Source organism: Marinomonas gallaica, assembly GCF_001639745.1.
GTDB classification, from domain to species: Bacteria; Pseudomonadota; Gammaproteobacteria; order Pseudomonadales; family Marinomonadaceae; genus Marinomonas; species Marinomonas gallaica.
The window spans coordinates 1-57,671 of sequence record NZ_LTAX01000021.1; the positions used below are offsets into that span (position 1 = coordinate 1).

Here is a 57,671-nt window from a genome sequence, read left to right on the forward strand (position 1 = left end):
AAAATCCGATTAAGAATGCTTAATCGGATTTTCTTGGGCTATTTAACTTAATGCAATCCTTAAGTGAACAGCATTAACCTTCAGGGTGGCTTTTATAACTGTCGAAAAATTTAACCCGAAGAACCATTGATTTCCTTTCTTAGCTTTATGCATTTTTGGATAACTTGATTTTGCTTTATTTTTGGTCGAGTTAGCGGCTTCAATGATGGCGCCTTCTTTGAAGTAAATGGCGTTCGTCCAAGCTTAAGCTTCACCAGCAAGTGACTGAAGTTTATGATGGTTATGTGGTTAGGTTTCGCACCTTCTAAGGAGACGCATAATCGAAGATTTTCCTGTTCTGATGTCGAATTATGGACATAGATTGAATAATGCTCAGGATGATGGGGGCTGGCATTCTGAGTTTTTACGGATGAAGTCAATAAAGGCTCGAAGAACTGCTGGCATATTTTTCTTGCTATGGTAGTAAAGATGATACCCCGGATACGATTGGCACCATGGCTCCAGCACTCTAAGGAATATGCGATTAAGTCAGCTAATTAGCACGAAGTCACAGCTGACTTGATTTGCTTTGCTTTTCAATTAGCCAAAAACCTCAGTTTTTTGCCTATCTTGTTCCCTAGTTGGAGGCTTTAAAGCTCCAACTACCGTCATCAAGACGGATTAACCCCGTACAGACCTGATCATTTGATCCACTCGCAGCATGTTTCCCAGTGCAAACAACACCGCGAGCTTATTATCATTTTTGGATAATCCTTTATAGACCGCTTTACGGAACCCAAACTGGCACTTCACTATCCGAAACGGATGCTCTACTTTTGCTCTGATACTGGCTTTTATGTACTCCGTATTGATGGGCTTATTATTAATACGGGGATGTTTCTTCCATTCCCGAAACTTGCTTGGCACCTCCGCAATCAATCAGTCCAACTTCTTATCTTTGGTTTCCTCACGTTTTTCTACGCCACAATAGCCTGAGTCGGCAGAGACAAACGTCTCATCGCCATGCATGAGCTCAGTGATTTGGTTTAAGTCATGTTCATTGGTAGAAGTGGTGGTGAAACTGTGCACCAAGCCACGTTTAGCATCGACCCTAATATGCGCTTTAAGCCCGAAGAACCATTGATTTCCTTTCTTGGTTTGATGCATTTCTGGATCACGTGATTTGGCTTTATTTTTGGTTGAACTAGCCGCCTCAATAATAGTCGCGTCAACGATGGTGCCTTCTTTGAAGTAAATACCTGAGTCTGATAGCCATTTGTGGACTTCTTTAAATAGCTTTCGTCCAAGCTTATGCTTCTCCAGTAAGTGCCTGAAATTCATAATAGTGGTGTGATCAGGTATCGTACCTTCTAAGGATAACCCAGCAAACAGCCGCATAGAGGTAATTTCGTAAAGCGCGCCCTCCATGGCTGGGTCTCCCATGTTGTACCAGTTCTGCATAAAATGAATACGCAACACAGTAGACAAAGGATATGGGCGACGACCGTTACCTGCTTTTGGATAGAAGGGTTCAATTTGGGCTTCAAGCTGCTGCCAAGGAATCAATTCATCCATTCGACCAAGAAAGGGTTCTTTGCGAGTTTTGCGGCGTTTGCTGGCAAATTCGGTATCGGCGAAGGAGAGTTGATTCATGGTTGGCTGAAATAGTAGTTGTCTTAAGTCGGCGTGATTGTCTCATGTTACCGACTTAATCGCATATTCCTTAGTCTTGTGAGGGTACGATTGCATAGGCAACCACTTCACATAACATTTCTTCTCTTGCTAAGCCTGCAACTATCATGGCTGCGCGGTTAGGGTAAGGTGCAGAAAAGTATTCAGCGTAAACCTTATTAAATACTGGAAGTTGAGATCTATCTGTAACATAGATAAGTACTTGAGTGACATGGTTCATCGTCAATTCAGCTGCTTCTATCGTATGCTTCAAGTTATCCATTGTTTGGCGTGCTTGGGCTTCTATTCCGCCCTCAACGACTTTACCTTCTTGATCAATTGGAATTTGAGCTGTCGATAGTTGCCCGTTAGCAATGACTGCCCATTCAAGTGGTGCTTTGGATGCGAAAAGGTCTGTTTTAACTGGGGTTTTGATTGGCTGAGTCATAGTATTGGTCTGTCCTATGTGTTTTCTATCAAGAGTGAACTCTGAAAACTGCAGAGTGTGCACCTAGAAAGGGAGCCGAGGCTCCCTTCAATTTATTGCTGCCCTTGCTATTGCCTTACCCACAGGTTCCAGCAAAGAGTTTATGGCTGTTGCACTAGGTTATAAACCTTGCTCATCTGCCATCTTCTTCGCAATTTTTGGTGCAGTCCAAAGTGACGGTAGTAGTACCAAAGAAACGGGTACCGCAGTGATCACGATGAAAGATTGCAAGGCAGAGATACCGCCAGAACCGATCGAAATCAGCAGTGCTGCGACAACCCCCATCATGATGCCCCAAAACACACGGATAGAACTTTGTGGATGGTCTGTTCCTGTCATAACCATAGATACGGCATAGGTCATTGAGTCACCTGTTGTTGCGACAAAGATAGTCGTCAAAATCAGGAACAAGACAGAGATCATGAAGCCCATGGGTAATTGTTCTGTGATAGCTAGTAGTGCTGCTGGTAGGTTGAAACCTGTGAAAGGTTCAGAGATGACACCTGGATTTGCGATTTCAAACGCTAAACCACTACCACCAACGATTGTGAACCAGAATGTTGTGATGATAGGTGCGACCACAGAGATCAATAACACCATTTGACGAATGGTACGACCACGTGAAATACGTGCGACAAACATGGCCATAAGTGGACCGTAACCTAAGAACCAGCCCCAGAAGAATACTGTCCACCAGTCTAACCAACCTGGACTAGCACGGAATGTTGCCATAGGGATGAACTGATCAAGGTAGATACCAAAAGAATGAAGGTAGCTATCAATAATGAAAGCAGTTGGGCCAAACAGTAGAATGAAAGCGATCAGAACAACAGCAAGGATGACATTGGCACGGCTCAAAACTTGGATGCCTTTAGTCACACCACTGACCGCTGAAAGCGTATAAATACCTATCAAGGAAAGTAGGATAACAAGCTGAGTTGTGTAGGTATCAGGAATACCAAATAGTTTTTCTAAACCAAAGCTAACCTGTAGACCTAGGAAGCCGATTGGGCCAACAGTACCGGCTACAACAGCAAGTACACAACTTGCATCAACGATCGCACCGAATGGCCCAATCATAACCTTGTCACCAAACACAGGGTAAAGCAGCGTTCTTGGCTTAAGTGGTAGACCTTTTTCATAGTGTAGGTACATGAAAACGATACCGGTTAAGCTACCCAAGATTGCCCATGCAAGAAAGCCCCAGTGCATAAAACTTTGTGCTAATGCGTTATATGCCGCTTGCGCCCCTTCTGCTTCACCAAATAATGGTGGTGCAGAAGTGAAATGAGCCATAGGCTCTGCTGCTGCCCAGAATACACCGCCGCCTGCTAACAGGGTACACATTATGATTGAAATCCACTTAAAGGTGGAAATTTCAGGATTCTTGATACCACCAAGTACGACTGCACCAGAACGGCCAATGGCTAGGAACAAGCCAATGATAAAAGTTAATAATAAGAGTACTTGCCAATAGGCACCAAAGAATTCGGTCGATGTCGCAAATGCTGTATTTACCCAAGATGAAACCATATTGATGTCATAAAGGGCGGCAATGACGAAAAGCGCTAAACCACCACCACTGATGAAAAACACAGGTAGATCTACTCCTGCTAATAAACCAGTGCCCTTACTCGGTTGATTTGGCTGTATGCCGTCTTGAGAAACTCTACTCATGGTAGTCTCCTAAAGGATATTTATTTTTTATATTTATTGGGGGTATCCGGCGCTAACGGCTATATCCGTTAACTTAGGTTATCTTTTGATAGGTTCTGTGGTGTCAATCCTTCGTCGAAGAATCGTAACCAGTTTTGGCCCATTATTTTTGCTACCTCAGTTTGATTAAAGCCTCGATCAAGCAGGCCTTTGGTGAGATTTGGGAAGTCTCGACTATCCTTAAACCAAGTGAGTGGTTCAGGCCACTCCGCATTGGATTTAGACCCTTCGCCGTAATCCTTTGTTTTTGACCAACGGCCATTTCGCATCCATTCAAGAATAGAAAGCGGCTGCTGCTGGCATAAGTCTGTCCCTATACCAATATTGTCTATGCCCATTAAATCCGCTGTATTGGCTATCATGTCGCAGAACTCATCAAGGCGGCAGTTCGATCCATTCTTAAGGTGGAATGGATATAAACTGAAACCTAATAAACCGCCTGATTCAGCAAGGTTTTTAAGTAATGAGTCAGATTTGTTGCGTTTTGCTTCATGAAAACTCAGTGGATTAGCGTGAGAGATCACAATGGGTCGCTCTGATATTTCTATTGCATCAAGTGTGCTGCGCTCGCCGCTATGGCTCATGTCGACTATCATGCCAACACGGTTCATTTCCTTGATGGCTTGTTTACCAAAACGGGTAACCCCGCTATCGACTGATTCATAACAACCGCAAGCCAGCAGGCTTTGGTTGTTATAAGTCAGTTGCATGATCATAAGGTTCAGCTCGCGCATTATCTCGATCATGGCAATGTCGTCTTCAATCGGTGAGCAATTCTGAGCGCCAAACATGATGCCGACACGGCCTGTTTGTTTGGCGATTCGAATATCATCAGCACAGCGAACCGGCATAATTAGGTCAGGGTTACGCTCAAAATGAGTATTCCATTCACCAATACGCAATAGTGTTTCGCGGATTTGTTCATGGTAAACAATGGTCGCATGTACCATGGTGACACCACCTTCTTTTAGCTGTAAGAAGATGTTTCTGTTCCAATTTGAGTATTGCAAACCATCTATGACGATAAGATCCTGATGCATGGTTCACCTCTTGTTATGTGCGCATATAGGTAGTTTTTACTACGGTGTAGAACTCTTTCGCATAAGTTCCTTGCTCTCGTGGACCAAAGCTTGAATCTTTTCGTCCGCCAAATGGCACATGGTAATCTGTTCCGGCTGTTGGCAAGTTGATCATGGCGCAACCTGTTTTAGCATTTCGCTTGAAGTCGTTAGCGTATTTCAAAGAGGTCGTACAAATACCACCGACTAGACCGAAGTTTGTATCGTTCAGTGTTTTCAGTGCTTCTGAGTAATCAGCAACTTTGATAATGCACGCAATCGGTGCGAACGCTTCTTCGCGGTTGATTGTCATCTGGTTTGTCGTGTTAGTGAACAGTGCGGGTTGCATGTAATAACCATCTGCTTCTTCTGTTAGCACCTCACCACCGTATGCCAATTCGCCGCCTTCTTTCTTAGCAAGCTCAAGATAAGATAGGTTTTGTTCCATTTGACGTGCATCAGCAACCGCACCAATGTGAACACCTTCTTTAAGAGGGTGACCAACAACCAGTTTTTTCATGCGCTCAGTCATTTTGGCAACGAACTCGTCGTGGATGCCTTCTGTAACAATTAGGCGTGAAGAAGCCGTACATTTTTGACCTGTACCACCGAAAGCGCCACCAACAGCGCATTCAACCGCGTTATCAATGTCTGCATCGTCTAGAACGATTAGCGCATTTTTACTGCCCATTTCTAGCTGACATTTGATCAGGTTAACTGCAGTTGCAACTGCGACTTTACGGCCAGTTTCTAAGGAGCCAGTGAAGGTAAGTGCGTTGATTTCTTTTGAGTGTATAAGCGTATCACCCACTTCAGCACCAGGACCCATTACTAGATTTACTGTGCCTGCAGGGAGACCTTGACGAGAAATAATTTCTGTCAGAGCCCAAGCACTTGCTGGTACCTGATTAGCGGGCTTCCAAACAACTGAGTTACCGTATGCAAGTGCGGGTGCAATTTTCCAAGCACCCGTTGCCGTTGGGAAGTTCCAAGGTGTGATGATACCCACAACACCAACAGGCTCACGGCGGGTTTCAATTTCAACGCCAGGACGAACTGAATCAGTGGTTTCGCCCATTTGACGAAGTACTTCAGCGGCATAATAGTGGAAGAATTGACCTGAGCGGTAAGTTTCGCCAGCGCCTTCTGCCAGTGTTTTACCTTCTTCTCGGGCAAGTAGTTCACCTAGCTCATCTTTACGTGCAATTAGCTCATCACCAATAGCCATCAAGACAGAGTATCTTTGCTCTAGACCGCTTTTCTCCCATTCAGCTTGACCTAATTTAGCTGCTTCGATTGCTGCAAGTGTTTGCGCTTTATCTGCTTGAGCATATTTACCAATGTTATCTTTGGTGTCAGCTGGACTAATGTTATCTATATTATTTTTGTTTCCATCAACCCATTCGCCGGCGATGTAATTACGAAAAACTGAATCGGACATGATCTACTCCTATGTGGTATTGGCATCATATTAATTGCCATGTTTTAATAATAAAAATTAATAATTAATATTAAACGATAAGGTAATTTTATTATGATGCCGGAACTTAAAATTACTCAGCTACGTCACTTTGTTTGGGTTGCTGAGCTTAAGGGCTTTCATGTGGCGGCTGAACGGGCTCATAGAACGCAGCCTGCGATTTCCTTATCTATAAAAGATTTGGAAAGTAAACTTGGGGAGTCTGTGTTTGAAAAGCGTAAAACAAAATCGGCCAAGGCTGAGTTGACACCCTTTGGAGAATTATTTTTACCTAAGGCGAAGGAACTTATTGCTCATCATGACCGTATTGCACAAGACATGATGTTGATGGCTGATCATAAAGCAGGTCATATCCGATTAGCGTCTGTTCCTTCTATAGCAAGTCAGGTCTTACCCGAATTACTGCTTGAGTTTGTTGCGGATGCGACGGAGCTAAACGTTAGTTTCTTTGATGATAACTCTGATGCTGTCCTTAAAATGGTTGAAAACCAGCAGGTAGATTTTGGTATTGCCAGCTTATTCCATGAAGAGGAACATTCGGATAAAACCTTTGAGGCTATCTGGGAAGATCAGATAGGGGTTGTTTGCCCTAAAGATCATCCTTTAGCTAAATTTAAAGGAATTCATTGGAAAACTTTGTTAGACCATCGATTTATTAGTAATGGTACGTCGCGCTTGCTAGAGGATAGCGAGGCGAGCCCGTTACTTGGCCGTTCCCAATTTTATATTTCTAATATGATCTCTTTAATTGCCATGCTTGAAGCTGGCGTAGGGATCACAACCCTACCTAAGTATGCCTTTCCTAAAGAGAGCTCAACTTTGTGTTTCATTCCTTTGGATACGCCTGTTGTAGTGCGCAAAATTGGTTTAGTGCAGCTTAATAATAAATCTTTATCACCAGCTGCAAGTGCGCTCGTTGACTTTATTCTGAGCAAAGCAAAGCGTTAATAGGCTGGTTTTTATTGATAATGATCAAAGAATTGAAAAGAGCTCATTTTTTTATGTAAGGATAAAAGCTAGTAAAATTAATGATTCCAAGTGTTTTGATTAGAAGGGCTTATCTAATGATATGGCTTTTTGATTTGATGGGAGAGGGCGCATGATCAATGATAAGACCATCAAGTGAAACATGAAATTCACTAGGAAGATAATTTTCAATTACTAAAATAAGAGAGTGTTTGCCATGACCACGCCCGCCGCGATTGAATCCTCGTTAAGAGGAAATAATGCGTTGCCACTCCGGCCTATCGATCAGGTAATGGATTTGGAGCGATTAGGTGCTATGCACCAAAGCCGCTTAAGCTTTATGCGCATCTTGGTTCGCCATGTGATGCGTGAGCGTTGGCAGATAAATATGACTACTATGTCTTTGAATAACGAAGGTTATGGTACAGCTATTTATGAAATTCAAACACCTCATGATCTGTTTAGCTTTGTTATCTTTTCCGATTATCTGTCTCCAAATGAGCGAAATGATCGGGTAATCGCTTCAAAGTGGGATCTTACAATGGCACTCGTGGCTGGTAAAGTTGATGAGGTTTACGTTGAAGGTTTACGCCAAAACGTCCCTAAACAAGAAGCGGGGCGAGTTGACTCGCGTGTCTTTGTCTTATCCCGCGCTAACCGCAGTGCCCGTAACTTCGAATACGTTGTTGATCAACTAGCAAACGGCGGACAGCCAGACATTAGCAAGATAGCTAAAGTGGGTTATCTATATCGAACAACAGCAGTTTACGGTAGTGGTAAATTAGGTATGGCGGATTGGGAGAAAGTATCAACTCGCTGGCCTGATTTTGCACGACCTTTCTCAGCAGAGATGTTCGTGTGCTTTATGTTGAGAAATTTTAGTTTGTTCCAAGCTGAACATATTGCTGAAAAACGTACTCCAGCGACCTATAAGCCAATGAATCCCAAAATTAAGCGTTACTTTGGGATTGGTAACTCAACGGGTTTAGGTATGGCACCTTACCTCATGAACCACCCTCTGTTAATTAACCAATGGGTTGAGATGCGAGAGCTTGCTCTGGCAAGAGTTAGGCTGCTTGGGCTATATGACGAGAGTGCAAAAGTGAAACTCGAGAGTTTAATCAGCCGTGTACAGAGTCATATGGCGGAAACAGAAACGGAAGACGAATGGCAAACAAACAATAATATTGCTGTTATGGCTGATCTTGAGCAGTTAAAAGCACGTCTTGATCTTGGTGTAGACAGTTGGAATAGCTTGATTGTCTGGAGTGAAGAGGCTTGCTCTCTGCAAGGGCAAGAGCTTCTAGTTTCTTTGTTACTAGAGCTTCACCCTGAGTTGGTTGACGACTTAGAGGGCTATCATGGTTCTGAAGAGTTTTTAGATCTAGATCCTGTTATGCCGTTGCAAACACTTAAGCAGGTGATTGAAACCCGTTATGCATGGGCATTGAAAATAGACTTTAGTGAAAGTGGTTCTAGAGACATTTTCTGGTACAGATCAGAAGAGAAGATGGAGCCGAGATTAGGTCAAGCTGCGACAGAAAAAGGGAAAGACAAACAAATGGCATTAGGTGTGGGTTATGCCGTACGTAAATGCTATGACCAGCTGTGCGAATATATTAATGAGTTCCCAGAACATTCAACCGCTCGTTTTATGGTTACTAAGCCAAAACTGAGAGGTATTGTTAGACGTATTCAAAGCATGAATCGCTGTGTTTACGGTGATATTCAGGCCAACTTGCTTGATAAAAATGTACTTCCTATGCATTTGTTAAGAGCTAAACTTGCCTTCTTTGGAGTGAGCAAATTTGATCCTAAATCCAAACTATGGGTGCGAAACACTATGTTTCAAGGAGCGCCTTTGTTAGAAGATATTGGGGCAAGTTTTAGTGATGATTGGTTTATGCCATTGGCGCCGAAAGCGGAGGAGAATGTCTAATGCATGTTTCTATGAATGAGTTGAAAGCGGCATTACGACGTTGCTTTGAAGCGGCCAACTATTTTGTTGGTAACTATGAAGATGCTGCCAACATGATCCTATGGTTAGAAAAGCATGGCTTAAATGGGCTGCAAGAGCTACAAAGAACTTTGCCTTATATTAAAGAAGATAGGAATAAGGATATGAGTACCGTAATTTATGAAGACAGTACGTCTGCTATTATTGATAGTCATGGTCGTAGCGCGCTGAACTGTATTGCTTCAGCGGTTGATCTAGCTCATGCAAAAGCGCTTGAATGTGGTATTGCGACTATCAGTGTACATAACTGTCATAACCGTAAGTTTATATTAAAAGCACTTACTGACTGCGGTCGCCGTGGTATAAGTGTGGTGGCTTACTGGCGCAATGGGGCGGATGTGGTAACTGAATATACGGCAGCGATAAATGCGGGTGCTCGCTATCCTTCTTTTAGCCAAGCTGTAACGAACCTTGAGAGCAATGAACAGGACAAACAGGCTTTGACCATTATTTGTAGTTCTCGAGTTGATTTAACCTCTTCTTTGCAAAACTCTAATGATCATCAAACTCGATTCCATATGAGTGCGAAAGAAATTACTAAAGAGAAAGAAAAGACCATAGATAATGGCATCGAAATTGATGAAAAACTTTGGCAAGAGATCAATCAAATCGGCGCCGCTGTTTTGGTAGAGAACTCTGAACAGTCAAGACAGGGTGCTGGTGCAAATTAAGCTTAGTCTGTCTAGCAACAACAGAAAAGGGAATTAAGTGCTCCCTTTTTCTGTTTTTGCTTATTGTGCTATAGACCTTCTATCACTGACGATTGTGATCTTGGGGATTATTGTTCAGGCAAGGATAGGGATAGGTTTTGCGCTTTTAAGCGCGCCTCTACTCTTCATCATCAATGAAAACTACATGCCTGGCCCTATTTTAATTTTAGGCTTTATCTTGTCTCTTTTATTGTTCTTCAGCGAAAAGCAAAGCTTATCCCTTAAATTAGTTTTACCCGCTCTCGCTGCTCGCTTTCCCGGCTCTTGGTTCGGTGTTGTTATCCTTGTTTATCTGCCACAATGGCTACTTGGTCTGGCTATAGGGGTGAGCCTTTTGTTTGCTTCGCTACTTGCTTTTATTAAATTTTCCATTTCTTTAAACGCTAGAAACCTGTTTTTAGCCGGTTTTTTTTCAGGATTTTCTGGCACTATCACTTCTATCGGTGGGCCAATTATGGCGCTTATTTATCAAAATGAAACGCCTGTTAACACGCGTAAGGCTTTGATTACCTTTTTCTTAATTGGAACACCTACTTCTATTTTCTTGTTAGTTTTGGCAGGAGAGCTTAGTCAGCAAGCCTTTGTACTCAGTGTGAAAATGTTGCCAGGTGTTTTGATAGGTTTTTTACTATCAAGGTATAGGTTATTTGTCGTGATCTCGCCGAGTAAAAAAATTATCATTTCTTTATCGGTTTTTTCAGCCTTAATTATTATTGGGAAAAGCCTACTAATGTTATAATTAATAATAATTTATTCGCTTTACGTTATGATGAGTTGTTTTTTTTAGCTTTTTAATTTTATTGCTTTTGTAAAAAAATACGTTTATTTTCTTTGCTTTTTTCTTGTTTCTGACCTTGGTTTAAAGTTATTATCGAGGCTTAATTAGAAAGCTGATTTTTATGAACTGGTTTTAAGTCTTAAGGAAAGTGTTCTCAATTCAGCTAACTAACACTAAATCACGGTTGATCTTATCATCTTTTGATGGACCTTTATAGACAGCTTTTCGGAAGCAAAACTGGCACTTGAGTATTCTAAACGGGTGCTCTACTTTTACTCTGATGGTTGCTTTAATGTACTCAGTATTGATGAGCTTTTTATTAATACGGGGATGCTTCTTCCATTCCCATACTTTGCTTGACATCTCTGCAATCAAACAGTCCAACTTCTTATCTTTGGTTTCCTCAAATTTTTCTGCGCCACGGTAGCCTGAGTCGGTAGAGACAAACGTCTCATCGCCATTCATGAGCTCAGTGATTTGGTTTAGGCCATGTTCATTGGCAGAAGTGGTACTGAAACTGTGCTCCAAGCCACGTTTAGCATCGACTCCAATATGTGCATTCAACCGAAAGAATCATTGATTTCCTTTCTTGGTTTGATGCATTTCCGAGTCACGTGATTTTGCTTCATTTTTGGTTGAGCTAGCGGCTTCGATAATAGTTGCGTCAACGATGGTGCCATCTTTGCAGTAAATGCCTGAAGTTTATGATGGTTGTGTGATCAGGTATCGCGCCTTCTAAGGATAACCCAGCAAACAGTCGCATAGAGGTAAACTCGTAAAGCGCATCCTCCATGGCTGGATCCCCCATGTTGTACCAGTTCCGCATATAATGAATACGCAACATGGTAGACAAAGGATATGGACAACGACCGTTACCTACTTTTGGATAGAAGGGTTCAATTTGGGCTTCAAGCTGCTGCCAAGGAATCAATTCATCCACTCGACTAAGGAAGAGTTCTTTACGAGTTTTGCGGCGTTTGCTGGTAAATTCGGTATCGGCGAAGGAAAGCTGGTTCATGGTTGGTAATAATCGTAGTTGCCTTGAGTCGGTAAGATTGTCTCCTGTTACCAACTTCCCGAGGGGCAGCATCAGTTTCGCTAAAATTTATTCGCTTTCCTCAACAATGTTGCTGTCTCGGTATTAAGTCGCTTGAGTATAAGCTTGTATTGTTTAGGTGGGCGGCTTTTGCTATTCTCAAAGTACTCATATAATATCTGCATTATCAGGTATTTAGCTTCCTATACTGCTTTATGGGTTAACAAATTCAGGCTGCGCTAGTATGAGTTTGTTGCCTACAAGGAATCTTAATGGCAAACCATATTGAACCGGATCAAATTCTTTTAAAAATGCCCTCATTACGAGCGGTAAAATCATTTGTGGCTGCGGCGAAGTATCAGAATTTCACACGTGCAGCAGAGGCGTTGTGTGTTACCCAAGCTGCCATCAGCCGACAAATTAGGGAATTGGAATCCGCGTTAGGTGTAGAGTTATTTAGACGCTCAGGAAGAACAGTGGAGCTGACGGAAGCGGGCACTATGTTTTATGATGCAGCGTATCTTTCCTTCGTCAATATCGCTCAAGCTGCACAGCGTATTCAAAATACACAACAATTAAAACAAGAACTGAGTATTTGTTGTACACCCGCATTTTCAGCTTTTTGGCTATCTCAATATTTGGGAGAGTTCTTAACGGAAAATCCAGATATCCATGTCAGTGTGATTTCCACCAGCAACTTGCTCAACGCCAGTTCTGGGGATCCAGGCGTTGCACCAGACCTGTTTATTAGTAAGATTAACGACCCGCGAGATGGTTACCATTCCATTCCAATTTTCCATGATATCGTCTATCCAGTGTGTTCTCCTGATTATTTAGAGAAGCATCCTGAGATCAATAAAATGAAAGGGTTGAGAGAAGCTGATCTGCTGAACTTAACGCCTTACGGTCGTTCGCAAGTTGCCGAGCATGTTGACTGGGATGTATGGCTTAGAACACTCGGCATGGAGATCGATCTTGCAAAGCAAGCGCATATTTTTAATGCCAATGATTACAGTATGCTAGTTCAGCTTGCGATATCTGGCCAAGGTGTTTGTTTAGGTTGGCATCACTTAGTCGGTCGTTTAGTGCAAGAAGGAAAGCTCATTGCGGTTGGTGAAAAGCAGATCGTATACAAAGAAAAATGTCACTACCTTACTTATCAAGAAAAAATGGAAAACAACGAAGCTTTTACTAAGTTACGAAGTTGGCTTATTAATACTGTTTCGACAACTTTATCGGATGTTTCAATTCCTATCACTGGTGAATAATTTACCTAGAAACGGCTACCATTCGGTAGCCGTTTTTTTTGATGCTATTTATTCCGATCCTTACTTATACCCTCTGTTCATTTTCTCTTTTATAAAGTTTTAAGAAAAGAGCGCACATTCTTAATGAAATTAATCCCTTCATCTGAAAAAACAGCTATTTAAGCTCAATAATAGTGCCTGATTTTTAAGGTCACCTTAAAATATATACTTCCAAAAAGTCGCAAATTCAGATAATAAAAAATATAAAAATCATACAGTTATATTCTTTTTGGTTTCTTTCTTGTGCCATTTGATAGGCGAAATAGCATCATCTATTCGATTAATTACCTGCAGTTATCAATGACGCCGAAAATATGTGATTGGACGCTTCATCGCAAAATTCTTAACTTAGAGTTAGTCACTTTTTGACCAAAATAATAATTCAAAAAGCTCAATGCCATTGGTAACTGATTATGAGTACAAAGAGGAACATATGAGTAACACGCAAGAAATTCTTGAGGTGAATAACGTATTTAAAGTGTTTGGTAGCGCTCCAGACAAAGCAATGGAAATGTTACGTAACGGCGCTTCTAAAGAGCAAGTGTTAAGTGAAACTGGCCAAAATGTGGGAGTGTTTGACGCCAGTTTTTCAGTAAAACGAGGCGAAATATTTGTCATTATGGGATTGTCCGGTTCCGGGAAATCGACCCTCGTACGTTTATTAAACCGCTTGATTGAGCCCAGCTCAGGATCAATCAAATTAAAAGGTCAGACCATTACCAATTTAGCAGATAAAGATTTACTAAATGTTCGCAGAAACGATATGAGCATGGTGTTTCAGTCATTTGCATTAATGCCACATATGTCGGTGATTGATAATGCGGCATTTGGTCTGGAAATTTCTGGTGTTGATAAGAAGACTCGCCATGAAAGAGCCATTGAAGCGTTAGAACAAGTTGGCCTTGGCAGCTATGCCTACAGTCGTCCTGATCAATTGTCAGGTGGTATGCAGCAGCGTGTTGGATTAGCGCGCGCATTGGCCAATGATCCCACGATTTTACTTATGGATGAAGCATTTTCAGCGTTAGATCCTCTGATCCGCTATGAGATGCAAGGTGAATTGATCCGACTACAAAAAGAGCAAGAGCGTACAATTGTATTCATTTCTCATGACTTAGATGAGGCAATTCGTATTGGCGATCGTATTGCCATCATGGAAGGAGGGCGCATTGTCCAAATTGGCACGCCTGAAGAAATTATGAACAACCCTGCCGATGACTATGTAGCTTCTTTCTTCAAAGGCGTCGACACCACCAAGACCATCAAAGTAAAAGACATTGCGCAGACGAGTGCTCTCACTGTTGCGGTTAACCAACATCAAACTATCGATTTCTCTAATAATCCAAATGAGTTTGTCTACTTACTGGATAGCAACAATAAGTTTGTCGGCGTTGCGCCAAGTACTGTCAACGGTGACTTATCCCTTGAGAGTTTGATGGCTAATCGAATCACGCCTCAGTTTAGCGTTAATGGTTCAACCTCTCTTAAAGAATCCATTTCAATTGTATCCGAATCGCCATACCCCGTCCCAGTATTGGATGACAAGGGCGGTTATCAAGGCACTTTGTCGAAAGAGTATGTTTTATCACTCCTTGCGAATAATTAATAAAAAAGAGAACGAACACAAAAGGCACAAATTATGATTGATGTAAGTTTTTTAGATCCGTTTCAACAACTCACTATTCCTGTTGGAGAATGGGTTGAAGCTATGTTGAATTATTTAGTTCAGAATTTTCGTGATGTATTTCGTGCCGCACGTTGGCCAATTGATCAGATTCTGGACTTAGTAGAAGGTGTTCTTAGTGCCATCCCACCACTAATTGGCATCATCTTATCTGTTCTGTTTGGTTGGCAAGTAGCAGGTGCTCGAATGGGGGTTTTCTGCGCGATCACTTTAACCTTACTAGGGTTGATAGGGGTGTGGGAGCAGTCCATGGTCACGTTGTCTCTTGTTATTACCTCGCTGTTTTTCTGTGTTGTGATTGGTGTACCTCTCGGCATTTTGAGTGCTCGCTACGATCGAATGGAGAAAACGATTCGTCCTGTATTGGATGCGATGCAAACTTTACCTGCCTTTGTATATCTAGTTCCTGTCGTTATGTTATTTGGTATTGGTAACGTACCAGGTGTATTGGTGACCATTATCTTTGCTTTGCCACCATTGGTTCGTTTGACCAACCTAGGCATTCGACAGATTCCTGCCGATAAAATTGAAGCTGCACGAGCGTTCGGTTGTACCCCGCAACAGATGCTAGTCAAAGTTCAATTACCACTCGCAACGCCCACGATTATGGCTGGTGTAAACCAAACGCTGATGTTGTCTCTTTCAATGGTAGTCATTGCATCAATGATCTCAGTTGAAGGTTTGGGGCAAATGGTATTACGCGGTATTGGACGTCTAGATATGGGGTTGGCAACTGTAGGTGGTTTGGGTCTAGTCCTATTGGCTATTTTCCTAGATCGCTTAACCCAAGCAATGGGTGAACGTTCGAACGCCAGTGGTGCTGTTCGTTGGTTCCAAGTTGGCCCGATTGGCTTTGTTGTTTCTCTGTTTGGAGCTAATGCAGCAAAGCAGCAAGTAGTTAAACCACAACCTAAAAAAGCAACTCAAGAATAAGCATAATCAAGCAAAAGGAAACTCTATGAACACTGTTACGAATTTTCTAAAAAATGGCACGTTTAAAGCGACGTTAACAGCAGCAGCGGTTGCAACAATTTGCTCTTCTGCATTGGCGAATGATATGCCTGGTGAGGGTGTGGAAGTCACACCAATTTTCCCATCAATTGCTGAGGAGCGTTTTCGTGGTGAAATTGCCATGGCTGGCCTAGAAGCGCTAGGTTATGAGGTGGAAGAGCCAAAAGAATCAGAATACGCAACCATGCTTCTTGCACTTAGCTATGGTGACGCCGACTTTACAGTACATTTGTGGGATAAACTGCACGATACCTTTTATGAGAAAGCGGGTGGTGATGACACCATGCTAAAAGTGGGCAGTATTATGCCAGGCGTTTTGCAAGGCTATCAAATAGATAAAAAAACAGCTGACCAATACGGTATTACCTCTTTAGAAGATCTTAAAAAGCCTGAAATTGCTAAGCTGTTTGACAGTAACGATGATGGAAAAGCAGATCTTACAGGTTGTAACCCAGGGTGGGGCTGCGAGTTAGTGATTGATCATCATATCGAAGCTTATGGCTTAGGCGATTGGGTCACTCACAACCGCGGTTCATACTTTGCCTTAATGGCCGATACCATAGCCCGTTACCAAGATGGCAAGCCAGTGTTGTACTTCACTTGGGTACCTCAATGGATCGCAGGGGTATTGAAAGTGAATGAAGATGTGGTTTGGTTAGAGGTGCCATATACAGACCTTCCAGGAGGTGATAACGATGTTATCACGACATATAAAGACCAAAACTTAGGCTTTGCTGTGGACGAGGTTATGTCTGTAGTGAATAGAGACTTCGGCTTAGAAAATCCCTCAGCCATGGCGCTATTGTCACAGGTTCAAATTAGCTCAGATGATGAAAGTGCGCAAAATCTGAAAATGCGAAACGGAGAGAATTCTCAAAAAGATATTAAGCGCCATGCACAAGAATGGATTTCAGAGCACCAAGCTGAATTTAATGGTTGGCTAGATATCGCTCGTCAAGCTTCTAACTAATTTTATATCACTACAAAAAAGGCCAGAGCTTTCTGGCCTTTTTAACATTTAGATTTATTAATGAGGCATTGCTTGTCAAAAAGTATTGCAATTATCCTGTTACCTGGCTTCGCTTTAACATCATTTTCGCTGACGGTTGAAGCATTTAGTGTCGCCAACTTACTGTCTGAAAAAGATATTTATCATTGTACAGTTTACAGTGGTTCAGATAACCCAAAAAAAATGTCGGTAATTAGTTCAAATAACATCCCAATTCAAACGACAAAACACATATCTGAATTTGAATCAGCCGATATTATTTGTTTATGTGCTTATCAAGGTGCTTCTCGATATTATAATGACGCACTTAATTTTTTATTAAAAAAACATTATAGATCTGGAAAAAAACTCGCATCCTTATCTAGTGGCAGTTTTATTTTTGCCAAAGCAGGATTGCTCGCAAAAACTGCGTGTACGGTCACAGCAGAGCAAGAAGACATTTTCCGTGAGCTGTATCCAAAAGTGACGCTGCAAGAAAGCTTGTATACCGTGTCAGAGCAGATCTTTACCTGTCGTGGTGGTACCACTGCGCTTGATCTGATGATGTATTTAATTGGCATGGATAATGGTACTGAGCTTACTGAGCAAATTTCCTTGCGCTTCCAAAGTGACCGTATACGCACACTGGCAGAAATAAACAAAAGCAATCAGTACCTAAAGCTTCGACTTAAGGCGCCTATGCTGGGTGCGGCCGTTGAAATAATGGAAGCTAACATTGAAGAGCCTTATAGCATAGAGCGCTTAAGTGAAATGATTGGTAGCTCCGTACGACATTTAGAACAGTTATTCAAAAAGCATTTAAAAGTGACGCCTAATAAATACTACTTAAATATTCGCCTACAGCGTGTATTAAAGTTAGTTGAAGAAACCAGTTTACCTCTTTCAGAAGTCGCTAATGCCTGCGGATTTTCTTCGCACAGTTATATGGGGCAATGTTTCCGTAAAAAGTATGGTGATCATCCTTCAGCCTTTCGTAAGCGCGTATTGACTCAAGATCTTTAACCCTTTTTAAATACAAAAAATTGAAGGCAATCTTATGTTAACGAATAAATTTGCCATCGTAACCGGTGGCGGAAGAGGTATAGGAAGAGGTATTACGCTTGCTTTATTAGAGGCAGGCGCTACGGTCATGATTGTACAACGCCAGAGTTTAGACAGTACGCTCAGTCACAATAATAGGGTGCACTGGTGCCAAGCCGATCTAGCCGATGTTCACGCACCGCAGCAGATTGTAAAAGCCATACCAGAGCAGGTTAATACAGTGGACATACTGGTTAACAACGCTGGCTTTATGTTTGAGCTGTCTTTAGACGAAATGATCGAAGCGGATTGGGACCGCATGATGACAGTTAATATGCGTGCGCCTGTTTTTATCACCAAAGCCTTGCTGCCACTGCTTCGAGCAAAAGGGGCTGCGAGTATTATTAATATAGGTTCTATAGAAGGATTGGCAGCAAACCCACATCACATAGCCTATTGCGCTACAAAATCAGGCGTGCATGGCTTTACCAAAGCGTTGGCAGTGGATTTAGGCAAAGACGGTATTCGCTGTAATGCCATTGCCCCAGGCTGGATTAATACCGATCTAAGTGATCAATACATTGGTGCCCAAAAGAATCCTGCTCAAGCCCGAGAAGACTTATTAAGGCTACATCCCATTGGTAGGACTGGAGAACCGAGCGATATTGGTGAAATGGTGGCTTTTTTGGCATCCGACGCATCAAAATTCATAACAGGCCAAATAATCGTTGTAGATGGTGGTCGAACCAGTAAGTTACCACTCCCATTTTAGATTATAAGTAATATTGAAAGGTGTTAGAAATTGTTAGTTATATTCGTTTTTCTAATATCAGCCGATGACATGAAATTCCCATAATAGTGCTCTAACTCTAACAAAAGCATAACAGGAGAGAGTATATGTCAATCGAGATTCATAGCTATTTAAATGCTGAAGATACCGATGTTGAGAGCATTCCAGTCATTGATATCAGTCGCCTAATAAACGGTACCGATCCAGAAGCTGTTGCAAAGAAAATTGGCGACGTATGCGAACATTTGGGTTTTTTATACATCGTTAATCATGGCGTTAGCGCAGAATTAATGACCAAAGTTCAAGACTATACCGAAAAATTTTTTGCACTGCCGTTAGAGGAAAAACAGAAACTTAGCATAGAAAACAGTGGCGAAACGTTACGTGGTTATATTCCGATGTTTGGTGAAAATGTTGATCCAGAGTTTACTCAGGATTTTAAAGAATGTTTTGACTACGCCGCTCATGAAGAGCATGTATCACCATTTTTTGGGCCAAACCTGATGCCAGAATCGTCATTGCCAGGCTTTAAAGAAACGATGGAAGCTTACCATGCTGAAATGCTTAAACTAGCGAATAAATTAATCGGAGCCATTGCTTTAAGCCTTGGATTACCATTTGACTACTTCTACAAAATGCAGCAAAAGCCCATCTCTATTCAGCGTATTTTGCACTATCCACCGCAAACGGGTGCAATATCTCGTGAAAAAATTGGTATCGGTGAGCATACTGATTACGGCTTTTTAACCATTCTATCGCAGGATTCTGTCGGCGGCTTACAAGTAAAGAATCGTGAGGGGCAGTGGATAAGTGCCCCACCGATCGAGGGCAGCTTTATCGTAAACATTGGCGACTTGGTGCAAACGTACACCAATGATCGCTACATCTCTACTTACCATCGCGTGATTAACACCAGTGGTAAAGAGCGATATTCATATCCATTCTTCATGGATATGGACTTCGATGCTGTGGTGGAGCCTGTGGCAACTTGCGTGTCCGGTGAAACTCCAGCGAAATACTCGGCGTATACTTGTGGTGAACACAAGTTTCGTCGATTCGTTGATAGCTATGAACACCTTCAAGTTGAGAAGAGTGCTTAACGTTATCAGCATGGTACAAAAATCACCCTTTAGCCGTAAGGTCACCCTTACGGTTTTTTTAAATACTTTTCTAAGCGTGAAAAATCAAACACAAAAAAGCACCATTTGCCTCTCATCAAATGGTGCTTAGGTTTTGCTATGAGCAGGCTAAATTTAGCCTATCATACGTTTTTCATCCTGTAGGCCACGTAAAACGGAATAGCACATTAATACGCATAGTATGGCAAATGGAAATCCTGTTGCAATGGCCAGTGCTTGAAGTGAACCCAGACCACCGCCAAGTAGAAGGGCGATGGCAATAAGGCCCTCAAATAAACACCAGAACATGCGTTGCATTACTGGTGTTGTCTCAACTCCACCGGCACAAATAGTGTCTACAACAAGTGAGCCAGAATCAGAAGAAGTGATAAAGAACACTAATACCAAGACGATGCCTAAGGCGGAAGAGATCGTTGCGAATGGAAGCTCTTGAAGCATCACAAAAAGCGAAAGTTCTGGCGTCCAGTTTAAAAGAGTTTGTTGTACTTCCATGTAGCCTCCAACCATTTGCGAAATGGCATTACCGCCAAAACCGGCCATCCAAGCAGTACTAACTAGTGTCGGAACAAGTAACATACAGATAATGAATTCACGAATAGTTCTACCGACTGAGATTCTCGCGATAAACATCCCCACGAAGGGTGACCATGCGATCCACCATGCCCAATAAAGCGTGGTCCACCCATGGAAATAGCCTGTATCTTCACGGCCAACCCAATTTGAAAGAGCAGGCAATTCAATGAAGTAGCCTTTCAGCCCTAACAAAAAGGTCATCAAAATATCAGTGGTTGCACCGACAAAAACGATGAATAAAAACAACATAAGAGCCAACAGCATATTCAGCTCTGAGAGGCGTTTAACGCCGCCATCTAAGCCGCGATATACTGAAAACATAGCGATACCCGTGACCACTAGAATGATAATCACCATTAAGGTGTTATCTGCTTCGATACCAAAAATGTAGTTAATGCCTGCCGCGGCTTGCGTGGCACCATAGCCAAGCGATGTGGCCAAGCCCGCCAATGTTGCCAAAGCGGCAAACGTATCAATGCAGTGACCAGGCCAGCCCCACACTTTTTCGCCCAGAATAGGGTAGAAAGCGGAGCGAATAGTCATTGGCATTCCTTTGTTATAGCAAAAAATACCTAAACCTAGAGAGACAACGGCATAAGCTGCCCAAGGGTGAATACCCCAATGAAAAAGCGTGGCCGCCATCCCGCTTTGTACGGCTGTATTACGGTCAAAGCTAGGGATTAAAGTGCCGTCAGCATTAATGGTCGCTTCTTGGCCTAAGGGTGGGAATAATGTGTGCTGCATCGGTTCAAGCACACCGTAAAATACCAACCCGATACCCATGCCTGCAGCAAACAGCATTGAAAACCAACTGATACGTGAATAGGCGGGTTTAGCATTTACACCACCCAGTTTGATTTTACTGTACGGAGAGACGATTAAGTACAGACAAAACACCACAAAAACATTCATGCTGATGGCAAAGACCCAGTCAAATTGAGTCGTGAGCCAAGGTCTTAATGTGCCAAAAATATCGCTGGCGGTTTCTGAGAAGATTAAGCAAAAGGCAACCAAAAGCACTACTAAGCATGCGGTTAAACTAAACACGGATTGGTGAATATCGACACTAAATGGGCCGATTTTTACTTAGGCATTATCCTGTCCCGCTTGGTAGTCCGTCACGTAATTCGACTGTCTAGGTTTATTATCACTAGTCATAATTAGGTGTTCCTTTAAAGTTTATAAACGCAAATTAGCCTATAAACAGATTCGTTATTTCATTGATAGATTAAGTAGAGCGAGAGGAGGGCGCAGGGCGAACCCTGCGGGAGCGTTAAATCTCGATTTCAATATCACTTTTAACGCGAGTACAGCAAGAAAGAACATAGCCTTCTTCAATTTCTTCTTCTGAAATGCCGCCGTTATGATTCATGTCGTACTCGCCATGAATCACTTTTACTCGACACGCACCGCAAATGCCTAAGCCACAGGCTTTAGAAATGTTGACCCCAGCTTCAGCTGCGGCTTCATTGAGCGTTAAGTCTAGCCCAACTTCTTGCAGAATGCCCATTTCAGGAATTCGTAACATGACCGCAGGTTTAGGTTGTAAGTCTTCAAGCTCTGCTTGAGCGGCATGTTTTTCGGCTTGTTCAACATCTTTAATCGGTGTCTCACCAAAAGACTCTTCATGATAGCGACTCATGTCAAAGCCAGAATTTTCTAGCAGTGCGCGAATGGCTTTCATGTAAGGGCTAGGGCCGCAACAGAACACTTCACGTTCCATAAAATCAGGGGCAAGTAGCTGTAGCATGTGCGAATTAAGGTAACCGCGATAACCGCCCCAAGCTTCGCCCACATTAGTGCGTTCACAGATTAAATGCATTTTGAAGTTGTCTATCCGAGTAGACATGTATTCAAGTTCTTTTGCATAGATAATGTCTTTCGGTGAGCGGGCACTGTGCGCAAACACCATATCTACTTCTGAGTCGGTATTAAACCACCAACGAGCCATTGACATGACAGGGGTGATTCCGACACCACCAGATAGTAGAAGTACTTTGTCAGATGGAAAATCCATGCAGTTAAATCGGCCCACTGGACCGTGAACCGCTATTTGATCGCCTGCTTTTAGATTATCGTGTAACCAATTTGAAACGACACCGCCAGGTACTCGCTTCACGGTAATTGAGAAGCTGTAAGGAATTGAGGGTGAACTCGAAATTGTGTAGGAGCGCATGATGCGCTCTTCAGCAATATCAAGCTCCAATGTCACGAATTGACCAGGTTTAAAAAAGAACATCACAGGTTCATTCATACTAAAGGTGAAGGTCGTGACATCGTGAGTTTCTGGGATGACAGTCACACATCGAACAAGATGACGTCCATTCCCCCAGATTTGAGTGTTCATCGGATTTAAAAAATCAGATGCATTAAAGTCGCTCATAACATTCTCCCGAAGCGCTTTGGGCATTTCTATTCAATAAAGCGGATTACAGTTCTTTGCCAGCCTGCCATTGCTTCCAGCGCATCGTCATATTGGCACCGATTGACAAGAAGGGCTCAGGGGGTAGCTTGCTGGGCTGATCATGTTCTAAAAATTGATTAAGCCACTCAGATTGACCCAGTACGGCTTGTTCTGCAGCAGCCATCCCTGAAAGTGTGCCTTTTACAGTGCCTAAACCATTCTGGCAGCAGGCAGACCAAATTCTCTCTTCAATTTCACCGAAGGCAGGCATCGAATTAAGTGATAAACATAAGCGCCCGCCCCAACGGTGTTCCATGTCCACCCCTTGCAGCATAGGAAAGCGGTCTTTGAAAGACTGATCTTGCATGGCTTTCGCACGTCTCATATCAGCCTGTGGTGCTTCTAGGGACTGATTTAGGGTCGCTAAATTTCTAATGATGATGCGATCACCGCTGCCCGCGTAATTAGAAACTTTACGAACGGTTGTGCCCATCGGGTCGGCAGGTAGAATGCCCCAATCGCTTTGACCACCTAGTTTTGACAGCTCGCTTGAAGTAAGTTTTCGCGTCATTGAAGCGTAGGTAAACACATGCAACAAACGTTTTGGAAAGAAACCAAACGACTGGATGTGGCCATTAACAGCCAAGATGATGTGCTTGCTTTTCACGGCACCTTTTGGAGTACGTAAAGTATGAAGATCACCTGAAGTTAGCTCAACGACCGGAGTATTTTCATAGATACTGACACGTTGGCTGAGGCCTCTAGCGCAACGTCGGATAAATGCTGCTGGTTGCACCATTGCTCCGCCCTCAGTTTGCAGTCCCTTAATATAAAAAGACGAACCAGTCATAGCTGTCATTTCCCCTGCATTTTTAACTGAAAAGGCTTCACCAATCTCGGCAAGGTGTTTTGCGTAACTGAGTATGTGTTGAATACCTTGTTGCGTCGAGGCTCCGGTGACTTTGCAGCTGCGGCTAAAAACCGCTTTAGGCATGTCGTATTCCATAGCAGTTTGTTCGGCAAAATCGATAGCATGTCGATTAAGAAGAATACTATTTAGATCACGATCGTTACTGCCTGTATAAGAGTCAGAGTTTAGTTCATGCGGTAGGTCAATCATGAAGCCACTGTTGCGTCCAGCAGGGCCTTCTGCGATACGTGATGCTTCGAGTACAACGATTTTGTCGCTTTCAGGGAGCAGTTGCGTAAGACGACGTGCAGCCGCTAATCCGGCCCATCCTGCTCCAACAATGACCCAGTCAGCGGTTGTATCTTGCTCCAGTGTTGGGTAGCCCTCATCTGGGTGTAGAATACTATTCCAAGCCGCTGGACCTGGATCTTTTGGGAGTCGTGTAATTTTTTTTTGTATCATATCCAATCCCATCAATTGAGCAGAAGAGAAGTTCCTCCTCTAATCCGATAAATCCGGAAAGAGGAGGCTCCCCGTTGCAAATCGACCCTAGGTGTTTAGTCGATTGCACCGTCCACGGCACTGTCACTTAAATCAATCCAGATGGTTTTAAGCTCAGTGTATTGATCATGGGCATGGATAGAATTGTCGCGACCTCCAAAGCCAGACTGTTTGTAACCACCGAAAGGTGTTGTGACATCCCCTTCACCGAAACAATTGACGGTGACGGTGCCTGCTTTAATCGCTTGGGCAGCCCGAATTGCTTTCTTCGCATTCGCAGTGAAGACGGATGCCGCTAGACCGTATTCTGTGTCATTGGCTACTTGCAATGCTTCCTCGTAGCTGTTGACCGTGATGACAGACAAGACCGGCCCAAAGATTTCTTCACGAGCCAATTCGTCTGAGTTTGACACGCCGTCAAAAATCGTTGGTTGGATAAATATCCCATCGATAGTTTCACCGCCGACAACTACGTTGTAACCGGCTTGTTTGCCTTTTTCTAGAAAACCGGAGACTTTTTCAAAATGGCCTTTATCGATCATAGCGCCTAACGCATTTTGAGGGTCTAAAGGGTTACCAACTTTCCATTCCCGAGCATGTGCTTTGACGCGCGCCATTAAGGCATCTTTTACACCTGATTGAACAATCAGGCGTGAACCTGCAGAACAATTCTCCCCCATGTTCCAGAAGGCCGCGGCACAAACTTGCTCAGCGACAAAGTCTAGGTCTTCGGCATCGTCTAAAACAATACACGGGTTCTTGCCACCAAGTTCTAAGACGACTTTCTTCATATTTGAATCTGCTGAATAGCGAAGGAAGCGTCGACCGGTTGCGGTGGAGCCGGTGAACGTCACCATGTCTACATCCATGTGCAATCCAAGCGGTTCGCCAACGTCAGCTCCTCCACCTGTTACGATGTTAAGCACACCACGAGGTATCCCAGCTTCTGCTGCGAGTTCAGCGATACGAAGTGCTGTTAACGATGTTTGAGCAGCAGGCTTGATCACTATTGAACAACCCGCTGCTAAAGCTGGAGCAATTTTCCAAACCAACATTAGCAGTGGGAAGTTCCAAGGTAAAACAGCACCGACCACGCCGATTGGTTCACGTACGATCATTGAAATAGCATCCGAACCAACCGGTGCAGTTTGGTCATAAATCTTATCGGCCAACTCAGCATGCCAGTTCATAATGTGAACGAACTCATCAATGTCTAGGTTTTCACAGTCAGTAATGGGTTTACCTGAATCAAGGCTTTCCATAACGGCCAGTTCATGTCGGTTACGAAGTACCAGCTTAGACAGTTTAATGAGTATTTCTTTGCGCTCACTTGGATGTAATTTACTCCAACGGCCGTCTTCGAACGCTTCACGAGCTTTATCGACGGCAAAATCTACATCTTCTTTAGCACACGCAGCGATGTCAGCTAAGTGTTCGCCTGTTGCAGGGTTTGTTGTTACAAATGTCTTGCCAGATGCAGCTGGGCGATACTTACCATCGATGAATGCCATGGATGGTAATGTTAGAGAGCCAGCAATGGCTTGGTATTCTTGCAAAGTTAATACGTTTGACATGCTTAGGCTCCCGCTTTTTTGTTGGCTTTGGCTGTTTGACCCTGCGCTGGTGCTTCTTCTAGAATGCTGGCAATGGCCGTTTTCAAGGTACGTACGACTTGTTCCATTTGGCGTTTGTCGTCTTTGTTAAGATCACGTAGAGGGCTGCGTACAGTTCCTGCAAAGCGGCCATCCATAGTGACACCGTATTTAACGGACTGGATGAATTTTCCACCCTGTTCTAGAACACGCATTAGCGGCATCATGGCAGACATGATTCGACGGCCTTTGATGAAGTCATTTTCCAAAACACATGCTTGGTATAAAGCGATGTGCTCTTTTGCAAGGAAGTTGGAACCAGCACAAACCCAGCTGCGAGCGCCCCATGCAAAAAACTCCAACGCTTGATCATCCATCCCACATGCCGTTTGAATATGAGGGTAATCACGCATCATCATGTGTAATCGGTTAATATCTCCAGAGCTCTCTTTAATGCCGCAGAAGTTTTTAGATTGACCAACTCGGTCAAGAAACTCTTCTTCCATATTAACGCCCATACGATCTGGGTAGTTATAAAGCATGATGGGCATATCGGCTGCACGATCGATAGCGAGTGCATGCAGTGACAGCTCTCGCTGTGTTGGAAGAGAGTAAGGAGGTGTTGCGACAAGTAGCACATCAGCGCCGCTTTTAGCGCCTGCTTCAGCCAGTTTTAAAGAGGCTTTTGGATCCAAAGACCCTGTACCAAAGATGATTTGTGCTTGATCGCCAACGACTTCTTTTGCTTTCGTCAACAACTCAACACGTTCTTCATGACTTTCAACGTAGTATTCACCGGTGGTGCCACCGATCATTAAACCGTGTACACCTTCGTTCACAAGATGCTTGACATGTGTTTGGTAGGCGTCAAAGTCAATAGAACTGTCATCTCGAAAAGGGGTAATGACAGGTGTATAAATGCCTTCAAATTTCATTTTTATCTCTCACTTTAATGTCGATTTATTGCGGGTCAGGCAATGAACTCTTAGGTGTTAAATATTTATTCGTGATAAAAATATTACTTATTTATTGGCATTACTCACAATCAACCTTTTTTCGGTATCTAGCCTAACTTCTCGTTATCAATTGCAGGTTTTGCTCCTTTTTATTAAGGGGTAAACTCATTTTTGAGCTTTTTTAGGCTGTTTAGCCATCTAAAAATTGAAGGTTACTTTCAATATATAAACTGGGATTATTTAATTTTACTGGTCAAAAAAAATGCGACCGTTTGGCCGCATTTTAAAGATGGGTGTTAATGAGTATTAGCTAAGTCGTTTTTTCATTGTATCGCAGTACCAATCAACAAACTGGCAAACACCATTTTCTGCAATATCAGAAAATGGTCCCGGCTTATAAGCGGGAGACTGAACACCTTTAAATGTTTCTTCTACCAATTGTCGATCTTGATCGTTAGTAGCAAGCCAAACTTTGGTTAGGTCATCCAGATCATAGTCTTCACCTTCCACAGCGTCTTTTGGCACTAGCCACTTAGTTGTGACCAGTGTCTCCCCAGAGCTTAAAGGTAGAACGCGGAAGCTAAGTGCATGGTCGCCTAAGAAATGATTCCAGTTGTTCGGGTACAAGAAATACAGCAGTGCACCAATGTCTTCTACACCAGAGTTATCTAGTCGTCCATTGACCGCAGGTTCACCGGACATCGTATAGCTGACTGCTTTAGCAGACAAAGGAATTCGAGTCATACGGAAAATACCGTCTTCAGCCATTTCTAGTCGGCTAGGTAGCTCTGCGGCTTCGCATTTATCCCAATGAGCAACTAGCTCAGGATCCTCATCACCACCAACACCAGCAACCGATAGGTTTTCTACGAATGAGTTAAGCAATTCTGGATGACTGCCATCACAGTGATAACATTCGCGGTTATTTTCAAAAACGAGTTTCCAGTTACCTTTTTCAATGAGGTTTGATTCAAAGGCCACTTTACAGTCATCTAGATTATGAGGAGCCGTAAATCGACCCATAACATCTCTGAATGCCTCAAAATCAGGGGCTTCATCAGCTACGCAAACATAGATGTAGCTATTAATGGTTTCGCAATGAACGGCTTGAAGGCTATGCTCTGAAGTATCGAAGTTGTCGCCCATGTTACCAGCAAAAAGAAGCTTGCCATCTAAGTCGAATGTCCATTTGTGGTAAGGGCATACAAGTTTAGCACTTTTACCTTTCGCATTTTGACAAATACGGGAGCCGCGATGACGACAGGCATTGTGGAAAGCACGGACTTCGCCTTTAGCGCCACGGACAACCACAACAGGGTATTGGCCAACCTGAAGCGTGATGTATTCGCCTGGTTTCTGTATTTCAAATGTGTGGCCAGCGAAGATCCATTCTTTATGCCAAATTTGCGCTAAGTCCTGTTGGAATACATTTTCGTCGGTATATAGTTCGCGACTTAGGGCGTGTCTAGGCTTACGCTCATTGATTAAATCTAAGGTAGTCTTTAGGCTACTCATTGTTCTACTCCATAATGTCTGGCATCGGCAGATCAAAAAAACGCTTGAACAGTATAGCGTTAATTAAAATCTGGTTCCCCCCGATGTGGGCTTTAAGCCTGTTTAAATAAGGCGATGGTGACTGGCAGCGCCATTGTCAGCTGGTTCCAATTGGATGTCCAAGCCTGAGTTAAAGTTTATGAGTGACCCTAGAAAGGGTAAAGCGATCTTTTTTAAGGACGTTTGAAAACTTCAGGTTATCAATGTGCTTATAGAGTCTTTCTTAGAAGATGGTTTTAGACCTTTAAAATCTTTTAAGATTAATAGTTTAAAAAAAATTTTAAAGGATTTAGGTTTTTAGGCTGATGTTTTAAAATAATGTTTTTAAATTTTTAAGATGATTTTTATGACGAATTAAAAATTGACTTTTATAAAGTATTATTATTAATCTGCATGTCTAAGATGATTGCAAGACCAATCAAGTTTAATGTTAAGGACGTGTGCTTTATGTCTAAATTCTTTGATTTTGTTAATGGCTTTAATTTTAAAGATGCACCAATTTCTACCCAGTTGTTAATTAAAAATTCGTTGTTAGATATTATAGGTGTTGTCGCAGCGGCAAAAGATAACAACACTAATGTTAAGCTTCGAAACTTTGTTTTAGAGCAATATCCAAAAGGCGATTTAGGCGCAAGAATCTTATTTGATGGACGCGTTATTTCACCACTTGGTGCGGCGTGGGCAGGAGGTTTTGCTGCGGATAGTTTGGATGCTCATGAAGGACACTTTCTATCAAAGGGTCACGCTGGAGCAACAGTTGTTCCGGGGTTGCTATCATTAATTGATGCCTATAAAGAAGGCGGTAAATCGGTATCAGGTGAAGAGTTTTTAAGCCTTTTAACCATTGCTTACGAAACCTCTTTACGAGCGGGTGTTGCACTTATGAATAGTGCCAGTGATTATCATGCTTCAGGTGCATTTTCAGGAATCGGCTTGGCTGCCGCAGGCGCTCGTGCGTTAAATTTGAAGCAAGATGCTTTGTTTCATGCACTGGGTATTGCTGAATATTTTGCACCTCGTTGCCCCATGATGCGTTTGGTTGATCATCCTACCAATTTACGTGATGCCCATGGCGCGGGAGCATTTTCTGGAATGAATGCCTTAATGATGGCAAAGAACGGCGTTACAGGTGCACCTGCTGATCTCATTTTTGCTGAATCTTCAGCGTCTGCATGGCGAACGTTATGGAGAGAGTGGGAGATCGATAATCAATATTTTAAGCCTTGGCCCGTATGTCGCTGGGCACAACCAGCATTAACCGCAGTTGAAGCAATGCTCGAATTGGACGCTAATATTCGAGAGCCAAATATAGAATCCATTACGATCAAAACGTTCCATGAATCGATGCGTTTGCAAGGGCATCAGCCCAGCAATGCAGATGAAGCCCAATATGGTTTGGCATTTCCCGTTGCAGCCATGATTTGTCATGGTCAATTAGGGCCGAAACAAGTAAGTGATGAAGCCGTTTTTGACGAAAGAGTATTAGCACTTTGCTCGCGCATTCATATCGTTGAATCCGAAGAGTTATCTAATCGCTTTCCAGCCGAGATCTTGTCGATAGTAGAGATTACGCTAAGCGATGGTGCAGTAATTAAGAGCCCTATTAGCCAAGCAAAAGGTGATCCTAATACGGCGATGACGAAAGAGGATATAATTCAGAAATTTATCCAATACACATCGCCAATGATGTCTGTTGATCTGCAAAACGCCTTGATCGAAGAAGTATACAGCTTGGAGCAACGGCCTGATGTATCACGTTTATTGGATTTGATTACACGTAACTGACTAGATTTAAAGAATTCCTATGACTTAGTGAAAAGAGGTCATTAGGTGCCAAGTGATGTCGTCTCGTTAAGTATAAGCAAAGGCATTGAGCAATCGTAAATGGGGGGAGTGCTCAATTGCTAGGATGGTATGTGCCTCTCATACTTTTTCTTAGCTTAACTGGACCATCCGCTTAGGGAAGTGTATATGACTCAAAAACGTCATATACACTTCCCTTTTTCATATCGCTAGGGAGTATGTGTTGTATGGATCTTATTGAGCATATGCTCAGTTCCGGACGGCTAGCGCTGGACTTAGCGTTATACGTAATGTTGCCTATTACCGTGATTATGGGCAGTATTATGATGGTATTTGACCATCGCGGTGTGCTTAAGTTGTTATCGGATTTATTAACACCTATCTCCAACCTGTTTGGAGCTTCGGGATTAAGCTTAATTGCTTTATCTAAAATGCTATTTGTTAGTTCTATCGCACCACTGCCAACGCTGAATAAACTCGATATTCAGGAACGTGATAACCGTAAACTGGCCGCTTCATTGGCGCTAGTACTGACGGCGACTCAAGGCAATGTATCTTTTCCAATGATTGCTTACGGCTTAGATTTTGGTGTTTTGCTTGCTTCTTCAATTATTGGTGGTGTGTTGGCGTCTGCCATCACTTATTACCTATTTGCTGCCAAGCTTAGCAGTGACTTTCAGAAGAATACATCTGACTGTTCGATGCCAATATCTAGGCCTCGAAAGACGATCGTTCAATCCCTTTCCGAAGGCGGCATGGAAGGTATGAAAATAGCCGTCAACATGATCCCCATGTTAACGGTGACGTTATTTTTATTGGCCGTGTTAAAGGAATTGAATGCGATTCAGTGGCTCACCGAATGTTTATCTCCGGCATTCTCTGCTATTGGGTTGCCAAGCTCAGCGGCGTTGCCTGTTATTACTAAATATATTGCAGGAGGGACGGCCTATATGGGTGTAATGATTGATCAAATAGAGCAGGGAAGCATGACTGTTAGAGATATTAACATCATTGCAGGATTAGCGAGCAACCCCGTTGATTTGGTTGGGGTTGCAGTTTTTTCGGCTATTGGTCCACGTATAGGCAAAATATTTCGATATGCGATAATGGGGGCCTTAATAGGGCTAATAGCGCGGGCACTTATCCATATCTACTGGTTTAGTTAGATTTCTACGATAGCTGCCAAGACCAATCGCAGGATTGTATAAACGTATTGACCAGTTGCTCAATGCCTTGTTGGTCGTCTTCGCTAAAGCGATGAGTCTTTGGGCTGTCGATATCAAATACGGCTTTAATATTGCCCTCCACTAGAATAGGAACAACCAATTCCGCGTTTGATGCCGCATCACAGGCAATATGGTCCGCAATGGCGTGCACATCATCCACTCGTTGTGTGGATTGTGTTCGAGCGGCCGCGCCGCACACACCTCGACTAAAAGGGATTCGAGTGCAAGCGACTTTGCCTACATAAGGTCCTAATAGCAGCTCGTTATTACGAACAAAGTAAAATCCCGCCCAATTTAAGTCAGGTAAGGTCTGCATAATAAAGGCAGAGAACTGTGCCGCATTGCAAATCAAGTCGCGTTCACCGCTTAATAAAGCATTAAGTTGTTCATTCAGTGCTTGGTAGAACGCGACGTTGGGAAGGGATGAGTGGTTTTCTATGGAATACATACTGTCTCGACTCTGTGATCGTTTCTATTAGGGGTTATATTTTAGCACGCGACTCAGCTCCCTCTGTCATTTTGTTCCATTCTCTAAGGGCGGTCATTATGATTTAATAGAGAGGTTTATAATTTTGGCTGAGGTAGTTATGGCGAAACCACTTGTTTCACAATTTGTTAAAATGGCTTTTGCTGGATTTCTAGTTTCGACCGCCAGCATTGCTTCGGCTCAGGTGGTAGATGACTGCACGCCTCGACTTGAAAAGTATTTAGATACCTTACGTAAGAATGTGGCATCGGAACACATTTCTCCACGTCAAAAAGAAGCGTCTCAGAAGTTAATCGATAAGGCGGCTCGCTTAAGGGCTAACACAGAGTACACGTACACGGATTGCGCTGTGTTTGATAAATTACTGTTCTAGTTTACACTTCCTATCATATAAAAAAGCTGGACTAGGTTTACCCAATACCCAAGGCCAGCTTTTTTATATGTGAAAGTAGAGGGCACCCTATCAAGAGCTAATACACCATACGTAGCTGCTTCGCTTTTTCATGGTTGTTCTTCGTCCAATCAGAAATAGGGGAAGGCTTGCCAAAGTAGTAGCCCTGTAACGTATCGCAACCCAGACCCATTAAAAGATTTGCTTGTTCTCGCGTCTCAATGCCTTCCGCAATCACGCTCATATTAAGCGATTTAGCCAATTGAATCGTGGATTTGACGATGTCCAAATGACGTCTATCGTCGGGGAGTGGAGAGACAAAGCGACGATCAATTTTGAGGATGTTGGCAGGTATGTCTATTAGCTGACCTAAAGAAGCTTGCCCCGTACCGAAATCATCAATTGCAATTGAGAAACCGTATTGAGACAGGGCGCGCAAGCGCTTGTGGATCAATGGGTGCGTCATAACAGGGCTGGTTTCTGTGATCTCCAACTCGAGCATATCGCTTAACCAAGGGCGCTCAGACGTTAGCGACATCAACAGTGCAAAGAACACGTCGTTCATGAGCTCTTGACCCGCTAGGTTAAATGCAATGGGTGTCTTGATGCTTTCTTCGTGCCAAGCCTCAAGTACGGAGATTAACTGACGCAACAAGTTTTCAGCTAATTTTGGTAGCAGGCCTAACTCTTCGGCTAATTTAATAAATATAATCGGGGATATGAAAGAACCATCATCTAAACGCCAGCGTGCCAGCGCTTCAAAAGAGCGAATTTCACCAGAAGAGATAACTTGAGGCTGTAGCCACATTTCAATTTTCTTGTTTTTAACCGCGTCTGCTAAAGCCAGGCCCAGCTTGTGTTCTTGAATGAGTTTCGCTTCAAGTTGCTGATCAAAGAAAGCAATGCGCTCAGCGGACGTAGAATACTCTAGCGCCATTTCACAGCGTTCTAGTAATTCTTCTGAGGTTTCCCCTTCATTTTGATAGTAAGAGACACCTATCTGATAATCGATGTTGAGAATGTCATCGCCAATGCGAATTTGATCCGGTAGCACCGATTTGATTAACGTACGTAAATTGCGCTGAATTAAATACGTCTGACCAACGGGCATAAAACAAGCGAACTTAACCCCACGTAAGCGTCCAGAAATTGTTTTATCTGATAGACGGGCTTGCAAGGTACGAGAAAAGTTCAAAATCACTCTGTTGGCTTGTTCGCGGCCGTACTGTTTATTCAGCAATTTAAATTGGCTGATACGTATAATAAACATCGCTCCAGTGTAATAGTCAGACACATTACGGATGCGGTGGTTGACTTGATTACAGAAATTCTGGTGGTTTGGTAATCGTGTCAAAGAGTCAAAATGCGCCAATCGAGAGTTGGTCTGTTGGGTGGTTTCCAGTTCTTCTGTTAGTGCACGTAGATGGGTCACATCTTGTAGATGTAAAACATAGTGCCCATGGGTCGTTAAGCTTGAGCGGTGTACTTCTAGAAAGCTTTTTGTGTTGGCTTTAAGAACACATTCCGATACGTTTTTTTGCCAAAAGAAGCGGTTCGATGAGTCCGATGTGGATGCGATCCAGTCATTGATTTTAGTGCCTTCGATGGATGCAGCCAACACACCTGGGAATAGGTCTAATGCTTTTTGGTTGAGTTTTAAAACGATACCACGTTTATCACATAACAGAGTCGGTGTACCTGTATGCTCAAAGATCTCTTCATACAAATCTGAGTGGTGATTCAGGCTGTTGGCCAACTCTTTTAAGCGAAAAATAGTAGTTTGCAAGGTCAAAATGACGCGAGAGACAGCTAGAGGCAATGCAAAGTTAAGCAAGGTGAAGATCATCGTCTGCAAGTACAGCATGCTGACGCCATCACTTTCGACAAAGGTGCGTACTTGACCATTATTGATATACATATCTACAGCAAACGTAAGGCAGTTCGCAAAGCTGAATAGCAACGAGGCTTTAAAACTATAGAACAATCGAACAACAAGCGGCACGAAGTACAGCGTAATGACGCCAAACTCGATACCAATTGGCGAGGCCGATAGAGCAATAAAGCTAATGCCAGTAATGCCCAATAAACCTATTAGCGCCATCGCTGAAAAGTGGTGATAACGCCGAGAGCTAAAAAGCAACAAAGAGGTCAATGCAATATAGAACACGCCCAGTGATGCGAGCGAAAACTCGTCATCTGAGCCATCGAGGCGCAGGAGACTGTGGATAGTAAAAGACGATACAACGAGTAAGCAGGCTACCAGTAATATACGTAAAGTGCTGATGCGAAAATTCTCAGAGCTTCCAGATTCGTGCTCCGCATCACCCATGACAAAAAATTGTTTTAATACGTCTAAAAACATCAAGTCACTACAATCAGGTTCAAGGCTGCTTTGATGCACAAAATGTGCAAACCAACCAAACAACATTACAGAAAAAAACTGCCTCTGACCATCCTGAGTGCGATGCAATTCACAAAAAATTATATATCTAGATCAATACGCCTTAAATGGTTATCCCAATGGACCTCGGCGAGTTGATTTATTTGGGTAGTTTGATGCTGACGTGGTTGGGAAATCAACTGTTTTCCTGTGCCACTGGTCAAAACAAACTCATGTTTCCGGATTGTTGCGACTAAACCACAGACATCGCGGCAATTATCAACACCTAAGAACGTTTTGCTAGGGACATCCCAGTAGGCAACTAAACCACCGCGGGGAGTGCTGATGGCTAATGTTTCACCACTTTTATCAAAGCAAACGCTGCCGCAATACTGTTTAAAGCGAGCTCTAACATGCTCAGGCATATCAAGATAGTCTAATTGGTTAGAGTGCAAGCTGGACAGCGCCACTAATGGCACATCTTCCCACAGTTCACCTTGATATTGAAAACCTAATGCTACCACACCTGATGAGTTGACATCTAAGTGACGTATGCTCAATTTGTGTAAAGTATTCGTATGCCTCACTTGGTTTTTAAGCGTACCGTCCTTTAATGACAAATAGGTGACATTCGGAGCCATTGTGTCTAAGTTCATGATTTCACGATCATTGTCAGGGTGCGTTCGTAAACCTCCATTGGCGATGACCAGTATGTCATCGTCCATCAATACCGACTCGTGAGGCCCAATTCCGCCACTGCTGTATTCATTTAGAACCTCACCATCGGGCCAACGACGAATGACAATTTTTCCTTGTCCCGTGGGGTAATGATTTTCTTGCGTGATTAATTGCAAACCATCATTGCTGAAGACCGCATGGCCATAAAAATGATGGTCGCTAAGGGGGGTTATGCGTTTGATTGCTTCGCCCGATAATGGATTAAAGAAATCGATATAAAAGCCTGGGCGGCGTGCAACCGCTCCGACTACCGAGTGAGTCGGATGAACGACTGGCGCATGGGCGCGCTCCGCTAAAGGCATAGACCAACGTAATTGGCCATTACTGCCAAACGCACCAATATAATGAGCGGTTTTACTTTTTGAGAAAGCTGAAATAAACAGCTCTCCGTTCGCCTCTATTGGCAAAGCCGATGCCCATGTTGGGATCGACAATGCCGCTAATGATGATGTTAAAAACGCACGACGAGAGAGCATGATTGGTTAATCTCCATCACGGCTATTGAAGCCAATTTGGAATCCTAATGCGGTGACCAAATTGGTCAGCTGGGTTTGGCTGTTTGAGATAGCACGAACCAAAGGTTTCGCCAACGCAACACGCTCATCTTGCGAATAGTCGCCCGTGAAGTAATCTTGTGGTAGTTGCAATGCCAATTTCAAACTGTCGGCTAAGGCGGCTTCTAGTGCTTTGGCAAGCTCAGGTTGCTCCGCAATGGCTGTGTCGTAAAGAGAGGGTTGACCAACGTGATACAACGTACGATAGGCTTTCAAATTGGTGATGATTGCGGCTAACGACGCTTCGCTGCGGTAAAATTCAGCGAGCTTCAGATTTGGACGGTCTTTGTAGCCAATCGGGGTTTCAAGCTTCGCGTCTTTTACCACAGACATGTGTTCAAGCCATTGTTGAACCAACTGTTCTAGTACTAAATGCTCAGGCGTCACGCTGGCGCCTTCTTCTGGAAAGATCCAGTCTGTTGCCTTACTTTGCTGCCATTGGCTTAGTACATCTTCCGTTGTTTTAGCATGATGACGACTAATAGCCTCTAATACTTCACAATCACTTTTGCGCTGAATGGTGTTGAAGTCCCCATGAAAAAGTAGTGACTCAATCGCCGTCATACCGCGCACAGCAATACTGGCTGATGTCCAAAATTTGGGCGCGGTCATCATACTCGGATCAGAGCTTAGATTACGTAATTGGCGCTGAGTGACGCCTTTTTTATCAGGCCAGTACTCATACGCGTAATAACGCATGAAATACGTGACAGGACCAAAGTTTAGCCACTGAACTTGTTGCCAATCATTAATGTTTTGGCTGAAAGCCATTTGAGCCGCTGATAATGACGCTTTGGACGGCGCGGCGCACAATGCGTGAGTCGCATCGGCTAATTGATTGGCGCTGGTGCTGAACTGTTGGTATTTCGGCACAATATACTGAGATTGAATTTGCTCTAGGGTTGTGTCCCATTGATCAGCAAATACTGAGGTGCCTGCCAGTATCGTAAGGGAAGTGGCAAACGCTTTTTTAAGACATAGCATCAAAGTGACTCCAAAAATCTAACAAATAACGCACGTTGTTTAGTGTTAAGGGATTTGTAAGCATTCTTACTGGCTTCGGCTTCGCCACCGTGCCAAAGAATAGCTTCTTCAATAGTGCGTGCACGACCATCGTGAAGAAAGCCATTGCGACCCGAAACAGACTCAGATAAGCCTATCCCCCAAAGCGGAGCAGTACGCCATTCTTGTGTCGAAGCGTTCAATACAGGAAAGCCATTGGCGAGCTCAGGGCCTAAATCGTGCAAAAGCATATCAGTAAACGGATAAAAGTCTCTATGACTCAAGGCGGTAAATTCTGAGGAACCTGTTGTGAGTTTTGGGGTATGGCAGCTACCGCATTCTAATCGATCAAATAGTTGCTTGGCATCTTTAAACCACGCTTGATCTAAATTACGCATGGCTGGTGGCATACTGAGTGCGACATAAGTATCCAAAACCGCCATTTGCTCTTTACTGACTTCTAAGTCATCAAGATGTTGACTGTTTCCGTTTGGCGCTTGCATGCAGTCAGTTTGTGCAACCGTACAGTCACCGCTAGGAAAGGGAAACAGTTCTGTCGATAAGCCAAGATCACCATTAAACGCGGACTGGTTTTGCTCTTTCAAAGAGGGAACACTTGCTTTATGACCAAAGCGTCCAAGTAGCTTTTCGCCATTGCGTTCGATCCAATTAGGTTTGCCGCTGATGCCATTCTGATCGTGGTCGTCAGGGTCAGCATGCTCAAGAATGAGCGAGTCTGGCACTAAATTCAGTAGCCCCATACCAACCAGAGGCGGCGAAACACGCATAGAGAAGCCAGTTGATTCTTGAAAATCACCGTAATTCAACGAAAGCCATTCAAGCGAGGGCTTGCGCAACGTCACTTGATAGCCGTCGTCAAATGTCTCAATGGATTCTTGCCAATGGATTCGATAATCGCCTTCGGTTTTAACATTCGTTGCGCTGAGAGGGTGGAACTGACGGCCATACATATAATCGCCAATCACGCGATCCGTCGCAGCTTGATCAGACTTTCCTAAGCGAATAAAAAAAGAAGGAACGTCACTGCCTAATTGGTCGGTTGTCGGTGCATGACCACGGCCACTGTTAACATGGCAACTGTGGCAAGAGCGTGCGTTAAAGAGTGGCCCTAAGCCATCGCTGGCGGTAGTAGAAGAGGGCGCGGGGACCCAAAGGCGCTCAAACATGCTTTGCCCTAAGTAAAAGGCTTGCTTGTCAGTGGCGCTAAGATTGGGGAACGGCTGTTGATACGCTTTGCTATCAGCCAGTGCTGAAGCACTGTAAAAGCACGCGAACAATGGAATTAACAAACTATAGCATCGAGTCATAATCGTAACGCTCAAACGGCAAAAGGGGTGACTGAGTCACCCCTATAAAAACCTCAACAAGTATTCTTTAGAATACAGAGCTTGGGTTATCTAAGCTGTCAGAACCTTCAAGAGCGATGCCTTCAAGGTTCAACGCACGAATCACTTCTTCAGTGGTGCGTGTTTGATCCACAAGCGAGTCAACAAAGTTCTGAACAAGCGCATTACCTGCTCTATTGTTCATCGCAATTAACACGTCAAACGTTTGACCTTGCTTAGCAGCGTCTACCATGGCTTGGCCAGCCGTTTCGGTAACATTAAGGTCTGCCTTCATTTCAACATCCAGTGCTGGATCTTGTTCAGCAACCAGAGCGGACAGTGATGGGCCTTTAACCCAGCTACCATCGACACGTTGGTATTCACCTAGGTAAACGTTCTTAATGCCTTTGGCATCATAGTAGTGCGACCAATGGGTATTATCAGAGAAACAATCGTGCTCTTCTTCAGGGTCATGCAGCATCAAGCCAAGCTTAGTGCGCTCTCCACCAAGTTCGCCGTACGCCAAACTGCCCATACCGGTTAGCATGGTGCTTAGACCTTCTTCAGGAGATTGCTCTTCTAGTGCAGTACGTGCTTCGCCACCATCTTTCCAAGCATCGGCCATGTATTCTAGGTCGGAAACCAACAGCGCTGTCACAGCGGCCAAGTATTGACGGCGACGATCACAGTTACCATTGCTGCAGTTGTCTAGGTCGTAATCTGAAGCTGGGCGTTCACCCGCACCAGGTTTCGTGCCATAGAGATCTTGGCCCCATAGAAGAAACTCAATCGCGTGGTAGCCACTTGCGACGTTTGCTTCAATGCCATCTGCTTCTTGTAGGGAATCAGAAATTAATTTAGGTGTAATGGTTCTCGCATCGACCGTTTTGCCACCGATGACTAATGAAGAATTAGCGACGACGTTAGCAGTATAAAGCGGGTTAAGATCTGATTCTGAACCATATGAAGACTCAGAGACGTAATCAATTAAACCTTCGTCCAATGGCCAAGCATTTACTTTGCCTTCCCAGTCGTCCACGACCGCATTACCAAAACGGTACACTTCGGTTTGCTGGTAAGGAACGCGCGCAGCAATCCATGCGTCTTTTGCAGCTTGCAAGTTTGCTTCCGTTGGCTCTTCTAGAAACGTATCAATAGAAGACTGAAGTGTTTGTGCTGTTGTGAAAGAATCACCGTAAGCCGCTTCCGCAATGTCAGCATAGTGATCGACAACAGAGCTTGCTGTCAGCACCGCATCATCAGATTTAACAGACTGAGTACCGCATGCAGTTAGCAGACCTGCGGCAACAAGTGCGGCAATCGGGGTCAATACTTTTTTCATTAATTACTGCTCCATATGCAAAATAATGTTGCATCAGCTTATTAGAAATGAAAATGATTATCAACGGTGCTTTCGTCTCTTTCTGGAAATAATTATGATCTAACGCATTAAATGCAAAAAAGAGTCAAATTTCAGCAGCGCTATACAGATGAAGCATTACAGCGTGTTACTCACAGGTTACACCGAATTGACTCAGTGATTCTGTGGATAACGGGTATTGACAACTGGCATCGCGAAAGTGATTACCTGTTTCCCAAGAGATCGACACACTTTGCGGTGAGCTTTGTTGATAACTTGGAATGAAGCGATAAGAAGCCAGTACTTCGATCTCACTGTGAGGCCCCAATTCAACAGAATGGCCAATTAAACGCTGGCGCGTTGCCGGGTCATATAATGTGTAATCAGTAGTGTACTCTCGATTGCCACTTTCATGTTCAAAATACAACCAAATTTTTCGGTAGGTTACCGATTCTCTGCTGGGGTTTTTCAACGTGAATTTTGTGAAAATTTGCTGAGGCATGGTCAAAGATTGGCTGGCTTTCATAAACCCCGTGTTAGCATCTTGGTTTTTCCAAGGGCTGCCAGCACCAAAAGAGATGGTCGTAAGTTCAATGTTGGCTTTTGCAACAGAGTTGCTTGCAAACGCTAGCAGATCTTTGGTTGGCGCATAAAGCCCAACAATGATGGCTGCGATTGCAAAACAAAAGGTTTTACCGCGTAAATAGTGGACTAAAGCGTTCATAGATTCACCTATACTGTATCAATATACAGTACTGTATATAAAATCAGTTAAAGGGCGCAAGGTTTTTCTTGACGAATTCTTGATCCTGCGTGGTTGTTGATGCAGAGCGAAGCACCCAAAGAAAATACTAAAAAACGCTTGCTTTAAAAAATACCGTTGATTTTTAAAGAAAAAAATGGAATTCCCACAGTGTTTTTCACGGTTTCTGTGGAAATAAACTGGAACGCCTTTTGCTTATCTACGTTGCACAGTGCAGGCATATTTTTTGTCGCTTATGTATAATGCCCGTCCACACAAATAGGGGTAATAATGGAACATTTCGACGTTGTCATCATCGGAGCCGGAGCATCAGGTTTGTTCTGCGCAGCGCAAGCAGGCTACCGTGGCCGTAAAGTTTTGGTGTTAGATCATGCCAATAAAGCCGGTAAAAAAATCCTCATGTCAGGGGGTGGTCGTTGCAATTTCACCAACTTAGACGCCGCCCCAAAACACTTTTTATCTGACAATCCATACTTTTGTATCTCTGCATTAAAGCGATACACCTCCTATGACTTTGTTGAATTAGTAGACAGACATGGGCTCGAATACGTCGAAAAAGCACCCGGACAATACTTTTGTGAGCATTCTGCGAAAGATTTGCTCAACATATTGCTAACCGAGTGCGAATGGTCCGGCTCAGAAATCCGCCTAGACACTAAAATCAACACAATTGATCAGCTAGAAAACGGCTTTAAATTGGCCACGAGTGGGGGACAAATTCAGTGTGAATCACTGGTTGTGGCTACCGGTGGTTTATCCATTCCAACACTTGGTGCAAGTGGTTTCGGTTATCAAATCGCTGAACAATTTGACCTCAAGGTTTTACCGCGCCGTGCCAGTCTCGTACCGATCACGATCCAGCCGACCATGAAAGAAAAGTTATCCACACTCTCTGGTATAAGTCTCGACATTGAAGCCACAGCGAATGGCGTGACCTTCAAAGAGCCGATGTTATTTACCCATCGTGGCATCAGTGGCCCCGCCATATTGCAGATCAGTAATTTCTGGCAGCCGGGTGATGAATTACAATTAAACCTCTTGCCAGACATGGATCCCGATGCCCACTTTAAAGCACTGCGCCAAGACAAACCGAAACGTGCGCTAGAAACCGAGCTCAACAGCTTATTACCAAAACGCTTTGTTGAAGTTATGAAACAAGACGTCCCTTGGATGACCAAGCCCATGGCCGAGTTATCCAATGAGCAATTGGCGCAAGTGATCGAATACTTAACGCACTTTGATGTGCAACCCAACGGCACCGAAGGCTACCGTACCGCCGAAGTGACACTGGGTGGCGTCGACACCAACGAAGTCAGCTCCAAAACCTTTGAATGCAACAATGTAAAAGGGTTATATCTAATAGGAGAGGTGCTCGACGTGACCGGCTGGCTAGGGGGATACAACTTCCAATTTGCATGGTCATCGGGCTTTGCAGCGGGGCAGTTTGTGTAATGGATTCAAACAATTAAACCGTATACTTTGTAATTAACCTTAAACTTTTGGCGAAAAAACTAGGAATTGCACCGTAAACTTTTCTAAGGCGAAAAATTACTAAAAAGCCTCAATCCCATACAGGGTAGGGGCTTTCGTGTTTTTGAAGCTAATTTTTTTAGAAACATGAAATTAGACCGTATAATTTTTATGGATGCACAGGTTTAGTGCATCGAAAGATACTGTCCTAAACTTTGCTTGTTTACACGTTCCTTACTCCAACCCCCTATGATACATTAAGTATACGATCATATAGAGTCGGTAATACAGGCAGCAGGGTGTATGCAAGCAGATTTTTTTATATGGATAGATAAGCTTGATCTTAAACTTCTATTAAGGATTCTATCCAATCAACACTATAAGTATTTAAATTTTATGAATTGTTAATTAATTTCTAATTTTAGGAAAATCAATCATAAATATTTAGGTCTAGATCTCGACTATACGATTATTAATTAAGTATCGATATATAACTTACAGTATTCTCACTTAGATCTATAAATTTCAAGGTCTATATTATATAAAAATGGAGTTAATGTGATAATAAGTATTCTTGACAGGAAGGACGAAGGTAGCGCTAGATGCTATTTAGTTAAAGTTAATTTAAATGATTATTTGGAGGAGCTTCCTGAGGATTATCAAGAATGGGATATACAGCGGGGAATTGTTACAAATAAATATCTTGATAGTATTCTTGATACCGTTATTAGAAAAAAACATATACCTCCTATGGTTCTGGTTGTTGATGAATCGCTTGAAAGCGATGAAGATTTTATTAAAATCAAAGAATATAGGATTCTTGATGGCCTTCAAAGAACATATCGATTAAAGACAATCCATAATAGTAATAGATTAATAAATGAACTTTATGAAAAAGGTTCAATTAATGATAGTTCTTCAATATCTTTAACAAGAAAGTTTAAAGATAGAATAGCTGAAACAAAATCATCTGCAACTATAGTACGAAAATTAATTGATCACTATAAAGGTAAACAGGTTCTTTCAAATAAAGAACTTTTTTCGTCATCTCAATGGTTTGAGGTTTGGTTTGATCTAGATAAAAATGAGCAGATAAGAAAGATGCTGTTACTTAATGCTGGTCATAAAAGTGTTAGTAATAAGCATCAAATAGAAATTATTTTTCATAATTATCTTCAAGAAGTAGTAAATGAACTTGATTCTAAATTTAAAGTTTTAAAAGAAAGAGATAAAAGTTCTGTTGCTTCGAGTAAAAATAGAAATGTAGGTGAATTTCATTTCTCTAATATTATAACGACTATGTTGTCTCTTATATATGCTAAGCCTGTAACGGTAAACGCTGATTTTTTAAGTGGTTTTCAAGAGTCTGATGACGGATATTATGAATTAGGGTTTAATGAAATTAAAGAGCTATGCAGTTTGCTACTTGAAATAGATTTGTCACTTCATGAATTTTACGGTAATAAATCTACGCAGTGGTTTGGTAGAGAAGTGGTTTTGAATGGTATGTTTGGTGCTATTGGTAAATATTCAGAGATTAATAAAATAAGTTTTTTAGACGCTCTAAAGAAATCTAAGGAAAAGATTGTTAGAGCCCCAGGTGCATTAAATATAGCTAATTTTGATGAAGGCAGAAAGTTACTATCATTGTCCAAGGTTAATGTTGGTCAGGTAACAAAAAAAGCTGTTTTTCAAGGCGTTCTTTCTGTGTTAGAAGGTAAAACTCTAGAAATTAATTGGAGTAACTTATTTGGAGGGCTTGATGACAAGTAACTCACAAGTCCTATATGGAAGAATTGTTTCCATTCTAGAGCAATTACTAGATGAAGAATTTGTCACGGAAGCCCTAGAGGAACTATCTGATAATGAACACGAAAACGAATTAACAGCGTTTGAAGTAATAGTTGATAAATTAGAAATTCATTTAAATAATATAAAAGAACATCAAGCAGAGGATACTGTTTATAAAGAAATGGAAGATCTGAAAGGGTGCGTTTCTTCAATTACTGGTATTGATATTGGTGTGGATTATCCTATCAATAAAAGTGAATCTTTAATTCTAATTGATTTTTTGTGTTATATATTCAGTAATATTGAAGAGATAGATTCAGATCTTGGTGAAATAAAATTTTATGAATTTGAAATTATAAATAATTTGCCTGATCAAATTGAAAGTTTCTTTCATCATGATTTAAGCGACCTTAATCGATCTATGATGTTTTTCTCTGTATCAGATTCAATTCCTAGTTTAGTGGAGAAAGGTTTAAATCCTATTTTAGCAACAGTAATTATTTCATTTTTTTCTTATGGGAATGGTTCAAATAAGAATCTGATAATGAAAAAATGCTCCGATGGGATGAGTAATGAAAAAGCTTTATCAATTTTGAAGCTTTATATGGTTTGTTCAGGTAGAAAGTTTCACTCTATCAGAGAAGTAGGTCAAAGAAATTTAAATCACTTCATAAGTAAAATAGATTTTCGTAATGATTACCAGCAGTTCAGCGAGAGTTTAATTGTACTTAGTGAATATAATAGTAGAAAAGAAATTCTAAACAAATATATAAGTCTTTACCATCTGGTTGAAAACTTTATGTTTAAATACCCTCTAGTAAAATTAAATAGAGATAGAGGAGGTCAGATGTTTTCAATACGTGATTTTAAAGATATGTATAGTAAAATTGATACGTCTGAGCTTCAATCACTTGAGAATTTTTTAAAAGTTGCACTTGATACGCCAAGTGGAACATCTACTCTTTATAATGATGTTTATGATAGATTTTTAAATTTAACATCTACAGGTTCAATGACTGAGAGTGATGTAAATAGTGTATTTAGTAAGTTTAATATCTCTACTAAAAAGAAAGTATATGAAGTCTCAGATTTTGCTAATTCAAACCAAAATACTAAAACTGAATTTTTAAAGATGACTGCTAAGTTAATATATGTTTTTAGAAACTCGATTGTGCATAATAAAGAAACAGAGTTTCATTTGTCCCATGAAACACTAAGTGATAGAGTTTGTGAATTCATGGAGAATTATCTGCTTCCAATGATGGAGGATGTTCTCTATAGTCTTCTTGTTGAACATAATGGTGTTGTTTGGTATAAACACCAAAACATTAGGCTTTTTGCATAGCGCTCACAATATCTAGATTTAGTATTTTAATTGAATAAATGTAAACTATGTATTTATAATTAGATCTTGTAACTCTACTAAAAAGGTTTAATACATCTTTATAGTAGAGTTATCCCGAAACTTTTTTCGTTACTCAGTAGAGGGGATTGTCAGCAGTCATTTGAGCTAGCTCCGTATTTAATTCGTGGCGCTATTTTGTCTCAAACAACATACAAATACCCTAAAAGGATAAGCTTTCAGTTCGACTTTCGAAGAGGCGTAACAGAAGAGGATTCGATTAGAGATGTAAGGTTGTTAATGCGTATTGCTGGAGATAATAGTTTTACTCCTATTGGAAGACCTGCAACAGATAAACAGTTCGAAATTTATGGTTTTGAATATCTATCTGGCATCATTACTCTTGACTTAACAAATGCAGAGGTAGCCTCAAGCTTAAGAGAAGCTAACTATAATGATCCTATGGCATTATTTAATAGACTCTATAAGCTACAACAGCTTGGGGTGAAAAATTGGCAATATTCCTCAAGGGTACAGTTGTTAAAGGATAATTTTTATGGGACGATTAAAAAGCCGTTAAAGACAAGATTACCTTTATCAATAACTGAGCTTATATTGTCAGATGGCAGTGGAAAGAGTGTATGCCTGGATGACCTTTCTGATGGAGAGGCTCAATTAATAGAGATTCTCGCTACCGCAAAAATATTCAGTTCAAAGCAGACTTTATTCTTATTTGACGAGCCTGAGACGCACCTTAATCCATCATGGCGAACACACTTCTATTCTTTCGTCGAAAGTGCTGTAGGTGTTAGCAATGAAAAATCTCAATTACTTATTTCTACACACTCTCCTTTTATGATCTCATCGCTTGAAGCGAAATAATGTCTTTCAGTTTATTAGAGATGGAGATGGCCGAATCGAGATGGAAGTGGTACAGAGTGAAACCTACGGTGCTTCTTTTGATGTCTTAATTAAAGACCTATTTGATCTGCGCTCGCTAATTTCGCAAAGTGTAATCGATGAAATTCGTGAACAGTTAAAACATGGGGATGATCATTCCAGAGAATGGATTGAAGCAAACCTTGGTCTTTCAGCCGAAAAAGCATATTTAATAAGGAAATTAAGTCGGTAATGTTATTTCGTTTAGCTGCTAATACGCCTAGGTTTGAAGTGTTTAGGCTACTTAATGAAGAGCTTTTATATTTTTTGGAGCAATCTGTTGCATCTGATACGTTTGATCGAGCACTTTTTACACATGAGAATATTGGGGATGCTTGCTGGGATAACGTTCCGACTCGTGAGAAATATGAAGGGCTTTTCAATGCTTTACAAGCGGATGCTAATGATACAAAACTGCAATTATTTGAGGTGATGACAAGTAATCAAGATCTTGAATTATTCTTTGAAAATCCGCAAAGAAACCTGTTTGACTTTATGAGTCAACCTTGTCAGGAAAAACTTAAATCATTGTGTACCCATCTATATTGTTCAACCAAAGATTTAGCTCCTTTTATCAGAGCATCCGCTGGCCTCAATATTACAGGTCATTTTAATGCTTACCGTGCTCTGAATGTAAATGGCAATATTTGTAAAGCGTGCGGAATGAAAGAGCTAGCAACTTTCAGAGCAGGAGTACCAGAAGGCGATCAATGGCGAGCAGATTACGATCATCAGCTATGCAAATCTAAATACCCAATATTTGCAGTCCATCCAGATAATCTCGTACCTTTGTGTGATGTATGTAATCAAGATGCCAAAAAGGCAAAAGATCTTTTTAAGCATAGTAATGGCACAGAACGCTTAGCCTTTTATCCCTATGTTGAGGAAGCTAAGGGTTATATAGACATTGAAATCGGTAACCTTCGTGACCCTGAGCCGATCATAAAGGTGAATTGGAACACACAGGATGACTCAATATTAGGCAAGCTCGATACATGGGATGAGATCTACGAGATTCGCAGCCGTGTTGAAGGTCAATTTCGCTCTTTAGAAGCTATTATAGAGGATGAAATATGCCCAAGAGATTCTGCTCATCTGGCAAGTAGAATAAGTGATGAAGCTCGCCCTCCCACTATTGGTACGCTAAAACGAAAAGAATGGGTATTTTGGTATCAAAAATTATTTTGTGCACTAGAACAGATTGATTTTTCACCGTTCATCGAAAAATGGAACTTTGTAAAAGAGCAAGGAGAAGAAGGTGGTGAATTTATCTTATCTGGTGCTTAGAGAAGTCTGGTCAATTCAGTATTGGGGAAAAGGCTGAGTTGTCTACTGAAACCCCTGTACTTGAATCATTAAGTCAAAAAGCCTTCCAAGGACAACTCTAAGGAAAGAGTATGATTAACGAAATCCAAATTAATCCACCAGTAGCGACCTATTACAGTTTCGCAAGTCTCAATGACCTCCGCCGAATTAACTATATCTTTGGCGCGAATGGTACGGGCAAAACGACCATTAGTCGGGTGATTGCCGGTGAACAAGGATACGAACAATGCCAACTAGTGTGGCAAGGAGGTAGTGAGCTTGAACGCGTGGTGTACAACCGAGATTTTGTTGATCGCAATTTTAACCAAGATGGCCCTTTGCAAGGTGTTTTTACATTAGGTGAGAATCAGGTCGAGGCTGAACGCGAAATTGCTCGTTTACGTCCAGAAATTGATAAAGTGAATGGCAAAATTTCAAGCCTTAATGTTCAATTGGATGGAGAAGATGGTCAATCAGGAAAACGACAGGAGCTTTCGGATTTAGAACCTGTATTAAGGGATAAATGCTGGAAGCAGAAACAGCTCCACGATGACTATTTTCAAGCTGCATTTACTGGTGTTCGCAATAGTGCTGAGAGGTTTAAAGAAAAAGTACTGGAAGAACAGTTATCCAACACAGCGGCGCTTCTGCCTCTAGAAGAATTAAAAGAAAAAGCTCAAACTGTTTTCGCAAAAAATCTTGATCGAGTCGAACCGATTCAAGCGTTCTCCGCAAATGAGCTTGTTGCCGCTGAAGGAAATACGCTATTACAAAAAGTGATTGTCGGTAATCCAGATGTGGATATTGCTGCACTTATCAATCGCCTTGGAAATAGCGACTGGGTCAAGCAGGGGCGTCAATATCATGAGCAAGAACCTGACATCTGCCCTTTCTGTCAACAGTCAACAGACAAAAAATTTGCGGATGACCTCATAGAATTTTTTAGCGAAGCTTATGACAATGACGTTCAAGCTTTAAGAGAGCTACAAGTAAGCTACGGGAAAGCAAGCGAAAGTTTGTTGGCTACAATTCAGCGCTGTATAGACACTCGTAATCCTTTTTTACATATGGATTTGTTTAACGCAGAAGCTCAAGCTCTAGCAGAAAGATTGAAAAGTAATCAGATAATATTAACTAAGAAAGTTGATGAGCCTAGTAGGAAATTCGAACTGGAGTTGATAGGCCCTTTGGTAACTCAGTTGCAGTCCTTATTAGCTGAGGCAAATGAAGCAACCAAAGAACATAACCAGACCGTAGCAAATATTGCGACTGAAAAGCGGATATTGACAGATAATGTTTGGTGTTACGTGTTGAATGAGTTGGCAGTTGATTTGCAGCAGTATCAGAAAAATAAGAGTCGTTTGAAAAGTGTCATTCAGGGTATGAAGAAAAGCCTACAAGACAAGGGTGTTCAGCTTCATGAATTTAAAAACCAAGTTAAAGAACTTGAAAGGCAAACAACTTCCATTCAGCCAACCATTGCCGCTATTAACGATTTACTTCAGAAGTTTGGTTTTACTTCCTTCTCAATTGGGAGAACGGATGACGGCCGCTACTATCGGATAATCCGTACTAACGGAGAGGATGCAAGCCGTTCGCTGAGCGAAGGTGAAAAAACCTTTATTACGTTTTTGTACTTCTATTACCTAATCAAAGGCGCTCAATCTCCCGCAGGTATTACAACCAATCGGATCGTTGTGTTTGATGACCCCATATCATCGTTAGACAGCGACATTCTTTACATTGTCAGTAGCCTTATTAAAAGTGTGATGGAAGAAACAAGAAGCCAAAGTTCTCAAATCAAGCAAGTATTTGTATTGACGCATAATGTCTATTTCCATAAGGAAATAAGTTTTAATAGAACTAGGTCGCCTGACAATACGCTAAGTGAAGAATCTTTCTGGTTAGTTAAGAAACAACAGAATGGTTCGGCTGTAGTACGTTGCTCTCAGAATCCTATTCGCTCAGCTTATGAGTTGTTATGGGATGATGTTCAGTCAGTCAATATTTCAAGTATCAACCTTCAAAATACATTGCGTCGTATATTGGAAAACTACTTCACTATGTGGGGAGGAATGGGTAAAGAGGAAATTTGTGCTCATTTTGATGGTCGAGAAAAGTTGATTTGTCAGTCCCTTTTTTCTTGGGTAAATGATGGCTCTCACTCAATACATGACGATCTTTATATTAATCATGGAGATCAAACAAACGAGGCATATCTTAGAGTTTTCCGTAGTGTATTTGAAAAAGCAGGCCAGATTGGTCATTACAATATGATGACAGGAGGAGGGTCAGAAGAGTTGGCAGTTCTTCCTACCTTACCAATTACATAATGCTAACAATCATCAACTCGCTACCTTTATATCTTGAGATGGACCATTTACAATGAATGACTCTATATGAGCTTTAATCTCACAAGAACTCTCTAATCAGTTTCATGGATTGGGAGTTTCAAAGACTCACAGAGACGAGCAAAAGCTGGGCAGCTAATAAGCACCCTTTGTAGCCTTTCTATTTCATCACTGTAGCGTTGTATTTGCTGATCTATTGAATTACACGTCTCAAATAAATCACTTAAGTTTGCCGTAATAATAAGAGGATGCCATGGATTAAATTTCGCCCTAAGGCTTCTGTCATGCACTGTCCACAATTGAGCTATTTCGTCATTAGACTCAAGCTCATTAACTAAATCTTTATAAATAGAAGAGGTCTTCGAAATGCTATGAAGTGCTTTATCAAAGGAAAAGATGAGGCAAGCAACAGGCCCCTTTTCGAGCAAGTCATCAGCTATAAGATCCCAGCCTTCCAACAAGAATCCTGAAAAGATACCTGGCCGCCATGCTAGTTTGTCATTACCTAAATGTTGAGAAATATAGAAGCCAACACGTCCTTCTTTCTTACGTAGGCTAGTTTGCTTTTTAAACCCTAAACTGTCTTCTAAAGGCCACTTCTCATTAGTGACTTCCTGACAGATATTGAGTAACTGCTCATCTATTTTTTTTGCGGCTTTGTAGTAATGCAAAGAGAGTGGATCTATCGGTGTAATATTAAGCAGACCGTTACCTTCAAGTAATGCAATAAATTCATCGCGCAACCAAGCCGCTTTTTCTGATTCACCTTTTAACTGTCGCAGGCTCTCCGCGATATCATACCAGCAAAGTGCAACATCAGGATCTTGGCGGTGCTGTGTTGACCTAGCTGTAATCAAAACCAACTCATAACGAGGAAAGTGTGTTTCGGCGTATTCTCGATAGTTATTAAGCTGGTTGTGATGAAGTTCAGACCAAACCTTATGCTCAAAAATCAGTGTCCAAGCATTCGCGTTGTCCTGCCAAACCATGTCAGGGTATTTACCATTGAAATTCATCTGAGTAGATATATCGAAGTCATCAGATGAGTTTGATCGATCAATGTCCTGCTTACTGCCTTTTGAGCGAACTAATTTTAAGATAGCATTTCGAGCTTCTTCGTCGTTTTTCAAAAGCCAAGCAAATGCTTCGGTGACAAAGTTTTCAATCGGTGAGGTTTTATCGCTAGCAGCGTATTTACTAACGTTTAGCAGCAGGCTTTCATACATATTTAAAGTCCCTTTTTGTTGTTTAATCAAACTACTTGTTCCAAGTACTCTTAATCAGTTTGCCTGTCTGGTTATAAATTCCAACTTGCTCAATATACTGATGAAAGTCTCTGTTTTCAGTCACAATGCGATTTGCATACTGCCAGTCAACATTGCTGCGTTCTTGGGCAGGGATCGAGATCTGGCTATCAAATAGTGATTCTGTATTGAGCAATAACACACCAATTCCGTGAAGGCTACAAAGCATTTTCAGTTCGTTCTCAACCTCTATATCTAAGCCTGCTTCAATGCTTTTTGTTCCGAAAATACGTCCAAGTAGGTTTGTATTCAATTCCATGAAGAGTATCTATTCAAGTTAAGTAAGATGGTAGAAATTTACCTCAATAGCTTGTTTTTTTTATTAGGTTGAAATCAGCAAATTCAGTTATTTAGCAAAACGTCAGGTTCACACAATTGTATTTACAAGGTACATGCTTCTGTTCATTACCTTTCAAGGTCATACTTCGTTAATATACGCATAAACCTTGCTTTGTACTGATCTTGGTTCTTAGGTGGGAGCCACTTATCTAACCCTTTAGCTCCTTTCTGTCGATTCAGTGACGCTTCAACGGCTACTAGATTGATTGGATCGTTAGCAAATTGCTCTCGTTTGGATTTACTCCAAGATTTCGCTCCATGCTCCCACGCCCATTTCAATGGCACTATATGGTCTATATCCACCTGTGAGGCATCAAAGATCAAATTTCCAGAGTACATTGAGATCCAGCGCCCAAAAGTGACTCGACATTGTTTGTCATCTGCGAATCGTACAGGGTTAGTAGACATCGAAATAAGTACTTCTTGTCGTGTATTTTGACAATCTCTGTCAGCATCGTCCCAGCCGCTACCAAATTGGCTTCGGCTGTATTTCGTCGTTTGGCCATCGCTGGCAATAGAAGAACGTGCTGGAGTGTGAGGCACATTTAGGGTTTGCCCTTTAGGCAATCTGCCACCACTTGCTAAACAAGCTTCGATAGTGTCATAGGCCTTAAAGTTTTTGGTTTTTGAGTAGTACTCAGTATTAGGGCGGTGACAGATAGAGGACTTGGATTTTTTGATAGGTTGATCTGCTAATGCAGGATGAGAAAGGCCTATTAGCAGTAAGGCTGACATCAACGTCTTCATGATTTGCATCTGTAAACTCAAAATTGTCGATAAGTGATGGTGAAAGAGTGTACTGATTTACCGTCGTTAAGTTAAGAGATCTAGGCCTAATAGCTTTTCAAGAGTGCCATTAGGCCTAATTGTTACTGAGATATTTGTAGGCTGTTACGTTTTGACTCGGACTGTTTTCCAATGGCGATCAATTGATCTTGTAGGCCCTCAATGTATTCAACTAATGCTGGTTGATCATCAGGTGGCGCTTCCGCTATATCTCGTATTTCAATTATCTTCAGAAGCTGAAGAAGTTCATCTAATCGATTCATCTGGTTCCTCCGTGAACACTTGTAATGAAGCTTCAGTCTAGAAACTAATCACTTAGTTTACTTTGACGTGGCTCAAGTGTTGGTGCGTAGGCTAGATATGTTATCGAATTTTAATTTTTGGAATTTATAGTGGTATTTCTATCACTACTCTTATTAAGGGAATTTTATGAAGAAAGGAAAGCAGTGCCCAGGTTGTGGAATGATCAATGTTCAAGGGGCGTACCAATGTGGTTCATGCGGTACAAACCTAGAGGAAATAAAAGCTGCGATCATGGGTGCTCAAGTCACGAAAGCCACTGTTGATAATGCTGTTAACACAAGAGAGTTAGTTGCATTAATGCATCGTCAAATGACCAAGGACGATGACTAACGCTGCATCTTAGGCTCTTGTGTTCGGTTTGAATTGCAAGAGCCATGCTCTTCCCAACTTTTCGCTATTCCTGCTGATTTTAAGCTAGATCCTTGTCGTTTTCTCATGCTTTGAAAGTCTTTGAATTGAAATCGCAATTACAAAAGGGTAATGATCAAAGTTGAAAAGATCTCTATAGAAGAAATAAACGCAATTAGGTGTGCAGCGATCTCGCTCAGTAAAAAACAACTTGAAAGCTGATAGATCGAGTCCAAATTATAGAAGATTTTTTGAGTGAGTTGATTTTAGGTTAAATCGTGACTATTTTTTGCTTAAAGTTGTGATTATAGCAATAAATGAGTAAATTGGTGTTTTTTAAATTTATTTACTGTACGTTTTTAAAAAAAGGTCCTAACTACATAATATTGAGAACAAAAATTTTTACTTGTCGAAGACGAGTAAAAAATTGACTTCTCAATATGCTTCTTAAAGACTTTTCACCAACAAGCTTAGCTTTTCATCTAGCATTACAGTCTTCTGTACCCCGAAGGGGCCAACTCAAAAAATATCAAGTTGATTTGATCTTTTGCAGCGTTTCTTAGTCATTTATGGAAGAGCAAAACAATTTTTTGATAGACACTTCAAATCAGATCGAAAATGAAAAATTAACTTTCCTGAGCAAATCACATGAAATCGTTAATATCCCGAAGGGGCCAAAGAAAAAAAATTTTGGAATCAATCAAGCTTAGAATAAAAAAAAAATAAGTTGATGGTTAATTTTGGTCGTTGGATCTCGATGTACTCAGGAGAGGTTATCTTTGATGCATCCAAGTTGGATATAGACCATGTTGTGCCTCTGAAATGGGCTTGGGAGCATGGCGCTATGTTTTGGAGCAAAGCTAAGCGTAAAGAGTTTGCAAATGCTCCTGTCAATCTCGTTGCTGTAGAAGCTTCATTGTACAGACAGAAAGGCGCTAAAGGTCTTGATGAATGGTTGCCCCCGAAGAATCAGGAGCAGTACAAAGCGCGTTTCCAAAGGGTGGCTTTGAAGTACGGCTTGAAGTAATTCATAGAATCTTCGCTCTGATACTAGCCTTTAAGTATTCCGCTCGGATCAGCTGCTTGTTGAGGCGAGGGTGCATTTTTCAATGCACGTATCTTACTAGGCATCTCAGCTACAAACCAATCGACTTTCTTATCTTTTGTTTCTGTGTGCTTTTCTAGGCCACTGCATAGCTGCTTTTAGGTAATCTCGTCGAGCGTGTTTGAATCGCCAGATCATTCATACAGTATCAGTTTTTCAAAAAGCGCCCCATAAACGTTGTAGTCATGAAGCAAGCTCATTAACGCGCCTACTTTTCGAGTCAATTTTCCGGAGAGCCAGCTTAAACAGGGGCTCAAGGGAAGGTGTTAAGGCTAATTTTAAAATTAAAATTGTAAAGAAATGTAAATAAAAGTGCATTCCCAAAGAGGTCTAATGTTATATGGTTAGGGAGTTTTTTATTTATTTTGTCATAAATTTATATGACAAATTTATTATGTAACTCAAAAAAATGCAAAATATATAAAAGTTTAAGTTATTGAATTTTAATGGTTATATAAAAAATTTAATTGAAAAAATTTATATTATTTAATATATGTGTTTGAGGTTTTTATATGGCTTTTTTAGCGTATAGTATCATGATGTTTTTGGGTTTTTGATTATATCTTTCTCTTGAAATATTCTTATCTATGTCTATCATTCTCAGTATTAATCCAGTTTATTGTTAAGGTTGAGACTAAGATGAGTATCTTGATAGATGAAAAACAGAAAAGGAGGTATGACATACATAGAAGATCATTTGAGAATATTGATCTTGATTATGTCCCATTTATAAGAACAACAGATTTTACTCGTTCATCCGGTAATCGTTCTAAAACACCGCATAAAGATGATCGTAATCGATTGATTCATACATTATCTATCAATGAAATTTGGGCTTACTTAAATATTATTAAACAACAACATGTAATGGATGTTTATGAACAATGGGCGCTTCCTATTGAATACACAATCGAAATTTGTTCTGAACTTGGAATAAACCATCCTAGGGCAAAGCGCAGCGCAAAATTGGGTTACGAGTCTTTTGATTTCTTAGTTAAATTGGACTCATCTAACGATCATAAAGACCTTCGTTATGGCTCTTGGCTGGCCATAGCCGTTAAGCCTACAAGTGAATTGCTGACAGATCGTGTTCAAGAAAAGCTGAAGTTACAAGAAGCTTTTGCACTGTTGAATGATATCGAATTCAAGGTTTTAGATAGTGATCAACTGCGCACAGTTTACAGCGAGACCCTGGAGGGGCTTTACGTACATCGCTGCTTGCAACCTTTTACCGAACGTGTATACCCCGAGTGGCTGAACACATTTCGCGGCGAGATTCTTTTTCATTCGGACATGCGTATGGGAGATATTCTGAAAAATGTAGCTTATTCAGTTGGAATTAAGCCGGATTTATCTCTTCACTTCTTCAAGCACGCACTTTGGTGCAACGATCTCAAGATGAACTGGGATGAGCGATTACGACTAGAGCGTACTGCTCAGAAGCTAGGAGTGAAAAGCTTATGAGTAATGTTCTAAGTTCACAGCTAGAGCAGAATGCTAAGCCGATTACGCTTTTAGCGCCGATAAAACTTTATGATTCATTCTTCTTAGCTGATGAACATGACACTGTATATGCTAGTCAGCGTGAACTAAAAGAGCCGATGATCGTTGTTCATATTAATGAAAAACGTGGTCATGCATTTCTCATGAACATCAGAGGAACACTCAAAAAGCCAATACGGGTTGAGATAGTTGATCTTATTGATGCAGTGGAGTCTTCAGAACTTCTGAAGGGTGAAACATTTCAATCGACTCAGTCTAAAACGCTTTTTGATCAATTGAGTGATAATCAAAAAGCAAAGGCATCTTTGAGATTTAAGATCATAGAGTCTTTAGTAAATGACTTAGATAACGTTTTATACAGATCGTATCGAGAAGGAGCTATCACAAAAGTTGCTAATGAAAACAATCTAACTAAAGCAACGATTTATCGCTATCTATGGGCATATTTATACTCTGGAAGAAAGTTTGCTGCGCTTGGATTTGGTGTCGGGGAGTACGCTAACTCTGTTCAATCAGGACGAGTTTTAACCAAACCACAAGGTCGGCCAAGTAAGCGATCAAAGGTGACTGGGATAGACACACGAAAGATCATTGACGCGACTGATATTGAAAACTTTAAGTTTGCTATCGCGCTGATGGAAAAAGGTGGTAAGGGGGCAGCGAGAACTTTCAAATCTGCTTATGATCGAATGCTTCCGAAAAAGTATGCGGAAAAAATAGTGCTACTAGATAATAGGCAAGCATCTATTTCAGGCAATGAAAAAGAGATTCATTTAAAGCCAGAAAACGAACGACCAAGTTTTTGGCAGTTTAAGTATTGGTTAGAACAGACCTATGGCGATGGATTAGTTGCATTAAGAAATAAGATTGTCCCACATTCAAAGCGGCATAGCGATCTTAATGGTCGTGTTGGTAATGCATATGTGAATGTAACTGGCCCTGGCCAACGATATGAAATTGATGAAACCCCTTTCGATGAAGAGATTTTGTCAGAGCTTATCCCCTGCTTATCACTAGGGAAGCCAACTTTATATGTCATCATCGATGTCTACAGCCGATATATAGTCGGTTTCTACCTAACGTTCGGTAACCCTTCAGTTTATGAAATGAGCAATGCTATTTATCAATGTCTGAGAGACCGTAAAGGTTGGCTAGAGTCGATTGGTTGTGCTGATTTTCTTTCAGACTGGATTCAGCTGGGGCCTCCTGAGACGATTGCTGTCGATAATGCTGAATTTAACAACACATTATCTGAGCCTATTTTGAACTCTCTTGGTGTTCGAGTGGATTTTGGGAAGCCAGGCTCAGGAAATGACAAACCTTTTGTTGAAAGTGTGTTCAATAAGCTAAAAGGAGCACTTCCACACCTTTCGCCAGGACATAGAGGTGAGAGCCAATCTCAACAAAGAAGTAATGAAGCGCGTAAACATGCACTTTTAACCAAAACTCAGCTTTATAGAGAGATTATGCGTGTATGCGTTCATCATAATACTAAAGCGATTAACGGGCACTTTCATCTAGAGAAAGAAGCCATTCTGGATGGTGTTAAGCGTACCCCTGCTGACATAGTGACTTGGTCGGTGAACAATATGAAGTCACGGATGCTTCCTCTTTTAGATGATCGAGAACTTCGATTAGCGCTCTTACCTCAAGGAGAAGTCTCAGTCCAACAGAAAGGAATATTTCTTAAGGGACAAAGCCAAAAACTTTTCTATAACTGCCCAGCTATTCGATTAATGGGGCTTCAAGACCGCCCGCATAAGGGTGCTTCACGTTCAAAAATTCTTTCATGTCGATATGATCCTAATGACATTAGTAGCATCTGGATTGACTGTAAAGGCGAGCAATATGAAGCCTTCATCGATCAGAAATACCATCGCTATGAGGGTATGAATCACATTGAAAGAGATGAACTTGATGCGCTACTTACTCTGAATGAAGAAGAGGCTCATCAAGAAGAAGCGAACTCGCAAGCTAGTTTGTACGCGAATGTGGAAGCTGTAATAAACCAATCAAAGCAGCAGTTAAAACAGTCAGCACGAATTAGCTCAACTGCTCAAAAAGTTAGAGAGAATCGAAAACTTGAAAATAGTTTGACTGACGCACCGCTTGAAAGAGAACCGAATGATACTTCTCTGTCCGACCAGGATAGTGGGGATAACAATAAAAATAACGACTCTACTAAGAAAACACCTTGGATGGATAGGAGATAATTATGAATAGAAATTTCGCTAATGCTGAGAATCAAGAAAATCGTACCGACTTGAAGAACCACTTACTTGATGTTTTGCCGCCTAAAATGACAGCTAAAGAATTCTATCAAAGCAATCACTACCCGATGCTCTATCTAAACTCTGAAGAGTTTGAAGATCGTTATGAATTGCTAG

The 57,671-nt window shown here is 41.7% G+C and carries 47 protein-coding genes and 4 pseudogenes (1 of these 51 running past the window's edge); 26 read left to right on the plus strand and 25 right to left on the minus strand.

All coding sequences use genetic code 11. The features are described 5' to 3' along the window. Positions 1 to 111: 111 nt before the first annotated feature. From AYW76_RS19405 to AYW76_RS15430, 6 genes and pseudogenes are all read right to left on the minus strand, one after another. Positions 112 to 216 (minus strand): annotated as a pseudogene (locus tag AYW76_RS19405) (IS5/IS1182 family transposase); the annotation flags it as partial. 444 nt (positions 217 to 660) lie between these two features. Next, positions 661 to 1,632: pseudogene (locus AYW76_RS15410) on the minus strand (IS5 family transposase). A 70-nt stretch (positions 1,633 to 1,702) separates the two neighbouring features. Then, positions 1,703 to 2,098, minus strand: a complete 396-nt coding sequence (locus tag AYW76_RS15415; RefSeq protein WP_407943025.1) for a RidA family protein — start codon at positions 2,096 to 2,098, stop codon at positions 1,703 to 1,705. A gap of 159 nt (positions 2,099 to 2,257) precedes the next feature. Next, positions 2,258 to 3,814 (minus strand): BCCT family transporter, encoded by a 1,557-nt coding sequence (locus tag AYW76_RS15420; RefSeq protein ID WP_067222669.1) that lies wholly within the window; start codon positions 3,812 to 3,814, stop codon positions 2,258 to 2,260. 68 nt (positions 3,815 to 3,882) lie between these two features. Further along, the gene (locus AYW76_RS15425) at positions 3,883 to 4,893 is read right to left on the minus strand and encodes a dipeptidase (RefSeq protein WP_067222672.1); all 1,011 of its coding nucleotides are present in this window, start codon (positions 4,891 to 4,893) and stop codon (positions 3,883 to 3,885) included. Between the two features lie 13 nt (positions 4,894 to 4,906). Further along, positions 4,907 to 6,352, minus strand: coding sequence for an aldehyde dehydrogenase family protein (locus AYW76_RS15430; protein ID WP_067222676.1), 1,446 nt, complete (start codon positions 6,350 to 6,352; stop codon positions 4,907 to 4,909). A 93-nt stretch (positions 6,353 to 6,445) separates the two neighbouring features. Between AYW76_RS15430 and AYW76_RS15435 the strand changes: the two genes are divergently transcribed. The 4 genes from AYW76_RS15435 to AYW76_RS15450 all read left to right on the plus strand — a co-directional run bounded on the left by AYW76_RS15435 (position 6,446) and on the right by AYW76_RS15450 (position 10,823). Then, a complete protein-coding gene (locus AYW76_RS15435; RefSeq protein ID WP_067222681.1) occupies positions 6,446 to 7,339 on the plus strand; it encodes a LysR family transcriptional regulator in 894 nt (297 codons plus the stop codon). A 235-nt stretch (positions 7,340 to 7,574) separates the two neighbouring features. Beyond that, positions 7,575 to 9,296, plus strand: a complete 1,722-nt coding sequence (locus AYW76_RS15440) for a hypothetical protein (protein ID WP_067222685.1) — start codon at positions 7,575 to 7,577, stop codon at positions 9,294 to 9,296. Then, entirely contained in the window at positions 9,296 to 10,045 is a 750-nt protein-coding gene (locus AYW76_RS15445; protein ID WP_067222688.1) for a DUF3726 domain-containing protein, read from the plus strand. Before AYW76_RS15440 ends, AYW76_RS15445 begins: the two co-directional genes overlap by 1 nt. A 37-nt stretch (positions 10,046 to 10,082) precedes the next feature. Next, positions 10,083 to 10,823, plus strand: a complete 741-nt coding sequence (locus AYW76_RS15450) for a TSUP family transporter (protein WP_082866260.1) — start codon at positions 10,083 to 10,085, stop codon at positions 10,821 to 10,823. Positions 10,824 to 11,054: 231 nt separating this feature from the next. Here AYW76_RS15450 and AYW76_RS15455 read toward each other — a convergent pair. After that, positions 11,055 to 11,880 (minus strand): annotated as a pseudogene (locus AYW76_RS15455) (IS5 family transposase); the annotation flags it as partial. A 290-nt stretch (positions 11,881 to 12,170) separates the two neighbouring features. Between AYW76_RS15455 and AYW76_RS15460 the strand changes: the two are divergent. The 7 genes from AYW76_RS15460 to AYW76_RS15490 all read left to right on the plus strand — a co-directional run bounded on the left by AYW76_RS15460 (position 12,171) and on the right by AYW76_RS15490 (position 19,819). Further along, complete coding sequence (locus AYW76_RS15460) at positions 12,171 to 13,166, plus strand: LysR family transcriptional regulator (protein WP_067098962.1); 996 nt, start codon at positions 12,171 to 12,173, stop codon at positions 13,164 to 13,166. A 472-nt stretch (positions 13,167 to 13,638) separates the two neighbouring features. Then, positions 13,639 to 14,811, plus strand: a complete 1,173-nt coding sequence (proV, locus tag AYW76_RS15465) for a glycine betaine/L-proline ABC transporter ATP-binding protein ProV (RefSeq protein ID WP_067222689.1) — start codon at positions 13,639 to 13,641, stop codon at positions 14,809 to 14,811. A gap of 33 nt (positions 14,812 to 14,844) precedes the next feature. Continuing rightward, a complete protein-coding gene (proW, locus tag AYW76_RS15470; RefSeq protein WP_067222693.1) occupies positions 14,845 to 15,822 on the plus strand; it encodes a glycine betaine/L-proline ABC transporter permease ProW in 978 nt (325 codons plus the stop codon). Between the two features lie 25 nt (positions 15,823 to 15,847). Then, positions 15,848 to 16,870 carry a glycine betaine/L-proline ABC transporter substrate-binding protein ProX gene (gene proX, locus AYW76_RS15475; protein WP_067222695.1) on the plus strand — a complete coding sequence of 341 codons (1,023 nt, stop codon included), beginning with the start codon at positions 15,848 to 15,850 and terminating at the stop codon, positions 16,868 to 16,870. 72 nt (positions 16,871 to 16,942) lie between these two features. Continuing rightward, a complete protein-coding gene (locus AYW76_RS15480) occupies positions 16,943 to 17,911 on the plus strand; it encodes a GlxA family transcriptional regulator (protein WP_231872633.1) in 969 nt (322 codons plus the stop codon). A gap of 34 nt (positions 17,912 to 17,945) precedes the next feature. Continuing rightward, entirely contained in the window at positions 17,946 to 18,701 is a 756-nt protein-coding gene (locus AYW76_RS15485; RefSeq protein WP_067222699.1) for an SDR family NAD(P)-dependent oxidoreductase, read from the plus strand. A gap of 125 nt (positions 18,702 to 18,826) precedes the next feature. Further along, positions 18,827 to 19,819: an isopenicillin N synthase family dioxygenase gene (locus AYW76_RS15490; RefSeq protein WP_067098975.1), complete on the plus strand. Its 993-nt coding sequence runs from the start codon at positions 18,827 to 18,829 to the stop codon at positions 19,817 to 19,819. A gap of 153 nt (positions 19,820 to 19,972) precedes the next feature. On the opposite strand, the gene AYW76_RS15495 is transcribed toward AYW76_RS15490, so the two are convergent. The 6 genes from AYW76_RS15495 to AYW76_RS15520 form a co-directional block, all read right to left on the minus strand. Continuing rightward, positions 19,973 to 21,478, minus strand: coding sequence for a BCCT family transporter (locus AYW76_RS15495; protein WP_331709460.1), 1,506 nt, complete (start codon positions 21,476 to 21,478; stop codon positions 19,973 to 19,975). Between the two features lie 226 nt (positions 21,479 to 21,704). Beyond that, positions 21,705 to 22,814, minus strand: a complete 1,110-nt coding sequence (locus AYW76_RS15500; RefSeq protein ID WP_067222701.1) for a hybrid-cluster NAD(P)-dependent oxidoreductase — start codon at positions 22,812 to 22,814, stop codon at positions 21,705 to 21,707. Between the two features lie 46 nt (positions 22,815 to 22,860). Beyond that, positions 22,861 to 24,207, minus strand: coding sequence for an NAD(P)/FAD-dependent oxidoreductase (locus AYW76_RS15505; protein ID WP_067222704.1), 1,347 nt, complete (start codon positions 24,205 to 24,207; stop codon positions 22,861 to 22,863). Positions 24,208 to 24,302: 95 nt separating this feature from the next. Beyond that, positions 24,303 to 25,820, minus strand: a complete 1,518-nt coding sequence (locus AYW76_RS15510; RefSeq protein WP_067222706.1) for an aldehyde dehydrogenase — start codon at positions 25,818 to 25,820, stop codon at positions 24,303 to 24,305. Between the two features lie 2 nt (positions 25,821 to 25,822). After that, positions 25,823 to 26,773, minus strand: coding sequence for a dihydrodipicolinate synthase family protein (locus AYW76_RS15515; RefSeq protein ID WP_067222709.1), 951 nt, complete (start codon positions 26,771 to 26,773; stop codon positions 25,823 to 25,825). Positions 26,774 to 27,100: 327 nt separating this feature from the next. After that, a complete protein-coding gene (locus AYW76_RS15520; protein WP_067222711.1) occupies positions 27,101 to 28,309 on the minus strand; it encodes an aromatic ring-hydroxylating oxygenase subunit alpha in 1,209 nt (402 codons plus the stop codon). A 486-nt stretch (positions 28,310 to 28,795) separates the two neighbouring features. Between AYW76_RS15520 and AYW76_RS15525 the strand changes: the two genes are divergently transcribed. Continuing rightward, on the plus strand, positions 28,796 to 30,133 hold the full coding sequence (locus tag AYW76_RS15525) for an MmgE/PrpD family protein (RefSeq protein ID WP_067222714.1): 1,338 nt from the start codon (positions 28,796 to 28,798) through the stop codon (positions 30,131 to 30,133). A gap of 245 nt (positions 30,134 to 30,378) precedes the next feature. Beyond that, positions 30,379 to 31,317: a hypothetical protein gene (locus AYW76_RS15530; protein ID WP_067222718.1), complete on the plus strand. Its 939-nt coding sequence runs from the start codon at positions 30,379 to 30,381 to the stop codon at positions 31,315 to 31,317. A gap of 4 nt (positions 31,318 to 31,321) precedes the next feature. On the opposite strand, the gene AYW76_RS15535 is transcribed toward AYW76_RS15530, so the two are convergent. Next, positions 31,322 to 31,825, minus strand: coding sequence for a GAF domain-containing protein (locus tag AYW76_RS15535; protein WP_067222721.1), 504 nt, complete (start codon positions 31,823 to 31,825; stop codon positions 31,322 to 31,324). A gap of 139 nt (positions 31,826 to 31,964) precedes the next feature. Between AYW76_RS15535 and AYW76_RS15540 the strand changes: the two genes are divergently transcribed. After that, positions 31,965 to 32,237, plus strand: coding sequence for a hypothetical protein (locus tag AYW76_RS15540; protein WP_082866261.1), 273 nt, complete (start codon positions 31,965 to 31,967; stop codon positions 32,235 to 32,237). Positions 32,238 to 32,334: 97 nt separating this feature from the next. Here AYW76_RS15540 and AYW76_RS15545 read toward each other — a convergent pair whose 3' ends face one another. The 6 genes from AYW76_RS15545 to AYW76_RS15570 all read right to left on the minus strand — a co-directional run bounded on the left by AYW76_RS15545 (position 32,335) and on the right by AYW76_RS15570 (position 40,359). Further along, positions 32,335 to 34,617 carry a bifunctional diguanylate cyclase/phosphodiesterase gene (locus AYW76_RS15545; RefSeq protein ID WP_067222809.1) on the minus strand — a complete coding sequence of 761 codons (2,283 nt, stop codon included), beginning with the start codon at positions 34,615 to 34,617 and terminating at the stop codon, positions 32,335 to 32,337. Between the two features lie 119 nt (positions 34,618 to 34,736). Continuing rightward, the gene (locus AYW76_RS15550; protein WP_067222725.1) at positions 34,737 to 35,849 is read right to left on the minus strand and encodes a DUF1513 domain-containing protein; all 1,113 of its coding nucleotides are present in this window, start codon (positions 35,847 to 35,849) and stop codon (positions 34,737 to 34,739) included. A gap of 6 nt (positions 35,850 to 35,855) precedes the next feature. Beyond that, complete coding sequence (locus AYW76_RS15555; RefSeq protein ID WP_067222728.1) at positions 35,856 to 36,911, minus strand: imelysin family protein; 1,056 nt, start codon at positions 36,909 to 36,911, stop codon at positions 35,856 to 35,858. Further along, positions 36,911 to 38,257: a di-heme oxidoreductase family protein gene (locus AYW76_RS15560; RefSeq protein WP_067222732.1), complete on the minus strand. Its 1,347-nt coding sequence runs from the start codon at positions 38,255 to 38,257 to the stop codon at positions 36,911 to 36,913. Before AYW76_RS15560 ends, AYW76_RS15555 begins: the two co-directional genes overlap by 1 nt. Positions 38,258 to 38,324: 67 nt before the next feature. Then, positions 38,325 to 39,617: an imelysin family protein gene (locus tag AYW76_RS15565; RefSeq protein ID WP_067222735.1), complete on the minus strand. Its 1,293-nt coding sequence runs from the start codon at positions 39,615 to 39,617 to the stop codon at positions 38,325 to 38,327. Between the two features lie 166 nt (positions 39,618 to 39,783). Continuing rightward, complete coding sequence (locus tag AYW76_RS15570) at positions 39,784 to 40,359, minus strand: hypothetical protein (RefSeq protein ID WP_067222738.1); 576 nt, start codon at positions 40,357 to 40,359, stop codon at positions 39,784 to 39,786. A gap of 309 nt (positions 40,360 to 40,668) precedes the next feature. Between AYW76_RS15570 and AYW76_RS15575 the strand changes: the two genes are divergently transcribed. The 7 genes from AYW76_RS15575 (at position 40,669) to AYW76_RS15605 (ending at position 49,578) form a co-directional block, all read left to right on the plus strand. Then, positions 40,669 to 41,850, plus strand: a complete 1,182-nt coding sequence (locus AYW76_RS15575) for a BaiN/RdsA family NAD(P)/FAD-dependent oxidoreductase (protein WP_067222742.1) — start codon at positions 40,669 to 40,671, stop codon at positions 41,848 to 41,850. 576 nt (positions 41,851 to 42,426) lie between these two features. Next, positions 42,427 to 43,641, plus strand: coding sequence for a hypothetical protein (locus tag AYW76_RS15580; RefSeq protein ID WP_067222744.1), 1,215 nt, complete (start codon positions 42,427 to 42,429; stop codon positions 43,639 to 43,641). Next, complete coding sequence (locus AYW76_RS15585) at positions 43,631 to 45,004, plus strand: hypothetical protein (RefSeq protein WP_067222747.1); 1,374 nt, start codon at positions 43,631 to 43,633, stop codon at positions 45,002 to 45,004. The genes AYW76_RS15580 and AYW76_RS15585 overlap by 11 nt, the downstream gene beginning before the upstream one ends. A 297-nt stretch (positions 45,005 to 45,301) precedes the next feature. Beyond that, complete coding sequence (locus AYW76_RS15590) at positions 45,302 to 45,883, plus strand: AAA family ATPase (protein WP_067222751.1); 582 nt, start codon at positions 45,302 to 45,304, stop codon at positions 45,881 to 45,883. Between the two features lie 40 nt (positions 45,884 to 45,923). Then, positions 45,924 to 46,133 carry a hypothetical protein gene (locus AYW76_RS19230; protein WP_067222754.1) on the plus strand — a complete coding sequence of 70 codons (210 nt, stop codon included), beginning with the start codon at positions 45,924 to 45,926 and terminating at the stop codon, positions 46,131 to 46,133. Continuing rightward, entirely contained in the window at positions 46,133 to 47,227 is a 1,095-nt protein-coding gene (locus AYW76_RS15600; RefSeq protein ID WP_067222758.1) for a hypothetical protein, read from the plus strand. Before AYW76_RS19230 ends, AYW76_RS15600 begins: the two co-directional genes overlap by 1 nt. 110 nt (positions 47,228 to 47,337) lie before the next feature. Then, positions 47,338 to 49,578, plus strand: coding sequence for an AAA family ATPase (locus tag AYW76_RS15605; protein WP_067222762.1), 2,241 nt, complete (start codon positions 47,338 to 47,340; stop codon positions 49,576 to 49,578). A gap of 92 nt (positions 49,579 to 49,670) precedes the next feature. On the opposite strand, the gene AYW76_RS15610 is transcribed toward AYW76_RS15605, so the two are convergent. The 4 genes from AYW76_RS15610 to AYW76_RS15625 form a co-directional block, all read right to left on the minus strand. Beyond that, positions 49,671 to 50,852 (minus strand): P-loop NTPase family protein, encoded by a 1,182-nt coding sequence (locus AYW76_RS15610; protein WP_082866262.1) that lies wholly within the window; start codon positions 50,850 to 50,852, stop codon positions 49,671 to 49,673. 1 nt (position 50,853) lies between these two features. Continuing rightward, complete coding sequence (locus AYW76_RS15615; RefSeq protein ID WP_067222765.1) at positions 50,854 to 51,159, minus strand: hypothetical protein; 306 nt, start codon at positions 51,157 to 51,159, stop codon at positions 50,854 to 50,856. A 146-nt stretch (positions 51,160 to 51,305) separates the two neighbouring features. Continuing rightward, on the minus strand, positions 51,306 to 51,995 hold the full coding sequence (locus AYW76_RS15620) for an HNH endonuclease family protein (RefSeq protein WP_067222767.1): 690 nt from the start codon (positions 51,993 to 51,995) through the stop codon (positions 51,306 to 51,308). Positions 51,996 to 52,108: 113 nt separating this feature from the next. Then, the gene (locus tag AYW76_RS15625) at positions 52,109 to 52,288 is read right to left on the minus strand and encodes a hypothetical protein (protein WP_067222770.1); all 180 of its coding nucleotides are present in this window, start codon (positions 52,286 to 52,288) and stop codon (positions 52,109 to 52,111) included. 166 nt (positions 52,289 to 52,454) lie between these two features. Here AYW76_RS15625 and AYW76_RS15630 point away from each other — a divergent pair, with 166 nt between their 5' ends. Together AYW76_RS15630 and AYW76_RS15635 are read left to right on the plus strand one after the other, a co-directional pair. Further along, positions 52,455 to 52,658 carry a hypothetical protein gene (locus tag AYW76_RS15630; protein ID WP_067222772.1) on the plus strand — a complete coding sequence of 68 codons (204 nt, stop codon included), beginning with the start codon at positions 52,455 to 52,457 and terminating at the stop codon, positions 52,656 to 52,658. 748 nt (positions 52,659 to 53,406) lie between these two features. Next, positions 53,407 to 53,703 (plus strand): HNH endonuclease family protein, encoded by a 297-nt coding sequence (locus AYW76_RS15635; RefSeq protein ID WP_067222775.1) that lies wholly within the window; start codon positions 53,407 to 53,409, stop codon positions 53,701 to 53,703. Between the two features lie 7 nt (positions 53,704 to 53,710). Here the strand turns inward: AYW76_RS15635 and AYW76_RS19410 are convergent. Then, positions 53,711 to 53,864 (minus strand): annotated as a pseudogene (locus AYW76_RS19410) (IS5/IS1182 family transposase); the annotation flags it as partial. Positions 53,865 to 54,420: 556 nt separating this feature from the next. Here AYW76_RS19410 and AYW76_RS15640 point away from each other — a divergent pair. The 3 genes in view from AYW76_RS15640 to AYW76_RS15650 are tightly spaced (at most 2 nt apart) and all read left to right on the plus strand, a layout consistent with a single transcriptional unit that may run on beyond the window. Beyond that, positions 54,421 to 55,245: a TnsA endonuclease N-terminal domain-containing protein gene (locus tag AYW76_RS15640; RefSeq protein WP_082866263.1), complete on the plus strand. Its 825-nt coding sequence runs from the start codon at positions 54,421 to 54,423 to the stop codon at positions 55,243 to 55,245. Next, positions 55,242 to 57,497 carry a Mu transposase C-terminal domain-containing protein gene (locus AYW76_RS15645; RefSeq protein ID WP_067222782.1) on the plus strand — a complete coding sequence of 752 codons (2,256 nt, stop codon included), beginning with the start codon at positions 55,242 to 55,244 and terminating at the stop codon, positions 57,495 to 57,497. Before AYW76_RS15640 ends, AYW76_RS15645 begins: the two co-directional genes overlap by 4 nt. Positions 57,498 to 57,499: 2 nt before the next feature. Next, positions 57,500 to 57,671, plus strand: partial view of an ATP-binding protein gene (locus tag AYW76_RS15650; protein WP_067222786.1) — the beginning only. The gene runs 1,253 nt beyond the window's last position; the window shows 172 of its 1,425 coding nt (coding positions 1–172); the start codon lies at positions 57,500 to 57,502; the stop codon falls past the right edge of the window.

Bases quoted from the DNA above. Each gene is read 5' to 3' on its own strand.
- AYW76_RS15415 (WP_407943025.1), bottom strand. From the start codon at position 2,098: ATGACTCAGCCAATCAAAACCCCAGTTAAAACAGACCTTTTCGCATCC.
- AYW76_RS15420 (WP_067222669.1), bottom strand. From the start codon at position 3,814: ATGAGTAGAGTTTCTCAAGACGGCATACAGCCAAATCAACCGAGTAAG.
- AYW76_RS15425 (WP_067222672.1), bottom strand. From the start codon at position 4,893: ATGCATCAGGATCTTATCGTCATAGATGGTTTGCAATACTCAAATTGG.
- AYW76_RS15430 (WP_067222676.1), bottom strand. From the start codon at position 6,352: ATGTCCGATTCAGTTTTTCGTAATTACATCGCCGGCGAATGGGTTGAT.
- AYW76_RS15435 (WP_067222681.1), top strand. From the start codon at position 6,446: ATGATGCCGGAACTTAAAATTACTCAGCTACGTCACTTTGTTTGGGTT.
- AYW76_RS15440 (WP_067222685.1), top strand. From the start codon at position 7,575: ATGACCACGCCCGCCGCGATTGAATCCTCGTTAAGAGGAAATAATGCG.
- AYW76_RS15445 (WP_067222688.1), top strand. From the start codon at position 9,296: ATGCATGTTTCTATGAATGAGTTGAAAGCGGCATTACGACGTTGCTTT.
- AYW76_RS15460 (WP_067098962.1), top strand. From the start codon at position 12,171: ATGGCAAACCATATTGAACCGGATCAAATTCTTTTAAAAATGCCCTCA.
- proV (WP_067222689.1), top strand. From the start codon at position 13,639: ATGAGTAACACGCAAGAAATTCTTGAGGTGAATAACGTATTTAAAGTG.
- proW (WP_067222693.1), top strand. From the start codon at position 14,845: ATGATTGATGTAAGTTTTTTAGATCCGTTTCAACAACTCACTATTCCT.
- proX (WP_067222695.1), top strand. From the start codon at position 15,848: ATGAACACTGTTACGAATTTTCTAAAAAATGGCACGTTTAAAGCGACG.
- AYW76_RS15485 (WP_067222699.1), top strand. From the start codon at position 17,946: ATGTTAACGAATAAATTTGCCATCGTAACCGGTGGCGGAAGAGGTATA.
- AYW76_RS15490 (WP_067098975.1), top strand. From the start codon at position 18,827: ATGTCAATCGAGATTCATAGCTATTTAAATGCTGAAGATACCGATGTT.
- AYW76_RS15500 (WP_067222701.1), bottom strand. From the start codon at position 22,814: ATGAGCGACTTTAATGCATCTGATTTTTTAAATCCGATGAACACTCAA.
- AYW76_RS15505 (WP_067222704.1), bottom strand. From the start codon at position 24,207: ATGATACAAAAAAAAATTACACGACTCCCAAAAGATCCAGGTCCAGCG.
- AYW76_RS15510 (WP_067222706.1), bottom strand. From the start codon at position 25,820: ATGTCAAACGTATTAACTTTGCAAGAATACCAAGCCATTGCTGGCTCT.
- AYW76_RS15515 (WP_067222709.1), bottom strand. From the start codon at position 26,773: ATGAAATTTGAAGGCATTTATACACCTGTCATTACCCCTTTTCGAGAT.
- AYW76_RS15520 (WP_067222711.1), bottom strand. From the start codon at position 28,309: ATGAGTAGCCTAAAGACTACCTTAGATTTAATCAATGAGCGTAAGCCT.
- AYW76_RS15525 (WP_067222714.1), top strand. From the start codon at position 28,796: ATGTCTAAATTCTTTGATTTTGTTAATGGCTTTAATTTTAAAGATGCA.
- AYW76_RS15530 (WP_067222718.1), top strand. From the start codon at position 30,379: ATGGATCTTATTGAGCATATGCTCAGTTCCGGACGGCTAGCGCTGGAC.
- AYW76_RS15535 (WP_067222721.1), bottom strand. From the start codon at position 31,825: ATGTATTCCATAGAAAACCACTCATCCCTTCCCAACGTCGCGTTCTAC.
- AYW76_RS15540 (WP_082866261.1), top strand. From the start codon at position 31,965: ATGGCGAAACCACTTGTTTCACAATTTGTTAAAATGGCTTTTGCTGGA.
- AYW76_RS15545 (WP_067222809.1), bottom strand. From the start codon at position 34,617: ATGTTTTTAGACGTATTAAAACAATTTTTTGTCATGGGTGATGCGGAG.
- AYW76_RS15550 (WP_067222725.1), bottom strand. From the start codon at position 35,849: ATGCTCTCTCGTCGTGCGTTTTTAACATCATCATTAGCGGCATTGTCG.
- AYW76_RS15555 (WP_067222728.1), bottom strand. From the start codon at position 36,911: ATGCTATGTCTTAAAAAAGCGTTTGCCACTTCCCTTACGATACTGGCA.
- AYW76_RS15560 (WP_067222732.1), bottom strand. From the start codon at position 38,257: ATGACTCGATGCTATAGTTTGTTAATTCCATTGTTCGCGTGCTTTTAC.
- AYW76_RS15565 (WP_067222735.1), bottom strand. From the start codon at position 39,617: ATGAAAAAAGTATTGACCCCGATTGCCGCACTTGTTGCCGCAGGTCTG.
- AYW76_RS15570 (WP_067222738.1), bottom strand. From the start codon at position 40,359: ATGAACGCTTTAGTCCACTATTTACGCGGTAAAACCTTTTGTTTTGCA.
- AYW76_RS15575 (WP_067222742.1), top strand. From the start codon at position 40,669: ATGGAACATTTCGACGTTGTCATCATCGGAGCCGGAGCATCAGGTTTG.
- AYW76_RS15585 (WP_067222747.1), top strand. From the start codon at position 43,631: ATGACAAGTAACTCACAAGTCCTATATGGAAGAATTGTTTCCATTCTA.
- AYW76_RS15590 (WP_067222751.1), top strand. From the start codon at position 45,302: ATGCGTATTGCTGGAGATAATAGTTTTACTCCTATTGGAAGACCTGCA.
- AYW76_RS19230 (WP_067222754.1), top strand. From the start codon at position 45,924: ATGGAAGTGGTACAGAGTGAAACCTACGGTGCTTCTTTTGATGTCTTA.
- AYW76_RS15600 (WP_067222758.1), top strand. From the start codon at position 46,133: ATGTTATTTCGTTTAGCTGCTAATACGCCTAGGTTTGAAGTGTTTAGG.
- AYW76_RS15605 (WP_067222762.1), top strand. From the start codon at position 47,338: ATGATTAACGAAATCCAAATTAATCCACCAGTAGCGACCTATTACAGT.
- AYW76_RS15615 (WP_067222765.1), bottom strand. From the start codon at position 51,159: ATGGAATTGAATACAAACCTACTTGGACGTATTTTCGGAACAAAAAGC.
- AYW76_RS15620 (WP_067222767.1), bottom strand. From the start codon at position 51,995: ATGCAAATCATGAAGACGTTGATGTCAGCCTTACTGCTAATAGGCCTT.
- AYW76_RS15625 (WP_067222770.1), bottom strand. From the start codon at position 52,288: ATGAATCGATTAGATGAACTTCTTCAGCTTCTGAAGATAATTGAAATA.
- AYW76_RS15630 (WP_067222772.1), top strand. From the start codon at position 52,455: ATGAAGAAAGGAAAGCAGTGCCCAGGTTGTGGAATGATCAATGTTCAA.
- AYW76_RS15635 (WP_067222775.1), top strand. From the start codon at position 53,407: ATGGTTAATTTTGGTCGTTGGATCTCGATGTACTCAGGAGAGGTTATC.
- AYW76_RS15640 (WP_082866263.1), top strand. From the start codon at position 54,421: ATGAGTATCTTGATAGATGAAAAACAGAAAAGGAGGTATGACATACAT.
- AYW76_RS15645 (WP_067222782.1), top strand. From the start codon at position 55,242: ATGAGTAATGTTCTAAGTTCACAGCTAGAGCAGAATGCTAAGCCGATT.